44 protein-coding genes and 2 pseudogenes (2 of these 46 only partly in view) are annotated in these 57,671 nt (G+C 67.9%); 27 read left to right on the plus strand and 19 right to left on the minus strand.

Translation table 11 applies throughout. From position 1 onward, the window contains the following. The 11 genes and pseudogenes from sctT to WS70_RS25835 all read left to right on the plus strand — a co-directional run. A protein-coding gene (gene sctT, locus WS70_RS25785) for a type III secretion system export apparatus subunit SctT (RefSeq protein WP_059598392.1) crosses the window boundary here: on the plus strand, positions 1-379 show its final stretch. Its footprint begins 404 nt before the window's first position; the window shows 379 of its 783 coding nt (coding positions 405-783); its start codon lies off the left edge, out of view; the stop codon is at positions 377-379. Further along, the gene (locus WS70_RS25790; protein WP_059472975.1) at positions 376-1,497 is read left to right on the plus strand and encodes an EscU/YscU/HrcU family type III secretion system export apparatus switch protein; all 1,122 of its coding nucleotides are present in this window, start codon (positions 376-378) and stop codon (positions 1,495-1,497) included. The genes sctT and WS70_RS25790 overlap by 4 nt, the downstream gene beginning before the upstream one ends. A 1-nt stretch (position 1,498) precedes the next feature. Continuing rightward, positions 1,499-2,623, plus strand: coding sequence for a lytic transglycosylase domain-containing protein (locus WS70_RS33470; RefSeq protein ID WP_226382973.1), 1,125 nt, complete (start codon positions 1,499-1,501; stop codon positions 2,621-2,623). A 517-nt stretch (positions 2,624-3,140) separates the two neighbouring features. Further along, positions 3,141-4,415 carry an ABC transporter substrate-binding protein gene (locus WS70_RS25800; RefSeq protein WP_082716399.1) on the plus strand — a complete coding sequence of 425 codons (1,275 nt, stop codon included), beginning with the start codon at positions 3,141-3,143 and terminating at the stop codon, positions 4,413-4,415. A 78-nt stretch (positions 4,416-4,493) separates the two neighbouring features. Then, the gene (locus WS70_RS25805) at positions 4,494-5,372 is read left to right on the plus strand and encodes a carbohydrate ABC transporter permease (RefSeq protein ID WP_059472973.1); all 879 of its coding nucleotides are present in this window, start codon (positions 4,494-4,496) and stop codon (positions 5,370-5,372) included. After that, positions 5,360-6,172 (plus strand): carbohydrate ABC transporter permease, encoded by an 813-nt coding sequence (locus WS70_RS25810; RefSeq protein ID WP_059598393.1) that lies wholly within the window; start codon positions 5,360-5,362, stop codon positions 6,170-6,172. The genes WS70_RS25805 and WS70_RS25810 overlap by 13 nt, the downstream gene beginning before the upstream one ends. Positions 6,173-6,182: 10 nt before the next feature. Then, entirely contained in the window at positions 6,183-7,217 is a 1,035-nt protein-coding gene (locus WS70_RS25815; protein WP_059598394.1) for an NAD(P)-dependent alcohol dehydrogenase, read from the plus strand. A gap of 3 nt (positions 7,218-7,220) precedes the next feature. Beyond that, positions 7,221-8,444: an ABC transporter ATP-binding protein gene (locus tag WS70_RS25820; RefSeq protein ID WP_059598395.1), complete on the plus strand. Its 1,224-nt coding sequence runs from the start codon at positions 7,221-7,223 to the stop codon at positions 8,442-8,444. A 36-nt stretch (positions 8,445-8,480) separates the two neighbouring features. Next, positions 8,481-9,425: an AraC family transcriptional regulator gene (locus WS70_RS25825; RefSeq protein ID WP_059598396.1), complete on the plus strand. Its 945-nt coding sequence runs from the start codon at positions 8,481-8,483 to the stop codon at positions 9,423-9,425. Beyond that, a complete protein-coding gene (gene xylB / locus WS70_RS25830; protein ID WP_059598397.1) occupies positions 9,422-10,882 on the plus strand; it encodes a xylulokinase in 1,461 nt (486 codons plus the stop codon). The genes WS70_RS25825 and xylB overlap by 4 nt, the downstream gene beginning before the upstream one ends. Positions 10,883-11,247: 365 nt before the next feature. After that, a pseudogene (locus tag WS70_RS25835) lies at positions 11,248-12,062 on the plus strand (IS5 family transposase). A gap of 82 nt (positions 12,063-12,144) precedes the next feature. Here the strand turns inward: WS70_RS25835 and WS70_RS25840 are convergent. From WS70_RS25840 to WS70_RS25855, 4 genes are read right to left on the minus strand one after another with little or no spacing between them, the layout of a single operon-like run. After that, positions 12,145-13,257: a Rieske 2Fe-2S domain-containing protein gene (locus WS70_RS25840; RefSeq protein WP_059472967.1), complete on the minus strand. Its 1,113-nt coding sequence runs from the start codon at positions 13,255-13,257 to the stop codon at positions 12,145-12,147. Between the two features lie 24 nt (positions 13,258-13,281). Further along, on the minus strand, positions 13,282-14,982 hold the full coding sequence (locus WS70_RS25845) for an NAD(P)/FAD-dependent oxidoreductase (RefSeq protein ID WP_059598398.1): 1,701 nt from the start codon (positions 14,980-14,982) through the stop codon (positions 13,282-13,284). 50 nt (positions 14,983-15,032) lie between these two features. After that, on the minus strand, positions 15,033-16,118 hold the full coding sequence (locus WS70_RS25850) for a monodechloroaminopyrrolnitrin synthase PrnB family protein (RefSeq protein ID WP_059598399.1): 1,086 nt from the start codon (positions 16,116-16,118) through the stop codon (positions 15,033-15,035). Next, entirely contained in the window at positions 16,118-17,734 is a 1,617-nt protein-coding gene (locus tag WS70_RS25855; protein WP_059472964.1) for a tryptophan halogenase family protein, read from the minus strand. The genes WS70_RS25850 and WS70_RS25855 overlap by 1 nt, the downstream gene beginning before the upstream one ends. An 839-nt stretch (positions 17,735-18,573) precedes the next feature. Between WS70_RS25855 and WS70_RS25865 the strand changes: the two genes are divergently transcribed. The 6 genes from WS70_RS25865 (at position 18,574) to WS70_RS25885 (ending at position 23,715) form a co-directional block, all read left to right on the plus strand. Further along, a complete protein-coding gene (locus WS70_RS25865) occupies positions 18,574-18,828 on the plus strand; it encodes a transposase (RefSeq protein WP_059472963.1) in 255 nt (84 codons plus the stop codon). Beyond that, a complete protein-coding gene (locus WS70_RS25870) occupies positions 18,825-19,334 on the plus strand; it encodes an IS3 family transposase (RefSeq protein WP_159082967.1) in 510 nt (169 codons plus the stop codon). The genes WS70_RS25865 and WS70_RS25870 overlap by 4 nt, the downstream gene beginning before the upstream one ends. Before the next feature lie 276 nt (positions 19,335-19,610). After that, positions 19,611-20,051, plus strand: a complete 441-nt coding sequence (locus WS70_RS31890) for a hypothetical protein (RefSeq protein WP_159082968.1) — start codon at positions 19,611-19,613, stop codon at positions 20,049-20,051. 211 nt (positions 20,052-20,262) lie between these two features. After that, positions 20,263-21,249 (plus strand): D-alanyl-D-alanine carboxypeptidase family protein, encoded by a 987-nt coding sequence (locus tag WS70_RS25875; RefSeq protein ID WP_059598400.1) that lies wholly within the window; start codon positions 20,263-20,265, stop codon positions 21,247-21,249. Between the two features lie 336 nt (positions 21,250-21,585). Next, complete coding sequence (locus tag WS70_RS25880; protein ID WP_059472961.1) at positions 21,586-23,283, plus strand: peptidoglycan D,D-transpeptidase FtsI family protein; 1,698 nt, start codon at positions 21,586-21,588, stop codon at positions 23,281-23,283. 93 nt (positions 23,284-23,376) lie between these two features. Continuing rightward, positions 23,377-23,715: a hypothetical protein gene (locus WS70_RS25885; protein ID WP_082722436.1), complete on the plus strand. Its 339-nt coding sequence runs from the start codon at positions 23,377-23,379 to the stop codon at positions 23,713-23,715. Positions 23,716-23,734: 19 nt separating this feature from the next. Here the strand turns inward: WS70_RS25885 and WS70_RS25890 are convergent, their stop codons facing one another. Genes WS70_RS25890 through WS70_RS25905 form a run of 4 tightly spaced genes read right to left on the minus strand, consistent with a single transcriptional unit; the run spans position 23,735 to position 32,301 of the window. After that, positions 23,735-27,961, minus strand: coding sequence for a bifunctional nitrate reductase/sulfite reductase flavoprotein subunit alpha (locus WS70_RS25890; protein ID WP_059598402.1), 4,227 nt, complete (start codon positions 27,959-27,961; stop codon positions 23,735-23,737). A gap of 31 nt (positions 27,962-27,992) precedes the next feature. Continuing rightward, a complete protein-coding gene (gene nirD / locus WS70_RS25895; RefSeq protein ID WP_059472958.1) occupies positions 27,993-28,346 on the minus strand; it encodes a nitrite reductase small subunit NirD in 354 nt (117 codons plus the stop codon). Between the two features lie 37 nt (positions 28,347-28,383). Then, the gene (gene nirB, locus WS70_RS25900) at positions 28,384-30,960 is read right to left on the minus strand and encodes a nitrite reductase large subunit NirB (RefSeq protein ID WP_059472957.1); all 2,577 of its coding nucleotides are present in this window, start codon (positions 30,958-30,960) and stop codon (positions 28,384-28,386) included. 15 nt (positions 30,961-30,975) lie between these two features. Continuing rightward, the gene (locus tag WS70_RS25905; RefSeq protein ID WP_059598403.1) at positions 30,976-32,301 is read right to left on the minus strand and encodes an MFS transporter; all 1,326 of its coding nucleotides are present in this window, start codon (positions 32,299-32,301) and stop codon (positions 30,976-30,978) included. Positions 32,302-33,072: 771 nt separating this feature from the next. Between WS70_RS25905 and cobA the strand changes: the two genes are divergently transcribed. The 6 genes from cobA to WS70_RS25945 all read left to right on the plus strand — a co-directional run bounded on the left by cobA (position 33,073) and on the right by WS70_RS25945 (position 40,405). Further along, positions 33,073-33,897 (plus strand): uroporphyrinogen-III C-methyltransferase, encoded by an 825-nt coding sequence (gene cobA, locus WS70_RS25915; protein WP_059598412.1) that lies wholly within the window; start codon positions 33,073-33,075, stop codon positions 33,895-33,897. A 136-nt stretch (positions 33,898-34,033) separates the two neighbouring features. Continuing rightward, the gene (locus WS70_RS25920; RefSeq protein ID WP_059472955.1) at positions 34,034-34,630 is read left to right on the plus strand and encodes an ANTAR domain-containing response regulator; all 597 of its coding nucleotides are present in this window, start codon (positions 34,034-34,036) and stop codon (positions 34,628-34,630) included. 17 nt (positions 34,631-34,647) lie between these two features. Beyond that, positions 34,648-35,709: a CmpA/NrtA family ABC transporter substrate-binding protein gene (locus WS70_RS25925; RefSeq protein ID WP_059598404.1), complete on the plus strand. Its 1,062-nt coding sequence runs from the start codon at positions 34,648-34,650 to the stop codon at positions 35,707-35,709. A gap of 74 nt (positions 35,710-35,783) precedes the next feature. Then, on the plus strand, positions 35,784-35,927 hold the full coding sequence (locus WS70_RS31895; protein WP_159082969.1) for a hypothetical protein: 144 nt from the start codon (positions 35,784-35,786) through the stop codon (positions 35,925-35,927). Between the two features lie 89 nt (positions 35,928-36,016). Next, positions 36,017-37,405, plus strand: a complete 1,389-nt coding sequence (locus WS70_RS25935) for a nucleobase:cation symporter-2 family protein (RefSeq protein ID WP_059598405.1) — start codon at positions 36,017-36,019, stop codon at positions 37,403-37,405. 810 nt (positions 37,406-38,215) lie between these two features. After that, positions 38,216-40,405 (plus strand): hypothetical protein, encoded by a 2,190-nt coding sequence (locus WS70_RS25945; RefSeq protein ID WP_059472952.1) that lies wholly within the window; start codon positions 38,216-38,218, stop codon positions 40,403-40,405. 477 nt (positions 40,406-40,882) lie between these two features. Here WS70_RS25945 and WS70_RS25955 read toward each other — a convergent pair whose 3' ends face one another. The 3 genes from WS70_RS25955 to WS70_RS25965 are packed head-to-tail and all read right to left on the minus strand — an operon-like array spanning position 40,883 to position 44,604. Next, the gene (locus tag WS70_RS25955) at positions 40,883-41,905 is read right to left on the minus strand and encodes a histone deacetylase family protein (protein ID WP_059472951.1); all 1,023 of its coding nucleotides are present in this window, start codon (positions 41,903-41,905) and stop codon (positions 40,883-40,885) included. Between the two features lie 25 nt (positions 41,906-41,930). Beyond that, positions 41,931-43,262 (minus strand): Zn-dependent hydrolase, encoded by a 1,332-nt coding sequence (locus WS70_RS25960; RefSeq protein ID WP_059472950.1) that lies wholly within the window; start codon positions 43,260-43,262, stop codon positions 41,931-41,933. Between the two features lie 22 nt (positions 43,263-43,284). Further along, entirely contained in the window at positions 43,285-44,604 is a 1,320-nt protein-coding gene (locus WS70_RS25965; protein ID WP_059598406.1) for an MFS transporter, read from the minus strand. Positions 44,605-44,809: 205 nt separating this feature from the next. On the opposite strand from WS70_RS25965, the gene WS70_RS25970 reads away from it, so the two are divergent. After that, positions 44,810-45,745, plus strand: a complete 936-nt coding sequence (locus WS70_RS25970) for a LysR family transcriptional regulator (RefSeq protein WP_059472948.1) — start codon at positions 44,810-44,812, stop codon at positions 45,743-45,745. 915 nt (positions 45,746-46,660) lie between these two features. Here the strand turns inward: WS70_RS25970 and WS70_RS25980 are convergent. Next, complete coding sequence (locus WS70_RS25980) at positions 46,661-48,076, minus strand: CoA transferase (protein ID WP_059598407.1); 1,416 nt, start codon at positions 48,074-48,076, stop codon at positions 46,661-46,663. Here WS70_RS25980 and WS70_RS31900 point away from each other — a divergent pair. Then, positions 48,075-48,389, plus strand: coding sequence for a hypothetical protein (locus WS70_RS31900; RefSeq protein WP_159082970.1), 315 nt, complete (start codon positions 48,075-48,077; stop codon positions 48,387-48,389). The two genes, WS70_RS25980 and WS70_RS31900, sit on opposite strands and share 2 nt — an antisense overlap. Positions 48,390-48,756: 367 nt before the next feature. On the opposite strand, the gene WS70_RS25985 is transcribed toward WS70_RS31900, so the two are convergent. The 7 genes and pseudogenes from WS70_RS25985 to WS70_RS26015 all read right to left on the minus strand — a co-directional run bounded on the left by WS70_RS25985 (position 48,757) and on the right by WS70_RS26015 (position 55,785). Next, a complete protein-coding gene (locus WS70_RS25985; RefSeq protein ID WP_108034061.1) occupies positions 48,757-49,794 on the minus strand; it encodes an XdhC family protein in 1,038 nt (345 codons plus the stop codon). A 2-nt stretch (positions 49,795-49,796) separates the two neighbouring features. Continuing rightward, on the minus strand, positions 49,797-51,044 hold the full coding sequence (locus WS70_RS25990; protein ID WP_226382974.1) for a c-type cytochrome: 1,248 nt from the start codon (positions 51,042-51,044) through the stop codon (positions 49,797-49,799). A gap of 66 nt (positions 51,045-51,110) precedes the next feature. Further along, entirely contained in the window at positions 51,111-53,348 is a 2,238-nt protein-coding gene (locus WS70_RS25995) for a xanthine dehydrogenase family protein molybdopterin-binding subunit (RefSeq protein ID WP_059471705.1), read from the minus strand. 1 nt (position 53,349) lies between these two features. Further along, positions 53,350-53,805, minus strand: coding sequence for a (2Fe-2S)-binding protein (locus WS70_RS26000; protein WP_059471706.1), 456 nt, complete (start codon positions 53,803-53,805; stop codon positions 53,350-53,352). A gap of 238 nt (positions 53,806-54,043) precedes the next feature. Then, a pseudogene (locus WS70_RS26005) lies at positions 54,044-54,409 on the minus strand (NADP-dependent oxidoreductase); the annotation flags it as partial. A gap of 88 nt (positions 54,410-54,497) precedes the next feature. Beyond that, a complete protein-coding gene (locus tag WS70_RS26010) occupies positions 54,498-54,830 on the minus strand; it encodes a DUF2322 family protein (RefSeq protein WP_059471708.1) in 333 nt (110 codons plus the stop codon). A 208-nt stretch (positions 54,831-55,038) separates the two neighbouring features. Further along, positions 55,039-55,785, minus strand: a complete 747-nt coding sequence (locus WS70_RS26015) for a glucose 1-dehydrogenase (RefSeq protein WP_059471709.1) — start codon at positions 55,783-55,785, stop codon at positions 55,039-55,041. A gap of 403 nt (positions 55,786-56,188) precedes the next feature. Between WS70_RS26015 and WS70_RS26020 the strand changes: the two genes are divergently transcribed. After that, the gene (locus tag WS70_RS26020; protein WP_059597515.1) at positions 56,189-56,947 is read left to right on the plus strand and encodes a DUF3348 domain-containing protein; all 759 of its coding nucleotides are present in this window, start codon (positions 56,189-56,191) and stop codon (positions 56,945-56,947) included. Positions 56,948-56,957: 10 nt separating this feature from the next. Then, on the plus strand, positions 56,958-57,671 hold the 5' portion of the coding sequence (locus WS70_RS26025; protein ID WP_059597514.1) for a DUF802 domain-containing protein. The gene runs 1,623 nt beyond the window's last position; the window shows 714 of its 2,337 coding nt (coding positions 1-714); it begins with the start codon at positions 56,958-56,960; the stop codon falls past the right edge of the window.

Genomic DNA, 57,671 nt, shown 5'->3' on the forward strand with positions numbered 1-57,671 from the left:
GCTCTTTCTCGTGTCGGGCGGCTTCAACACGCTGATCGAGACGATCTACGCATCGTACGTGACGCTGCCGCCCGGCGCGCCGCTGCGCTTCGGCCCCGACGCGCTCGCGTTCTTCGCGCAGCAGTGGCAGCTGATGGTCGAACTGTGCCTGCGCTTCGCGATGCCGGCGCTCGCGGCGATCCTGCTCGTCGACATGGCGCTCGGCCTCGTCAACCGCTCCGCGCAGCAACTGAACGTGTTCTTCCTGTCGATGCCGATCAAGAGCGCGTTCGCACTGCTGCTGCTCGTCATGTGCGCGAGCTTCGCGTTCCGGCTGCCGCTTGCCGAAATCTCGCGATTGCCCGAGCGCATCGCTCAGCTCGCCGGCATGCTGAGATGAGCGAGAAGACCGAGAAGCCGACCGCGAAAAAACTCGCGGACGCACGCAAGAAAGGCCAGGTCGCGAAGAGCGTCGAGATCACGAGCGGCGTCCAGCTCGCGGTGCTGCTCGGCTATTTCTTGTTCGAGGGCGCGCATCTGTTGCAGGCGTTCGAAGCGCTCGTCGACGTGTCGATTGCCGTCGTCAACGACGATTTCGCCGCGGCGACCGCGCGCTGGATGCGCGCGCTCGCCGCCGTGCTGATCCGCTTCACGCTCGGCATGGCGGCGCTCGTGATCGCGATGACGGTCGTCGCCGCGATCGCGCAGATCGGCCCGCTGCTTGCCGTCGAAGCGCTCAAGCCGTCGCTCGACAAGATCAATCCGCTCGCGAACCTGAAGCAGATGTTCTCGCTGAAAAGCCTGTTCGAGTTCGCGAAGTCACTGTTCAAGGTCGGCGTGCTGTCCGCGATCTTCTTCTATCTGATCCGCCAGTACGCGCCTTCGCTGCAGTTCCTGCCGCTTTGCAGCGTCGAATGCGGGCTCGCGGTCAGCACGCAATTGCTGTACTGGATGTGGGCCGCGCTCATCGGCTTCTACGTCGTGTTCGGCATCGCCGACTTCGCGTTCCAGCGTTACAACACGACGAAGCAGTTGATGATGTCGCTGGAAGACATCAAGCAGGAGTTCAAGAATTCGGAAGGCAACCCGGAGATCAAGCACAAGCGCCGCGAAATCCATCGCGAAGTGCAAAGCGGCAGCCTTGCCGCGAACGTCGCGAAATCGACGGTCGTCGTGCGCAATCCGACGCACGTCGCGGTGTGCCTTTATTACCAGCGCGACGAGACGCCGTTGCCCGAGGTGCTCGAGATCGGCCGCGGCAGGATGGCGCTGCACATCGTCGCGCTCGCCGAGCGCGAGCGCGTGCCCGTCGTCGAGAACGTGCCGCTCGCGCGTGCGCTCGCGAACCGGCTCGACGTCGGGCAGCGCATCCCGCCCGATCTGTTCGAGCCCGTTGCGCACATCCTGCGCGTCGCGATGCAGTTGCGCTACGACGAAGACGGCGTGCGCGATGAGGACCACGATGAACACGCACAAGATGACGGTGCGCGTCCTCCACGCGATGACGCCGGCCGTTGAGATGCGTTCGCTTCTGCGGGCCGCATCGTGGGCGGCGTGCGCGGCGCGGGCGGCGGCGTTCGCGATCGCCGGCCTGACGGCCGCGCAGGGCGCGAACGCGCAGGAGCCGCCCGCGCCGCTCGTCTGGACGCCTTATGTCGACGAGTCGGCTGCGGCTGGAAGTGATCGAGCGGGTATCGGATCGACGGCGCTCGCGGCATTCGCGCCGTCGTCCGTGACGGCGACGACGCCGTCTGCCGAGCGGGACGATCCGGGTGCGGGCGCACACACGTCCGTGCGCGCGGCTGCGTCCGACGACGAGACGGCGGATACGGAGGCGGCTGCAACGGCGGGGACTTCGACTCCGCGGTCGGCTTCGAATCCGAATCCGCCATCGCCATCGACTTCGACTTCGACTTCGACTTCGACTTCGACTTCGACTTCGACTTCGACTTCGACTTCGACTTCGACTTCGACTTCGGCTTCGGCTCCGATTCCGACTCCGACTCCGGCATCGGCATCGACTTCTTCCAACCCACTGTCGCCCGCGAACGTCGTTCCTGCCGCGACACCCGCCGCCACATCCGCCACACCGCGATCGACGCGCTACGACACGCTCGTCGCCTCGGTCGCCCGCGAATTCGGTCTCGACGCAAAGCTGTTGCACGCGATGATCCGCGTCGAGTCCGGCTACGACGCGAACGCGGTGTCGCCGAAGGGCGCGACCGGCTTGATGCAGGTGATTCCGGCGACCAGCGCGCGCTTCGGCTTTCGCGACCTGCGCGATCCGCACGCGAATCTGCGCGCCGGCGCGACCTATCTGAAATGGCTGCTCGGCGAATTCGACGACGACCTGACGCTCGCGCTCGCCGCGTACAACGCCGGCGAAGGCGCCGTACGCAAGTACCGCGACCGGATTCCGCCCTATCGGGAAACGCAGGCATACGTGCGCCAGGTGCTCGCGTGCTACCGGGGCGCATGCTCGCCGCCGGACGATACGCGATTCGACGGCGAGCCGCGCGCAGCCGCGCAAACGGCGTTTCGCGCGCCGACGGCATCCCGGGCGTCGCCCCGCCTCACCGCAGGCGAGCTGCTCGCGAAACTCGGCGGAATGCTGTTGTCGACGCCCGAGCCTCGCCTCCGGTGACGCGATTCGCGCGCCCCGCCTCCGCATTCACGGCGCGGTTCGCTCGTGCGCCGGCTCGATATGTCATCGAACGGCGCGTCGAATGCACTCGAAGGATGCTGCGCCGTGCTTCGGCCGGCATCGTAGCGACTGCAAGGGAATGCGCCGGCGGCGATCGTCGTATCGCAGCGCGAAGCCGCCGGACATCGCACGAGCGGACAGCGAGCATCGCGGCCGGAACGCGCGTCGATACGACCGCCGAAGGCAGCCCGACAGCCGCTCGACAGCCGCCAATCATGCGATCGGGTTTCCCGAGCGGCGGTGACGCAAGAACAGCGTCTGCCGCCCTTGCTCCGCGCCCTCGGACGCCCGCCGTGCGGACTGACACAAATTGTGCGGCGCAGCGCCCACCGTGAGCAAAAAGTATCGGCAACCGGTTTCTTTTGACGTAGTGAACAGGCGTCGCGAATCACTACAGTTCCTCCTGCCGTCGGCCCTGCCTGCACGACGGACGACAAATACGATCAAGGAGACACGGGTGAACAAGTTGCGATTTCTGGCCGCGGGCGCGCTGATCGCCGCCTGCCTGCCGGCCGCCGCGGCGGCGCAGGTCTGCAAGGCGCCGACGCTCAGGGTGCTCGCGCAGAAGAGCCTCGGTCTGACGGTGATGGAGAAGTCGCTGTCCGATTACGAGAAAAAGAGCGGCACGAAAATCGAGATCAGCTACTTCGGCGAGAACGACCGCCGCGCGAAATCGCGGCTCGACGCGTCGACGGGCGCGGGCTCGTATCAGATCTACTACGTCGACGAGGCGAACGTCGCCGAATTCGCGTCGGCCGGCTGGATCGCCCCGCTCCTCAAGTACTACCCGAAGGAATACGACTACGACGACTTTCTGCCCGGCCGCCGCGCGGTCGCGAGCTACAAGGGCGTCGCGTACTTCGCGCCGCTCATCGGCGGCGGCGATTTCCTGTTCTACCGCCGCGACCTCCTCGACGCCGCGCACATTCCGGTGCCGAAGACGGTCGACGAGCTGGTCGCTGCGATCAGGAAGCTGAACGCGCCGCCGAAGCTGTACGGCTGGGTCGCGCGCGGCCAGCGCGGCTCGGGAATGAACGTGTGGCGCTGGGCGCCGTTCATGCTCGCGCAAGGCGGCGCGTGGACCGACAAGCACGGGCAGCCCGCGTTCAATTCGTCCGCCGCCGTGCAGGCGACGCAGCGCTACCGCGATCTCTTCAAGTACGCGCCGCCCGGCGCCGCGACCTACGACTGGAGCAACGCACTCGAAGCGTTCCGCTCGGGCAAGGTCGCGTTCATGATCGAATCGACGCCGTTCGCCGACTGGATGGAAGATCCGGGCAAGTCGAGCGTCGCCGGCAAGGTCGGCTACGTGAGGCCGCCCGCGCCGCTGCCGTCGGCTGCGTACGGGCACGGGCTCGCGATCTCGTCGGTCGGCGCGAAGGACGACTGCACGCGGCAGGCGGCGGGCCGCTTCATCGCGTGGGCGACGAGCAAGGACCAGGAACAGGCGCGGCTGCGCAACGGCGTGTTCAGCGACTACAACCGCACGAGCACGATCGGCAGCGACTACTTCAGGCAGCACGTGAAGCCGCAGATCCTGTCCGGCCTGAATGACACGAACCCGGTGACGAAGGCGACGATCTGGGCGACGCCGCAATGGCCCGACATCGGCGACAACCTCGGCATCGCGCTCGAGGAAATCTTTACGGGCACGCAGACCGACGTGCAGGGCGCGCTCGACGACGCCGTCCAGTACGCGAAGGACGCGATGGAGCACGGGTCGCGCAAGTGACGGCCGCGCGGCGGCGCTGCAACGCCGCCGCCGCGCCTCGCCGCCCGCCCCGCATCGCCCTCTTCGCCGGAGTCCTTCATGTTCAATCGTGGCAAGACGAGCCTGCCCTGGCTCTTCCTCGGCCCGCCGCTCGCACTGATGGCGGTGCTCGGCCTCGTGCCGACGATCGCGGCCGTCAACCTCGCGCTGAAAAACCGCGTGCTGCGCTACACCGACAGCGATTACGTCGGACTGCGCAACTTCGCGCGGCTCATGTCCGACCGGCGCTTCCTGAACGCGATCGAAGTGTCGGCGCTGTGGGAGGTCGTCACGGTCGCGGGCGCGGTCGCCGTCGGCATCGTGCTCGCGGTCTTTCTGTTCGAGCGCGTGCACGGCCGCGCGCGCAACCTCGCGGTGCTGATCCTGATCATGCCGGTGCTGCTGCCGCGCGTGTCGGCCGCGTTCATCTGGAAGTTCATGTACGCGCCGCTCACGGGCATCTCGAGCTGGCTGCTCGGCGCGCTCGGCGTATCGAGCGCCGCGTTCCTCGCCGATCCGCATCTCGCGCTCTTCGCGGTCGCGCTCGTCGACGTCTGGCAATGGGGCCTCTTCTTCTCCGTCGTGGTCCTGAAGCTCCTGGAGACGCTTCCGCCCGAGCCGCTCGAAGCGGCGCGGCTCGACTACGCGTCGACGTGGCAGGTCTACGCGTACATCGCGCTGCCGATGCTGAAGGCGCCGATCATGAGCCTCGTGTTCATCAAGATGGTCGAATCGCTGCGCTCGTTCGACCTCATCTACGTGATGACGAAAGGCGGCCCCGGCATCGCGACCGAGACGCTCGACATGTACGCGTACGCGCAAGGCATCGGGCTGTCGGGCAAGGTCTCGTACGCATCGAGCATGGCGGTGCTGATGATGGTCGCCACGACGCTCGTGTTCACGTTCATCTGGAAACGGGTCAACAAATGGGACGACTGATTGCGCGCGGCGGCACTGTCGCGATCGGCGGCGCGATCGCGCTCGTCGCCGTGTTTCCGCTGTTCTGGGCGTTTCTCAATTCGCTGAAGCATCTGCTCGACATCGTCACGCCGACGCCGCGCTTTATCTTCACGCCGACGCTCGACAACTACCGGCAGGTGCTGTCGAGCCCCGAAGTGCTGATCGGCCTCGGCAACAGCCTCGCGATCGTCGGCGCGGCCGTCGCGCTCGGCGCGCTCTTCGGCGTGCCGGCCGCGTATGCGATCGCGCGCTATCCGGTGCGCGGCAAGCGCGACATCCAGTTCTTCCTGCTGTCGCTGCGCTTCCTGCCGCCCGTCGCGGTCGCGATCCCGCTGATCGCGATCTGGGTCGACCTCGGGCTCTACGACACGAAGCTGTCGATGATCGTCACGTACCTGCTCGTCACGCTGTCGACGATCACGTGGCTGTCGATCCCGGTGTTCCGCCGGCTGCCGCGCGAGATCGAGGAAGCGGCCGAGCTCGACGGCTACGGGCCGTACGCGGTGTTCTGGCGCGTCGCGCTGCCTGTCTGCGCGAGCACGCTCCTGGGCGGCGTCGTGTTCAGCTTCGTACTCGTCTGGAACGAGCTGATGATCGCGCTCGCGCTCACGTCGTCGAGGAGCGAGACGCTGCCCGTCGTCGCGTCCGCGTTCACGTCGCTCGGCCAGGAAGTGCCGTGGGGCGTGATCAACGCATCCACCGTGCTGCTCGCGCTGCCGCCCCTCGTCTTCGTCGGCATGCTGAGCCGGCTGCTGAACTCGATGCTCAAAGGCAAATAAGGAGAATCCGTTGAAAGCCCTCGTACTCGAACAGGCGCGCGAGCTCGCGCTGCGCGACATCGACCTGCCGCTCGACGTCGGTCCGGCCGACGTCAAGATCCGCGTCCATACCGTCGGCGTCTGCGGCAGCGACGTCCACTACTACACGCACGGCGGCATCGGCCCGTTCAGGGTCGACGCGCCGATGGTGCTCGGCCACGAAGCATCGGGCACGGTCGTCGAGGTCGGGCGCGACGTCACGTACCTGCGCGTCGGCGACCGCGTCTGCATGGAGCCCGGCATTCCGCGCCTCGATTCGAAGGCGACGCTGCGCGGCCTCTACAACCTCGATCCGTCGGTGCGCTTCTGGGCGACGCCGCCCGTGCACGGCTGCCTCACGCCCTACGTCGTGCATCCGGCGTCGTTCACGTACCGGCTGCCGGACAACGTGTCGTTCGCCGAAGGCGCGATCGTCGAGCCGCTGTCGATCGGGCTGCAGGCCGCGAAAAAGGCGGCGATGAAGCCGGGCGACATCGCGGTCGTGATCGGCGCGGGGACGATCGGCGCAATGACGGCGCTCGCCGCGCTCGCGGGCGGCGCCGCGCGCGTGATCCTCGCCGACGTCGTCAAGGAGAAGCTGTCGCTGTTCGCGTCGAACCGCGCGGTGACGACCGTCGACGCGAGCACGCAGTCGCTCGCCGACGCGGTCGTGCACGCGACCGACGGCTGGGGCGCGGACGTCGTGTTCGAAGCGAGCGGCAACGCGAACGCCTATGCGGGCGTCATCGACCTGCTATGCCCGAACGGCTGCCTCGTGCTGATTGGGATGCCGCTCGATCCGGTGCCGCTCGACGTCGTCGCGTTGCAGGCGAAGGAAGCGCGGATCGAGTCGGTGTTCCGCTATGCGAACGTCTTCCCGCGCGCGCTCGCGCTGATCGCGTCCGGCGCGATCGACGTGAAGCCGTTCATCTCGCGCACGTTCCCGTTCTCGGACGGCCTGCGCGCATTCGAGGAAGCGGCGAGCGGGCATCCGCACGACGTGAAGATTCAGATCGAAATGGATTGAGCCATGGCACAGATCGTCTGCAGAAGTTTGACGAAGCGCTACGACGGCGGCCCGCCCGTCCTGCATCCGCTCGATCTCGAGATCGGCGACGGCGAGTTCATCGTGCTGCTCGGCCCGTCGGGCTGCGGCAAATCGACGATGCTGCGGATGATCGCGGGGCTCGAGGCGATCACGGGCGGCGAGCTCGCGATCGGCGAAGCCGTCGTCAACGCGTTGCCGGCGCGCGAGCGCAACGTCGCGATGGTGTTCCAGAACTACGCGCTGTACCCGCACATGACGGTGTACGACAACATCGCGTTCGGGCTGCGCCGCCTGAAGGCGCCGGCGGCCGAGATCGACCGGCGCGTGCGCGACGTCGCGCGGGTGCTGAGCCTCGACGCGCTCCTCGACCGCAAGCCGCGCGCGATGTCGGGCGGCCAGCAGCAGCGCGCGGCGATCGCGCGCGCGATGATCAAGACGCCCGACGTGTTCCTGTTCGACGAGCCGCTGTCGAACCTCGACGCGAAGCTGCGCGCGCAATTGCGCGGCGACATCAAGCGGCTCCATCAGCGCCTCAAGACGACGACGCTGTACGTGACGCACGACCAGCTCGAAGCGATGACGCTCGCGGACCGCGTCGTGCTGATGCGCGGCGGGCGCATCGAGCAGCTCGGCACGCCGGCCGAGCTGTACGGCTGCCCGCACACGGTGTTCGCGGCGGGCTTCGTCGGCACGCCGGCGATGAACTTCGCGGACGGCGCGATCGAGCGCGCCGGCGGCGGCGTCACGCTCGCGACGGGCGGCGTGCGCTGGCCGCTCGCGGAACGCCGCTTCGCCGGCCTTGCCGACGGCCGGCGCGTGAAGCTCGCGATCCGGCCGAACTACCTGCGCATCGCGTCCACGGAGCGCGCGGGCGCGCCGGGCATGTCCGGCCTGCCGGATACGCCGGGCGCGCTCGCGCTCGAAGGCCGCGTCGAACTCGTCGAGCTGCTCGGCGCCGAGGCGCTCGTCACCTTCGACTGGAACGGCGCGCCGTTCGCGGCGCTCGTGCCGGCGTCGGCCGCCCCCAAGCTCGGCGCCGTGGTAACGTTCACGTTCGACGAGCGCGACCTGCATCTGTTCGACGCCTCCACCGAGCGCAACGTGATGCTGCCCGACGCCGGCGCGCCGGCCGACGCCGCGCGGCCCGAGGCCGCGACGCGGCTGCCGCCGGACACGCCGCGCACCCTGTCGATGTCGCGCGCTTGAACGACGGCCGCCGAGCCGCACCCGCAGGAGCGAGACATGAATCCAGACCTGGAAATCGTCCCCACCCGCCGCGACGAGTCGTTCCGCGCGTGGGTGCACGACTATCCGCACACGGTCGCGAAGTGGCATTTCCATCCGGAGTACGAAATCCACCTGATTCAGGCGTCGCACGGCAAGTGCTTCATCGGCGACTACATCGGCGATTTCGCGCCCGGCAATCTCGTCGTCACGGGGCCGAACCTGCCGCACAACTGGATCAGCGAGCTCGGCCCCGGCGAGCGCGTGCCGTCGCGCGACGTCGTGCTGCAGTTCTCGCGCGACGCAGTCGAGAAGATGGTTGCCGCGTTCGCCGAGTTGCAGCCGGTGCTCGATCTGATCGACGACGCGTCACGCGGCGTGCAGTTTCCGGATGACGTCGGCGCGGCGGCCGCGCCGCTGATGCTCGAGCTGGCGAGCGCGCACGGCTGCCGGCGCATCGAGGTGCTGATGTCGCTGTTCGACCGGCTGTCGTCGTGCGCCGAGCGCCGCACACTCGCCGGCCCCGGCTACCGGATCGATGCGCAGCACTATATGTCGTCGACGATCAACCAGGTGCTCGCGTACCTGCGGCAGAACCTGCCCGGCGCGCTGCGCGAGACCGATGTCGCCGAATTCGCCGGCATGAGCATCAGCACGTTCACGCGCTTCTTCCGCCGCCATACCGGCTCGACGTTCGTCCAGTACCTGAACCGGCTGCGGATCAACGAGGCGTGCGAGCTGCTGATGCTCTCCGCATTGAGCGTCACCGACATCTGCTATCGGGTCGGCTTCAACAACCTGTCGAACTTCAACCGGCAGTTCCTCGCGATGAAAGGCATGCCGCCGTCCCGATTCCGCGCGCTGCACCGGCTGAACGAACCGCACGATCCCCCGGCCGCGCCCGCCGCGCCGCTGCCGGACGCGCGCGCTGTCTCCCACTCGCACCGGAGCCTCCACCCGTGACCTTTCTCGGCATCGATCTCGGCACGTCCGAAGTCAAGGCGATCCTCACCGACGCCGATTCCGCGCCGCTCGCCGCCGGCGGCGCGCCGCTCGCCGTCGACCGCCCGCATCCGCACTGGTCCGAACAAAGCCCGCAGGCCTGGTGGCACGCGACGCTCGACGCGATCGCCGCCGTGCGCGCCGCGCATCCGCGCGGCTTCGCCGCGTTGCGCGGGATCGGCCTGTCCGGCCAGATGCACGGCGCGACGCTGCTCGATCGCGCGGGACAGGTGCTGCGCCCCGCGATCCTGTGGAACGACACGCGCGCCGCGGCCGAATGCGTCGAGCTCGAGGCGCTCGTGCCCGAATCGCGCGCGATCACCGGCAACATGGCGATGCCGGGCTTCACCGCGCCGAAGCTGCTGTGGCTCGCGAAATACGAGCCCGCGGTGTTCCGCGCCGCGCACAAGGTGCTGCTGCCGAAGGACTACGTCGCATGGCGGCTGTCCGGCGAATTCGTGTCCGATATGTCGGACGCGTCCGGCACGCTGTGGCTCGACGTCGGCCGGCGCGACTGGTCCGAGCGGATGCTCGCCGCGACCGCGCTGTCGCGCGAACAGATGCCGCGCCTCGTCGAAGGCAGCGCGGCCGCCGGGCAATTGCGCGACGCGCTGCGGCGCGACTGGGGCGTGGCCGGCCCCGTCGCGATCGCGGGCGGCGCGGGCGACAACGCGGCGAGCGCGATCGGCATGGGCGTCGCGAACGCGGGCAGCGGATTCCTGTCGCTCGGCACGTCGGGCGTGCTGTTCGCCGGCAACGACCGCTTCGCGCCGAATCCCGGCGACGGCGTGCACGCGTTCTGCCATTGTCTGCCGGCGCGCTGGCATCAGATGAGCGTGATCCTGTCGGCGGCGGCGAGCCTCGACTGGTTCGCGAAGACCCGCGACGTCGCCATCGACACGCTGCCCGCGCTCGCCGAACGAGCGGATGCGGCGCGCGCGCCGCTCTTCTTGCCGTACCTGAGCGGCGAGCGCACGCCGCACAACGACGCGAACGCGCGCGGCGTGTTCTTCGGACTCGCGAGCGAGCATCGCGCGGGCGATCTCGCGTACGCGGTGATGGAAGGCGTCGCGTTCGCGATGGCGGACGGCTACGCGGCGCTGCGCCACGCCGGCACGACGCTCGACGACGCATCGTTCATCGGCGGCGGGTCGAAGAGCGCGTTCTGGGCGCGGCTGTGCGCGAACGCAACGGGGCTCGCGATGCATCGGCACGCGAGCGGCGCGGTGGGCGCGGCGCTCGGCGCGGCGCGGCTTGCACGGCTCGCGGCGACGCGCGATGCGATCGACGACGTGTGCGTCGCGCCGGCGATCGCGGAGACATATCGGCCCGATCCGGCGTCGGCGGATTGGCTCGGCGCGCGGCTTGCGCGGTATCGGCGGCTGTATCGGGCGTTGAAGGGCGAATTTGTCGCTTAGCGACGCGAAGGCCCCCGATGGTCGGTGTACGGCCGGCCGCCGGGTCAGGTTACGTCGCGTCCGTGCGTGCGTGCGAACGAACGCCTTCGTTCGACTTCGCGCGGCGCATCGTCTGCCGGATGCCTTCGCCACGCGCCTGTCAAGCTGGCGGGGCTCGGTCGGTCTTTCTTTCACGAGCGGCCGAAAAGAACGATGCATCGCTGGCGTGTAGCCTGCGTGGGCGTCGGTGGGCGGGGGCTCATGGGGCGGGCGGAAAGTGACTTTGGCTGCCCGAGTCGACTCGCGGTCGCGATGCCTCGATGCCTCGATGCCTCGATGCCTCGAGGGTGTTATGAACTTTACCGCTGATAAGGCAAGATGTCGGGATGAAAACCCGCAAGCCTTATCCGAGCGATGTAAGCGACGAAGAATGGTCGTTCGTTGTGCCGTATCTGGCGCTGGCTAGTGGGAGAAGACAGCGAACAACGCCGCCACGAGCTTCGCGAGGTCTTCAATGCGCTGCGCTGGCTGATCAGAAGCGGCGCGCCGTGGCGCATGTTGCCTAATGACCTGCCCCCGTGGGAAGCGGTCTATCAACAGACGCAGCGCTGGATGCGCGCGGGCTGTTTCGAGGCGATCATGGATGATCTGCGAGAACTGTTGCGCATGTGCGATGGACGCAAAGCGCAACCCAGTGCCATGATCCTGGACAGCCGCACATTGCAATCGACGCCGGAATCCGGCGCGCGCGCCGGCTACGACGGCGCGAAGCGCCGCAAGGGTTCGAAAGTGCATCTGGCGGTCGATACTCTGGGTCAGTTGCTGGCACTGCATGTGACACCGGCCAATGAGCAGGATCGCGCACAGGTCGAGCAATTGGCCCATGCGGTACAAGAATTGACCGGCCAGAGCGTGGCGCTTGCGTACGTGGATCAGGGCTATACCGGCGAAGCGGCTCGTCAGGCAGCACAAAGCCACGGCATTGAGTTGGAGGTGATCAAGCACACCCGAGGCCAAACGCGGTTTCGTGTTGCTGCCCAGATGCTGGGTGGTCGAACGCAGCTTCGCATGGGCCGCGCGCTTTCGACGCCTCGCGCGCGACTATGAACGCTTGCCTCACACGCTGGCCGGATTCCATTTCCTCGCCTTCGCCTGTCTAAGGCTGCCCAAAATCATCGACTTCATTCATATAGGTTCATAACAGGCTCTAGGTTCGCGAGCGCCCGGCGGAACGGCGCGGCCGAGACCGGCTCGGCCAGGGCCGCCGACTCACGCATCGCCGCTCACTCGTGGCGGCGCGGTCGAGCGGTCGCCTCGGCGACGCGGTCGACCCAGCCCCGGTAGAACGCGCGGTACTTGAGCACGAGCTTGTCGTACTTGCTGTACGCGCCGCCGCCGTCCGGCTTCATCCCGTTCCAGATTTTGACGTCGTACCCCGCGGCCTGTCTGGTCTGCAACCCGAACAGCACGTAGTCGGTCGCGCGGCGCAAGGCGCCGCCCACCTTCTTGATCGAGATGAGCATGTGCATGACGTTTTTGCCGTCGCTCACCGGCGTCACACACTGGAGCAGCTTGTATTTGACGTCTCCGTCCAAGGCGACGGTCATGACGCACCCGCCGGGGTAGCCATCGAAGTGCAGGTTCATCTGCGACATGTGCCCGCCGAGCGCGCGCGACAGCATGCCGAGGGGCCCGAAGTACCGGTCCACGGTGAAGTCGATCCCGGCACCGAACCACGCGCCCGCCCGGGCCAGCGACTCGACCTCCGGCCACCGGCGCCAGTCGTCGAAGAGCTTGAGCTCGAAGGCCGAGATCGGGAGCGCGTGCACGGGGTGAGCGTGCTGCGCGTCGTAGAAGTTCTCGACGATCCGCAAGACCGCCGTCGTCGTCTCGAACGCGAAGTGCAGATGCATGAAGTCGCCGTTGTCGACGTCGGCCGCGGCGATTTCGGGCAGCGGGTGCAGCGGCTGCGGGGAGCCGTACCAGACCCACACGTAGCCGTATCGCTCGGCGGTGACCAACGTCAGCTGGCGCGCGCCGCGCGGGACGGGCTCCAGCCGGCACACCGCCGGGCTGTGGCCGGGGATGTGAACGCACTGGCCCTGCTCGTCGTACCGCCAGTGGTGAAACGGGCACTGGATGCACCCGTCCTTGACCCGCCCGTCGGCCAGGTTCGCGCCGAGGTGCGAGCAGTGGCGGTCCATCACCACGGCCCGCCCCGTCGCGCCGCGCCACGCCACGCACGGACGGCCGAAGAGCGTCAACGCCGTCGGCTTGTCCTTGAGGTCGTCCGAGCGCATCGCGACGTACCAGCTCGCGGCCAGGCGCGTGGTCGCGTCGTACGCCCCCGGGGGATGCTCCTTGGCGACCGCTTGATCCAATTGAACGTCGTTCATCGTTTTCGTGTCGGTGTCGGCCGACTACTTCAGCGCCAGGCCGATGCGGGTCGTGACGTACGCCTTGAGCAGCGCAAACATCGGGTTGTAGTCGAAGTACTTTTTCACCTCTGCCGGCGCGCTGGTTTGCGTCCAGTGCAGCAGCTTCATCGCCGGCAGTAGGCTGTACTTCGAGTTGTTGAGATGCGGCTTGGCCCCGGTGATGCAGTACCCGAAGCCGAACATCGGCCTGGCGAAGTCTCGTTCATCGATGAGGGCGTGAATCCGCGCCGCGGCCTCCTCGGCCGGCTTGCGCCCGGCGCTCACGGCCTCGACCTCGGCCTTGGCGTCGTTGAACAACTGGTAGTACCCCTCCATGTCAGCGCACAGGTACCCGAGGTACGGGGGGTCGTTGTCGAGGTGATCGAGGTCGCCCTCGTCACGCGACGCGCGGAACCTCGCGTGAGCTTGCACGAGCCGGAACTGCCCGAGGATCGTGCCGACCGCCCACAGGCGGTGGAACGCGTCCCACAGGCGGAAGTCCGAGAACGCCGTGTAGCAGCAGCTGACGAAGTCGTCGTTGTGGTCTAAAAGCTTCTGCTGCAGGCGCTCGATGTACTCGAAGCGCTCGGGGGAGAAGTCGTCGTCGCGCAGCGCCTTGATGAGGCGCGCCGCGAGCGCGTGGATGGTCACCGCGGTGTTCTCGAGCCCCCGGGAGAAGAGCGGGTCGATGAACCCGTTCGCGTGCAGCATCAGGCAGTAGCGGTCGCCGACGCAGGCGCTCGACGAGAATTGCAGGCGGTCGGTCTTGACCCAGTCGCGCACCGGCACGGCGTCCCGGAACTGCGCCCCGATGCTCGGGAACCGCGCGAGGAACGCGTCGAATTCCTGCTGCGCGGGGATGTCCGTTTTCGGGTAGATACGCGGGTCGAGCTGCAGGCCGACGCTCACCAGGTTGTTGGTCGACCGCGGGTGGTTGTTGAACGGAATCACCCAGAGCCAGCCACCCGCGAACATGTGGTGCAAGGTCCCCTCGTGCCAGCGCCAGCGCTGCCCCTTGACCTTGAAGATGTCGTCGAACGGCTTGACCCCGAGCATGTGCGTGTAGAGGCTGCGCGAGTGCGTCTTGAAGCGACACGGCTCTTCGCGGAGCTTGAACTTGGTCGCGAGCGGCGCGCGGGGTCCTCCGCAGTCGATCATGTACCGGCCAGTGAACCGTTCGCCCTGGGCGGTGGTCACCGCGACGCCGTCTTTGTCGGCGTGGTATTCGGTCACGTTCGTCTTCTGGCGGACCGTGCAGCCGTATTTAATGGCGGCTTGCAACAGGTAGGCGTCGACGTCTTGCCGGTAATAATGGCTCTCCGGCCCCCACGGCAGCTCGGGAATGACGCACTGCGTGAACTCCTTCGGGTCGTGCTCCTGGCCGGGCTTGTGGAACACGAAGCCGAAGTTGCGCTTGATGCCCGTGCTCGACGCGACGTAACGCTGCGTCGCGTAGAACGACGTGATGCGGTCGAGCTCCGGAATGCCGTAGCGATCGGCGATGATGCGGTTCATAAGAGACGTCTCGGGGATCGACGATTCGCCGATCGTGAACCGCGGGTGCGACGACTCCTCGATGATCAGCACGCGAAACTGTTGGTTGGCCAGGATGGCCCCCATCTGGGTGCCGGACATGCCCGAGCCGAGGATGATCACGTCGAAGTGGTTGCTGTCGCGCCCGTTCGCGGGGCTCTTCTGAGTCATGGGGCACACTCTCCTTGTGAGATGGAACACATGGCCGCGCGCGTCAGGCGTCAGGGCTCGTCGAGCGCCGCGCGGAGGCGGGACCGCGCGGCACGCGTGAGCGCGAGTAGATCGCCGAGCATGCTGGGCGCGTAGCCCCCGCTGCCGATCGTGGGGCCGCTTCGCCCGACTTCGTACGCCCGCTCCGCCAATTTGACGTGAGGCGCGCGAAAACGCAGCAGGATCTCGAAGACCCGGTCGAGGGCCGCCAGCCCGGCCCCGACGGGCTCGCCCCGCGCGCCGGCCGCTTGCGCCTCGTCGAGCACCCGATCGACGAGCGCCGGCTCCCCGGCGAACCGGGCGTAGATCGCCCTGAACGCGGGAAGCACGTAGGGCAGGTACGTCTCTTTGAATTCTCGATACGCGTGGTGGTTCGATTGCGAACCCCACAGTACGTGCTCCAGCACGAAGAGGGGCATTTCCACGGCACCGGGGCCGAGGTAGCTCTGGCCCCCGACCCGAATCGGTTCGTAGTAGGGGCGAAGCTCGTCGTAGAAGACCTGCACCGAGATATAGCGGTAGGCGTAAACGATCGATTCGACCATTTTGTGGAGATGGTCCGCCAGCTCGTCGCACCCTTCGGCGAACGCCGGCGACCGCAGGGGCACGTCGTACAGCTCGACGGTCATCTCGATGGCCGCCTCGAGGGCCGCCATCGAGATGCGCACGCTCTCGAGCAGGTGCGCTTCGTCGCGTAGCCCGGTGTAGCTCCGCTGCGCGTCGGCCGCCGCGGGGTTCCAGACTGTCACATGCAGGAGCGTCTCGCGCGGCGGCAGGTCGGTCGCGCGCGCCAAGTCGAGCAGCACCGGCTCGAGCCCGGGCACCACGTCCGCGGGCTCGTGTCCGTGCCGCTTGAGCGACCCCAGGAAGAACCCGATGTCCCGCATCGCGGCGGCGGCTTCGACGAAGCCCCAGCCGGAGGGCACGCCGCGCGCCGGGAGGAGCTCGCGCAACAGGCCAACGATGCCGGGCACGTCCTTTTTACGATTCAGGCCAGGCAGCTGCAGAACGAGCGCCCGCGCCTGCAGCGGATCGCAGGCCGCCACCGCAGCGTGCGTGGCCGCGAATGCACATACCCGGCCCAGGGCGCGCTCCACTACAGGATCTCCGGCGCCGCGAGCGTCGGCCCGGGCTGGCTGCGAGACAGCCCCGCGTCGCCCTCACGCAGCGACCGCAGGTAGTCGTAGTTCGTCGGCAGGCTCGTCCTCAGACGCTCGGCCTCGCGCCGGATGCGGGCGAACATCGCCTCGGCCTTATCGATCGACTCCGGCCGGTGCCGCAAGAGCGGCAGCGACCGGTCGGGCAGCATGCCCAAGCCGGCAAAGATGCAGTAGTAGTTTCCGTTCAACCAGAAGTTCTTGAATTCGTAGTCGAAGGTCTCGTAGTACGTGGAATCGTCGAACGACGTGGTGGTCAGCGGCAGCCCCGCCTTGTAGCGCTGAACCTTCTCCTTGATGGCGTCCGAGAGCCGCAGGTCGTGCCGGTTCGCGAGCCAGAACGGCGTGTCTTCGCGCGACGTGGCGAAATAGTGCGCCTGGACGAAATCCCGGCAGTCGTCGAACATGTGGACGATCTCGGCGTTGAACGCGTCGGTCAACCGCGGGTCGAACGAGGTATCGGGGAAGTGCTTCACGAGCTGGTAAAGCGCCGCGTAGATGAAGTAGATTCCCGTCGATTCCAGGGGCTCCAAAAAGCACGACGACAGCCCGATAGCGACGCAGTTGTTGACCCACGCCCGCCCGTTGCGCCCGACCCGGAACTTGATCTGATTGAGCGGCTGCTTGTCCGAGAGGCCCCAGAGGTCGAGGAAGTCGGCGGTGGCCTGGTCGCGCGAGGTGAACTTGCTCGAGAAGACGTAGCCGCTGCCGAACCGGCCCAGCATCGGAATCTTCCAGGTCCACCCCGAGTTCATGGCGATCGAGGAGGTGTACGGCTCGATCCCCACGCGCGCGTCGGCGTTGGGCACGGCGCTGGCGACCGCGCTGTCGCACAGCAGATAGTCGGACATGTCAATGAAGGGCTCCTTCAGGGCCTGGTTGATCAAGAGCCCCCGCATGCCGGAGCAGTCGATGAACAGGTCCGCCTCCAGCGTCCGCCCCTCCTTGGTGGACAGGCTGGAGATGTAGCCGCGGTCGTTCAGGTGAACCTCCACGACCTCGTCGACCACGCGGTTCACCCCGCGTTCGATGGCCCAGCGCTTCAAGAAGTCGGCCACCAGGTGCGCGTCGAAGTGCCACGCGTGGGACATCTGGCGGGTGCCGTCGGGCAGGCACGGTGCTAGCTTGCCGTCGAGCGCCTCGGGCTGCGGGTAGCAGGCGTACTCCATCGGCTGCTGGAAGCCCTGTTCGCGTTTGCGCAGCCAGTAATGGGTAAGCGGCACGCCGTCGCAGTTCGGCACGCTGCCGAACAAATGGTAGAAACAATCGTCGCGCGAGCGGCCGGGAGACTTCCTCCAGTTCACGAACTTGATGGCGGCCTTGAACGCGCCGTTCACCTGGGGCATCCACTCCCGCTCCGGTATCCCGAGGAAGTCGAAGAACACCTTCTGCAAACTCGGGATGGTCGCCTCGCCCACGCCGATCCGGGGGATCGCCGCAGACTCGATGAGCGTAATGTTCGCCTGCTGTTGGAGCGCCCGGACGAGGTACGAGGCGGCCATCCAGCCCGCGGTGCCGCCGCCCACGATGACGATATTCTTGATCGGGTTGCTCATGACACTCTTCTCATAGGATTTAAAACCTGAATGGATAGTGCCGCTTTATCGAGCTGAACTCGCAACTCGTCCGGTAACGCGTCATAACGTGTCTGGCTCATCACGACAAATGACACCGGGAAGGCATAGTGAATCGCAGCGAAGTTCGGCAACTCTCCGTGAAAAGACCTTCCAACCGCCCCATCGCCTGACGACAGCACACCGTCCAGCGCACCAGTCCGCAGCAGCGAACGCACTGCCCCCCCTGACAAAGCTGCCTTTCGGGCGCCAGCCACGTCTCCAGGGCAATGGAGAACGTCCTTCCACGCAATATCCGGACATCCTTGCCTGCATCCCCAGAGTTTGATCCGAGGCTGTTCCCCTCTCAATTCAAATAGAGGCACAATCGAACAATACGAGACGCCCATCGCATCGGCGGCACACCGCGCAAGGGATGCCGCGTCAACAGATTGACTTGCCGATATGGCAATCGCCATTAGTGCATCGAGATGCTCAGACAACACCATAGCAGTATTCACAATGGCACACCTCGCAAAATTTCATATCAATCTCAATTGACCCAGAGAAATACTCAATCCCAGCAAATATCGGCTAAATATTTTCCAACAAAAGATTTAATTTTTTAAAACAAAGAAATTCACTTTTTCATTGAGAGCGTGCGCGCCGACGAATTTTTTGTCTAAAAATGCGAAATGAACGACTGAACTCACTGGAAAGGAAATAAATTCATCATCATTTCTGAAACAAAGATGTCAACCTTGGCGCATTTCGGCGGTCTTGACCTGCTCCCCGCATTTAGTACGGTGACGGTGTAGAGTCCATTCCAGAGAGAAACGGCAATGAAAAAGCGATTCACCGAAGAGCAAATCATCGGCATTCTGAAGGAAGCCGAGGCTGGCCTGAAACCGGCGGAGCTGTGCCGCAAGTACGGCATCTCGGAAGCGACCTATTACAACTGGAAAGCGAAGTTCGGCGGGATGACGGTCCCCGAAGCGCAGCGCCTGAAGGAACTGGAGCAGGAAAACAACAAGCTCAATCGCCTGTTGGCCGAATCAATGCTCGACAACGCCGCGCTGAAGGATCTGCTGGCTTGAAAGTAGCAAGCCCGCAGGCCAAGCGCGAAGCGATCCGAATATTGATGACCGAACGCGCCATGGGTGTTACCCGGGCCTGCAGGCTGGTAGGGATTTCGCGCTCGCTGTTCCACTACGAATCACGCCGCCAAGTTGACGAGGAAGCGCTTGCCGGCCGGATGATGGCCATCGCCGCGCAGAAGCGCCGCTACGGCTATCGCCGGATTCACGTGCCGTTGCAGCGGGATGGCTGCTTCGCCAACCATAAGCGCATCTGGCGCCTGTACAGTAAGGCGGGACTGAGCGTGCGCAAGCGGCGACGCAAACGTATTGCGGCTGTCGAACGCACGCCGCTGCCGTTACCAACAGGCCCGAATCAGAGTTGGTCGATGGACTTCGTTTCTGACGGGCTGGCCTACGGTCGGCGGTTTCGATGCCTGAACGTGGTCGACGACTATGCGCGTTCATGCCGGGCCCGCTCCATTTGGGAAAGCAAAAATCAAATGAACGCCACTCATCCGAATTGATGCGGATTGACATCCATGCCGCATCGTCATTCCAGTCGATTGAAAGATATTTGCATTATTAAAATTAATAATGAAAATTATTCGAGTTCCACCTGCATTTAATTTTCAATCGCCATTCAAAAAATCCGCTGCAAGGTCGGCCCGGCCGTCTGAATTTTCCCAATCACGTTACAGGGCTGCGGGGCAAACCTGAATCCGAAAACCCACAGGATGGATGCCAGACGGCAACCGGCAAGTTCGTCATTCAGTCAAGCGCGGCACCGTGTATCCGGGCCGATGAACGAACAGGGAGATCGAGCGCACGCGGCGGCGGCGGCGGCGGCGGCGGCGGCGGCCTTCAAGATAGCCGCAAAATCGAATGGACAAACCGCCGCCGCTAAAACGTCCAACGCCGCCGTCCGGATCGTCAAACTCGCGTCGCCGACGGCATCCGTCGCAGCCGCCTCGGCAATGCGCGGCGCTTCATGCGTCCATGCGCCCCTCTACCCGACCATCGATACGCTTCCGCGAAATGCGCCGACGCGATCGCGGCGGCCGCTTCGGCGATCCATTCAAGCACATCGATTCATCGTCGCGGCCTCACTCGCTTCTCGTCCGCGCACACTTCCACTCACGCGCCGCGCCCGACTGCTTTTCGTTCATTCGACGACCGATATCCAATCTCCATTTACACCGGCATCAATCGAAATTTCTTTCAAATATTACGTCTTTGATTGAAATCAAAATCGCATTTCATTTCACACATTCACTCATATAGCCACAATAAAACACATTTCATTCGACATTCCCAAAGACGATCAAAATATAATTCACCTCGATGCTCAAAGTGCCATCGATATCGATTCGATCACGTCAATTCCACTCCCACCGGCAATCGACACCCCCTATCCGACACCCTCTCCATCATCCTGATCTTCCGATTCACACAATGACGAGCGAGCAACAATCGATAACCATCACGCATCCGCCCAAACAGCGCCTGTCGGCCTTGCCTCGTCGCATCCTGGGCGCAATGCTGGTCGTCGCGACATCCGTCGCGGCGAGCGGCGCGCACGCAAACCCGGCGCCGCAGATTCAAGCGGCTTCGTGGCTCGTCGTCGATGCCGACTCCGGCAAGACGCTCGCCGAGCACAACGTGAATGCGCGCCGCGAGCCGGCGTCGCTGACCAAGCTGATGACCGCGTACCTCGCGCTCGATGCGCTGAAGCAAGGAACGCTGCACTGGGACGAGAAGGTCGAAATCGCCGCCGCCGATATCGCGTCCGTCGGCAACGACGAAGCGCGGATGTATCTCGCGCCGGGCCAGCTCGTCCAGGTGCGCGACCTCGTGCGCGGCCTGATCGTCGCGTCCGCCAACGATGCGGCGCTCGTGCTCGCGAAGCGGATAGGCGGCAGCCCCGCCGGCTTCGCGAAACGGATGAACGACGCGGCGCAGCAGCTCGGCATGCGCGATTCGCACTTCGTGTCGCCGTCCGGGATCACCACGCCCGATCACTATTCGACCGCGCACGACCTGTCGATTCTCGCCCGGCATCTGGACCAGGATTTTCCGGCGTTCTACGCGTTCTCGTCGCAGCCGCATTTCGAATACGGAAAATTCGCGAAGACGAACAAGAATCGCCTGCTCGGCACCGATCCGACCGTCGACGGCATGAAGACGGGCCATACGAATGCAGCCGGCTGGTGCATGGTCGTCACCGCGAAACGCCGCGTCGCCGGCGCGTCCGCGAAGCATCGCGTGATTGCCGTGCTGCTCGGCGAGCCGACGGAAAAGCAGCGGCTCGCCGATGCGAGAAGACTCCTCGACTGGGGCTTCGCGTCGCTCGGCGGCGAGCATCCGGCCGCGAACGGCGCGCGCCGGGCCGGCCCGCAGGCTGGCGAGCGCCGCTCGGCGGAATCGGCGCGCATGCTCTGACATTCGCGTAGCCGAACACCGCGCTTCATGCGTTTGCGCGGCGACGGCGGCGCAAACGCATGAGGCGCACGCCGCCGTCGATAGCACGCCGAAGCGGCGCGCGCCGCCCGGCCGATTCACCTTTCCCTTCATCGCTCGCCCGGCATCGCGCCGCGCGTGACGGCGTGCTTCGTCGCGTCCCGTTTCCGTGCGCGCTCGTCCGACAGCGAAGAACGCGCCGGCCGCCGGCCACGACGGCATTCCGACGTCACCAGCATTCCGGCCGCGCAGGCTTCGCCCCGGATGCCCTCCACCACGCTTCCGTCACCGCGAGGACGACTCGACATCCATCCGATCATGCTGAGATCCACTGCATCGCTTCACCGCGGCCCGCGCGGCCTGCCCCGATGGCGCTCGCGCTGTGTCCTCGGACTCCTCTGCGCCGGCTTCGCCGCACTCGCCGTGCGCGCACTCTGGGTCCAAGTCGTGCATAGCGATTTCTACATCCGGCAAGGCGTCAAACGCTACGAGCACACGTTCGAAGCCTCGCCGGCGCGCGGGCGCATCCTCGATCGCAACGGCGGCGTGCTCGCGATCGACAAGCCCGTTGCCGACGTGTGGATCGAGCCCGAAGCGTTCCGCCGCGCGACGCGCGCGCAAATGCATGCGCTCGCGTCGCTGCTTCGGCTGCCGGGCGACGCGCTTGCCGCCAAGGCGATCAGCAGCCGCCAATTCCTGTACGTGAAACGATGGGTCGAAGCGGACCTGGCCGCGCGCATCGGGCAGCTCGCCGCGCCCGGCGTGCATCTCGGCCGCGCGACGCGGCGCTATTACCCAGGCGGCAGCGATTTCGCGCAACTCGTCGGCTTCGTCGGCGCGGACGGACACGGGCTCGAAGGCGTCGAACTCGCCGACGACGCCGCGCTGTCGGGCATCGGCGCGAAGCGCGACATGATCGTCGACCGGATGGGCCGTCCCGTCGACGTCGGCGATGTCGAGTCGGCGGGCCGGCCCGGCGCGGACATCCGGCTGTCGATCGACCGCCGGCTCCAGCATCTCGCGCGGCTCGCCGTCGAAGAGACCATCGCGCGCACCGCCGCGGCCGCCGGCTGCGCGATCGTCGTCGATGCGAAAACGGGTGAGATCCTCGCACTCGTCAATCTACCGTCCTTCGATCCGAACGGGCAGCCCGCCGCGTATGACGACCGCTTTCGCGATCGCGCGCTGACCGACGTCTTCGAGCCGGCGTCGACGCTCAAGCCGTTGACCGTCGCGCTCGCGCTGAGCGAAGGCGTCGTCACGCCGGACACGCGCTTCGACACGTCGCCCGGCGTGTTGCAAATCGACGGCGCGACGATTCACGATACCGGCGATTTCGGCGAACTCACTGTCACGCAGATCATCGCGAAATCGAGCAATGTCGGCATGGCGAAGATCGCCGAGCGGCTGCGCGCGCAGGACATGTGGCAGACGTTCGCGCGCGCGGGCATCGGCGAGCGCCCGCTCGCCGGGATGCCGGCGATCGCGCGCGGCACGCTGAGGCCGGCGCGCGGCTGGAAGCCGATCGAACGATTGACGATGTCGTACGGCTACGGGCTGTCGATGTCGCTCGCGCAGCTCGCCGACGTCTACACCGCGTTTGCCGGCGACGGCCGCCGGATACCGCTGTCGCTGACGCACGCGAGCGCGCCGCCGGAACGCGTGCCCGTCGTGCCGGCGGCGGTCGCGCGGCAGATCCGCGCGATGCTCGAGACGGACGGCGCCGAAGGCACCGCGCGCGTCGCCCGCCTGCCCGACTACCGGATCGGCGCGAAGACGGGCACCGCCCGCAAGCTGTCGGGCAAGCGCTATGCGCGCGGCAAGTATCGCGCGCTGTTCGTCGGCATGGCGCCGATGAGCGATCCCCGCCTGATCGTCGCCGTGATGATCGACGAGCCGTCGCGCGGCTCGTACTACGGCGGCCCCGCGGCCGGCCCCGCGTGGGCCGGGATCATGGAGAACGCGCTGCATCTGCTCGGCGTGCCGCCCGATCGATCGCCGACGCGGCATGCGTGACGCATGCCCCGGCCGCCTCGTCCATTCTCATCGCGCGCCGGTCGAGTCGCCGCAATCCGGCCCGCGCGCGAGCCATCCGTTCGGAATCTCGACATGTTGAAACTCAAGCATCGCTTCTTCCGCCGCGCATCGCGCGCGGCATCCAACACCCCGAACGAAGCCGGACACGCCGCCCCCAACGGCGATCGCCAACGCGAGCCGAACGCCGCGACGCGCGTGCGCGCCGGCGCGCGATCGAAACATCATGCCGCCCGCGAACGGGCGCTCGACTCAGGACGCGGCGTTGGCCGGCGTCTTGCCCGCGCAAAGGCCCGTTCCGGCCGACGGCCTGCCGCGCGCCGCCCACGAGACGCGCCTGCCGCGCCGGCGCGACTGCATCTGCCGCCACCGCCCGTACATCTGCTTCGGTCCGCGATAAGCGGTGTCCCGTGAGTCGGGCGCCGCCTCCGCTTCAATAAACGTCTCGCGCATAACGCTTGTCCTTTGCGAGCCGTGCGACGTAGTCCGCCGCCTGCTCGTCCGTCATCCCCCCATGCCGCGCGACGATCGTCTTCAACGCCGCGTCGACGTCCTTCGCCATGCGCGCCGCGTCGCCGCACACGTAGAAATGCGCGCCCTCCGCGAGCCACGCCCATAGCGCCGCGCCCTGTTCGAGCATCCGGTCCTGCACGTAGATCTTCTCTTTCTGGTCGCGCGAGAACGCGAGATCGAGCTGCGTCAGGAAACCGTCCGCCTGCATCTGCGTGAGCTCGTCGCGGTAGTAAAAATCGGTGTCCGCATGCTGCTCGCCGAAGAACAGCCAGTTGCGCCCCTTCGCGCCGCGCGCGCGGCGTTCGTGCAGAAAGCCGCGAAACGGCGCGATGCCCGTGCCCGGCCCGACCATCACGATCGGCGCGTCGCCGCTTGCGGGCGGCCGGAAATGCGCGGACTTCTGCACGAACACCGGCACGCCCGCGTCGGCCGCGCGATCCGCGAGGAACGTCGACGCGACGCCCTTGCGCTGTCGCCGCCCGTTGCTGTATCGGACCGCCGACACGGTCAGATGGATCTCGCCGCGGTGCGCGTTCGGGCTCGACGCGATCGAATAGAGGCGCGGCTGCAGGCGCTTCAGCATCCCGGCGAGCTCGGCCGCCGACAGCTCGACAGGAAACTCGTGCAGCACGTCGGCGAGCTGCTGCCCCCACAGCCAGTTTTTCAGGTCCGCCTTGCGGTCGTCGCCGAGCAGGCGCTTCAGCGCGCCGCCCGCGCGGCTGCGCGACGCGATGAACGCGAGCGCGTCCGGATGCGGCCGCGTGATGTCGAGGTGCCTGGCGAGCGCGTCGGCAACGCGCAGCTCGCCGACGCCCGCGACCGTCACCGGCGTGTCCGGCTTCAGATGCGTGAGCGTCAGCAGCTCGTCGACGAGTTCCGGGCAGTTCGTCGGCCACACGCCGAGCGCGTCGCCCGTTTCGTACTCGATCGCCGCGCCGTCCGTCGACAGCGACACGTAGCGCGTATCCTTCGCCGCGCCCGGCTCGTTGAGCCGCAGGTTCGCGACGAGCCGCGACGCGGCCGGGCGCGTCTTCGTCGGAATCGCGCCCGACGGGATCATCCCGTCCGCCGGCACCGCGTGCAGCGCCGCGTCCTCTTCCTTGATTCGCGCGATCACGCGGTCGAGCCACGCGTCGGCGGCCGGCTGGTATTCGGCGTCGCAATCGACGCGCTCGACGAGGCGCGCCGCGCCGCGCTCCGCGAGCCGCGCGTCGAGCCGGCGGCCGTGGCCGCAGAACAGGTCGTAGTTGCGGTCGCCGAACGCGAGCACCGCGTAGCGGACGCCGTCGAGCCGCGCGGCGTCCGCCGCATCGAGCGCCGTCCAGAATTCCTGGCCGTTGTCGGGCGCGTCGCCGTCGCCGAACGTGCTCGTCATCAGCAGCACGTACTGCGCTTTCGCGAGCGCGGCGGCCGGATAGTCGGCCATGCACGCGACGCGGATCTCGAAGCCCGAATCCATCAATTGCGTCGCGTAACGCTCGGTCAGCGATTCGACGTTGCCCGTCTGCGACGCCCACAGCAGCACGACCTTCGGCCGCGTGCGCACGATCCGCACGCCGCTCGGCGCGGGCGACGCATCGGCCGACGCGGGCGACGCGGACACCGTCGAGGCGGCGCGTGCGCAAGCCGCTGCCGAAGCCTCGCCGGACACGCGGCTGAACAGCCCGGCGAGCAGCCCGTCGACCCACAGACGCGTGTCGCCCGCAAGCGGCGCGCTCGCCGGCAGCACCGGCACGCCGCCCGGCCGCCCGCCTTCGGCGGCGCGCAGGCCGCTGACGAAGCCTGCGACGTAGACGCGCTCCGCGTCGGTGAGCCGCGGCGCGCTCGCCGCAGCCGGAACGCCCAGCAGCGCGGCGAAGGTGTCGATATCGGACATGTCCAGTTCCTTGGGCGCGGCGTCGGCGGCTTCGAACGACGCCCCGGACACCGCGCCGGCCCGCGCATTGCGCGATTCGGCGAGCGACGCGCGGCCGTCATCGCCCGCATCGTCGACCGCGTCGACGCGCGCGAGCGCGACCGCGCAGAATTTGAGTCCGGGTTGCAGCGACACCGGATCGACCGCGTCGTTCGTGACCGCGTTCACGCACAGGTCGTCGCCGTACACGTCGTTCCAGTGCATCGGCGCGAAGCACGCGCCCGGCCGCACGCGATCGGTGACGACGGCGGGCAGCACCGCGCGGCCGCGCGCCGAGCGGATCTCGACCGCGTCCTTCGCCGCGATCGACAGCGCGGCCGCGTCGTCCGGATGGATCTCGACGAACGGACGCGGATTCAGCTTGTTCAGCATCGCGACCTTGCCCGTCTTCGTCATCGTATGCCATTGATGCTGCAGGCGGCCCGTATTCAGCACGATCGGGAATTCGGGCGTCGGCGTCTCGGCCGCCGCGGCGTGCGGACGCGCGAAGAAGCGCGCCTTGCCGGTCGGCGTCGGGAACGCGAGCGCCGGCGCCGCGCCGTCGGGCAGCGTCGCGCGCGGCCGGCTCGCGCCGTCGTTCAGATAGCGGATCGGATGGCGGTCCTGCCCGTCGTCCGGCGGGCAAGGCCATTGCAGCGGCGTGTCACGCAGCGCCGCGTGGCTCGCGCCGCGCAGGTCGTAGCCCGTCTTCGGATTCGCGAAGCGCTTGATCTCGTCGAACACATCGGAGGCCGAACGATAGTCGAACGCGTCGCCGTAGCCCATCTCGCGCGCGACCGCCGCGACGATCCGCCAGTCCGGCCACGCGCCGCCGGGCGGCTCGACCGCCTGCCGCATCAGCGTCAGGTTGCGCTCCGAGTTGATCATCACGCCTTCCGCTTCCGCCCACAGCGCGCCCGGCAGCAGGATGTCCGCGTAGCGGTTGGTTTCGGTGTCGAGGAACGCGTCCTGCACGATCACGACGTCCGCCGCCTGCAACCCCGCGATCACGTTCTTGCGGTTCGCGACGGTCGCCGCCGGATTCGTGCAGATGATCCAGCACGCCTTGACGTCGCCCGCGGCCATCTTCGCGAACAGGTCGACGGTGCCGCCGCCCGCATCCTTTCTGAGCGTGCCGGCCGGCAGGCTCCACACGTCCTCGACGAAGCGGCGGTCTTCGTCGTCGAGCGCCGACCGCTGGCCGGGCAGCCCCGGCCCCATGTAGCCCATCTCGCGGCCACCCATCGCGTTCGGCTGGCCGGTCAGCGAGAACGGGCCGCTGCCCGGCCGGCAGATCCTGCCCGTCGCGAGATGCAGGTTGCAGATCGCGTTCGTGTTCCAGGTGCCGTGCGTGCTCTGGTTGAGCCCCATCGTCCAGCAGCTCGTCCACTCGCGCGCGTCGCCGATCCATTGCGCGGCGAGCCGGATGTCGGCTTCGGCGATGCCGGTGATCCCGGCGGCCTTGTCCGGCGCGTATGCGTCGAGAAAGCCGGGCATCGCGTCCCAGCCTTCGGTGTGCGCGGCGATGAAGTCCGCGTCGGTCTTGCCGTTCGCGTGCAGCAGATAGAGCAGGCCGTTCATCAGCGCGAGGTCGGCGCCCGGCTTGATCTGCAGGAAGAGATCCGCCTTGTCCGCGGTCGCGGTGCGGCGCGGATCGACGACGATCAGCTTCGCGCCCGCCTTCACGCGGTCCATCATCCGCAGGAACAGGATCGGATGGCAGTCCGCCATGTTCGAGCCGATCACGAAGAACAGGTCCGCGCGATCGAAGTCCTGATACGAGCCGGGCGGGCCGTCCGCGCCGAGCGACAGCTTGTAGCCGCTCCCCGCGCTCGCCATGCAAAGCCGCGAGTTCGATTCGATGTGCGGCGTGCGCACGTAGCCTTTCGCGAGCTTGTTGACGAGATACTGCGCTTCGAGCGACATCTGGCCCGACACGTAGAACGCGAGCGCGTCGGGGCCGTGCGCGTCGAGCGCCGCGCGCAGCCGGCGCGCGGTCTCGGCGATCGCGTCGGCGATCGGCACGGGCGCCGGATCGCGGTCGCGCGCGTCGCGCACGAACGCGCGCTCCAGGCGGCCCGCGTTGCGCAGCGCGACGTGCGCCGACGAGCCCTTCGTGCACAGCCGGCCGAAGTTGGCCGGATGCTCGGTGTCGCCGGACACCTTGACCACCTCGCCGTCCTCGACGTGCAGCACCATCCCGCAGCCGACGCCGCAGTACGGGCACACCGTCTTCACGCTCGCGCTCGCCATGTTCGCTCGCCTCGCGATCAGTTCGCGCGCGTCACGCGGCGATCCACACGTAGCCGTCCTCGATGCGCGACGGATACGCGTTCACCGACTTGTCCGGCGCTTCGAGGCACTCGCCCGTGCGCAGGTCGAAGTGATGCTTGTAGAGCGGCGACGCGACGACGACCCGCTCGCCGAGGCTGCCGATCAGCCCGCGCGACAGCACGGCGGCCTGCGAATGCGGATCGACGTTGCCGATCGCGAACGCGCGGCCGCACCCGCCGCCGTCGTCGACGTGGAATACGGCGACCTGCTCGCCATTGACGAGCGCGCACACGCCCGTGTTCGGCACGATGTCGTCGAGCGCGCAGACGGGCGTCCACGCGGATGCGTCTCGATGGCTGCTCATGGTGTCCTCCTTGCTGTAACTGACGATGACGGGACGTTCAAGCCGTTTCGGTCGTGATTTCCGCCTCGGCCTCGCGCAGGCGGCTCGCGTCGGCCGCGTGCGCGTCGCGTTCGTCCAACGTCGCCGGGCGGATCTGGCCGCGCGCCTCGACGAACGCGATCGTCGAATCGGACGCGTCGCTGTTGACGAAATGGCGGAAGCGGCGGCGCGTCGCCGGATCGGTGACGGCTTTCTTCCATTCGCATTCGTACGTGTCGACGACGTGCTGCATCTCGGCCTCGAGCTCCGCCGCGAGCCCGAGCTTGTCGTGGACGACGACGTCGATCAGGTAGTCGAGCCCGCCTTCGAGGTTGTCGCGCCACACGCTCGTGCGCTGCAGCCGGTCGGCGGTGCGGACGTAGAACATCAGGAAGCGGTCGATGTAGCGAACGAGCGTGTCGCGGTCGAGGTCGGCGGCGAGCAGTTCCGCGTGGCGCGGCTTCATCCCGCCGTTGCCGCACACGTACAGGTTCCAGCCCTTCTCGGTCGCGATCACGCCGATGTCCTTGCCCTGCGCCTCCGCGCATTCGCGCGTGCAGCCGGATACGCCGAATTTCAGCTTGTGCGGCGCGCGCAGCCCCTTGTAGCGGTTCTCGAGCGCGATCGCGAGGCCGACCGAATCGCCGACGCCGTAGCGGCACCACGTCGAGCCGACGCACGATTTCACCGTGCGCACCGACTTGCCATATGCGTGGCCCGATTCGAAGCCGGCCGCGATCAACGCTTCCCAGATGAGCGGCAACTGCTCGACGCGCGCGCCGAACAGATCGACGCGCTGACCGCCCGTGATCTTCGTGTAGAGGCCGTATTTCTTCGCGACCTGGCCGACCGCGATCAGCCCTTCGGGCGTGACCTCGCCGCCCGGCATCCGCGGCACGACCGAATACGTGCCGTCGCGCTGGATGTTCGCGAGGAAGTAGTCGTTCGAATCCTGCAGGCCCGCGTGCTCCTTCTTCAGCACGAATTCGTTCCAGCACGATGCGAGGATGCCCGCGACGGCCGGCTTGCAGACGTCGCAGCCGAGGCCGCGGCCATGCTTCTTCAACAGCGCGCCGAACGTCTTGATCCGCTCGACGCGCACCAGGTGATAGAGCGCCTGCCGCGAATGCGGGAAGTGCTCGCACAGGTGGTTGTCGACGTCGAGGCCCTGCTTCTTCATCTCGGCCTTCATCACCTGCGTGACGAGCGGCACGCAGCCGCCGCACGACGTGCCCGCGCCGGTGCAGCGCTTCAGCGCGCCGATGCTCGCCGCGCCGCCCGCGACCGCTTCGCAGAGTTGCGCCTTCGTCACGTTGTTGCACGAGCAGATCTGCGCGGCGTCCGGCAGCGCGTCGACGCCGAGCGCCGGCTTCGCGCCGCCGGACGCCTGCGGCAGGATCAGGAATTCCGGCGCGTCCGGCAGCTCGATCCGGTTCAGCATCATCTGCAGCAGCGTGCCGTACTCGGCCGCGTCGCCGACCATCACCGCGCCGAGCAGTTCCTTGCCGCATTCGGACACGACGAGCTTCTTGTAGACTGCTTTGCGCTCGTCGGCGAACTGGTACGTGCGGCAGCCGGGCGTCTTGCCGTGCGCATCGCCGATGCTCGCGACGTCGACGCCCATCAGCTTGAGCTTCGTGCTCATGTCCGCGCCGGTGAACGCGCCGTCGCCGCCCGCGAACTGCTGCGCTACGACGCGCGCCATGTCGTAGCCGGGCGCGACGAGACCGAAGGTCTGGCCGTTCCACGCCGCGCATTCGCCGATCGCGTAGATGTCCGCATCGCTCGTCCGGCAGTTGCTGTCGATCGCCACGCCGCCGCGCGTGCCGATCTCGAGCCCGCACTGCCGCGCGATCTCGTCGCGCGGCCGGATGCCCGCGGAGAACACGATCATGTCGGCGTCGAGATGCGTGCCGTCGGCGAATTCCATCCGGTGCGCGCCCGTCTCGCCGTCGACGATCGCGAGCGTGTTCTTGCCCACGTGCACCCTCACGCCGAGCGCCTCGATCTTGCCGCGCAGCATCCGGCCGCCGCCTTCGTCGACCTGCACCGCCATCAGGCGCGGCGCGAACTCGACGACGTGCGTCGCGAGCCCCATGTCGCGCAGCGCCTTCGCGCATTCGAGACCGAGAAGGCCCCCGCCGACGACGACACCCGACTTCGCGCGCACGCCGCACGCCTGCATCGCTTCGAGATCCTCGATCGTTCGGTACACGAAGCAATCGGCGCGCTCGCGGCCTGGCACGGGCGGCACGAACGGCGTCGAGCCGGTCGCGAGCACGAGCTTGTCGTATGCGAGCGTCTCGCCCGTCGACAGCGTGACCGTGTGCGCGTCGCGATCGATCGCGACCGCCTTCGTGTCGAGCAGCAGACGGAAGTTCGGATGACGCTCGAAGAAGCCCGGCTCGACGAGCGACAGATCGTCGGCCGACTTGCCCGCGAAGAATTCGGACAGATGGACGCGGTCGTACGCGGGACGCGGCTCCTCGCAGATCACCGCGACCTGCGGCGCGGCCGACGCGTCCCGCGCGCCGGCCGCGATGCATTCGAGCAGCTTGTGACCGACCATCCCGTGACCGATGACGACGATTTTCATGATGGATGCCCTCTGTTAATTCGTGAAGCCGTTCGCGGCGAGCGCGCGGTCGCGCAGCGCCGCCTCGCGAGCCTTGTGCTCGGCGCTGAACCGTACCGCGAGCGCGCAGAACGCGGAAACGGTGACGAATAGGCCTAGCAGCGTGAGCGTTTGTTGGATATCGCCGACGCCCTTCATCAGGAAGCCGGCCGCGACCGCGCCGACATTGCCGCCCGCGCCGACGATCCCCGCGACGCCGCCGAGCGCGCGGCGGTCGATGAACGGCACGAGCGCGTACGTCGCGCCGCACGCCATGTGCGTGAAGAGACCGAACGCGACCATCGCGGCGACGGCGATCGCGACGCTGCCCGCATGCGCGAACCCCAGGAGCCCGAGCCCCTCGCCGACGATCAGCATGAACAGCAGCGTCGCGCGCACGTCGAGCCCCCGGCGCGCGGCGACGCGATCGGACAGCCAGCCGCCCAGCGCGCGCGCGAACAGCGCGAGAAGGCCGAAGATGCCGGCGGCGAGGCCCGCGTCCTTCAGCGACAGCTGGAAGTGATTGACGTAATAGAGCGCGGCGATGTTGTGCATGAACACCTCGACGCCGAAGCACGCGCCATAGGTGACGAACAGCATCCACACGCGGTAGTTCGCGCACGCGGCGGAAAAGCTCGCGAAGCCGCCCTTCTTGCCGCTGTCGATCGTCACGCCGCGCGCGCGCAGCGCGACGAAATCGCCCTGCGGGCAATCCTGCGTGCAGCGCCAGTAGACGACCGCCATCACGAGCATCGCGACGCCCGGCGCTGCGAGCGCGGCGCGCCAAGCAGACGCGTCGCCGAACCCGAGCATCAGCGCGGCGGCGATCAGGAGCGGCATCGCGGCCTGCGCGGCGCCCGCGCCCGCGTTGCCCCAGCCGGCGGCCGTCGCGTTCGCGGTGCCGACGACGTTCGGCGCGAACATCACCGACGTGTGGTACTGCGTGATCACGAAGCTCGCGCCGATCGCGCCGATGCCGAGGCGGCACAGCAGGAACGTCAGGTAGTCATGCGAGAACGACACCGCGAACACCGGAATCGCGCCGAGCGCGAGCAGCCCCGCATAAACGCGGCGCGGGCCGAAGCGGTCGCACAGCGGACCGACGACGAGCCGCACGGCGATCGTCGCCGCGACGGCCGCGATGTTGACGTTCGCGACCTGATCGGCGCTCAGCCCGAATTCGCGTGCGATGAGCGGCATCAGCGGCGCGCACGCGAACCACGCGAAGAAACACACGAAGAACGCCATCCACGTCAGATGAAAGGCGCGCATCGGCGCGGTGCGCCAGTCGAGAAGGTCGATGCGGGTGGCTTTGTCGGACATCTTGTCTCACCAAACGAAAACGGCGTCCTGCGAACCCGGTCGAGTGACCGGATGCGTAGGACGCCGTTGCCCAGGAAGCCCGTTGCCGGGCGGATCGATATTCGGTGCTGCGAAGCGAATCGTCATTGACTCGCCCGAAGATCGCTAGGCAAGCGGCGTGCCAGCAAGCCGAAAACGAGATGCGGCGCGGCATTGCGCCGACGTGCACGGTTTTCGCGCCGCGCGCCGACGATGCGCGGTGAGGCAGTGAAGCACAGATCTGGTGCGATGCAGCACTGTCCGCGTGCGACATGTCGGCGCGGGGGCGGGTGCGGCGGCGGGTTTTGGGCCGCGCGCCGCGCGTCGGCGGCGAGGCCGCGCGATCGATGGCGCGCGCGTCGTGCGGCGCGTGTGCCGACGCTTGCGCCACGGCTTCGCCCGCGCCGGCGAGGCGGCACCCGCGCGCCGACGCCGGTCTGAGCGCTCGCGCATCGCGCGCGACGCCTGCTCGCCCGCGACGCGCGCGAGCACGATCGCGCCATCTCCGCGCCGCTTCGGCGCGTGCGCGCCCGCCGCTGGCCCGGATATTGCTGGATGTGAAGCGTCATCGGCAACGACGCCGGTGCAGGATCGCGCAGCATCTCCGGATCGTCCGCCGACGGACGGTCCACTTGGACAACGGTGTCCTACGCATCCGGCCGCTTCGCCGACCGCGTGCGCAGGACGCCGTTCTTTTTTTGGCGAAGCGCATTCGCCGCAGACGCGCCGCCCGGGCGGCATGGGGAGACGAAGATGAACACGATGGGCAAAGTCACGCTGCTCGGCGCCGGCCCCGGCGATCTGGACCTTCTGACGCTCAAGGCCGCGAAGGCGCTCGCGGCCGCCGACGTGCTGCTGCTCGACGATCTCGTCAATCCGGACATCGCCGCGCTCGCGCCGCGCGCGCGCGTGATCCGCGTCGGCAAGCGCGGCGGCTGCCGGTCGACGCCGCAGGCGTTCATCGAGCGGCTGATGTGCCGCCACGCGCTGCGCGGCGCGCACGTCGTGCGCGCCAAGGGCGGCGACGTGCTGCTGTTCGGCCGCGCCGGCGAAGAGATCGCTGCGTTGCGCGCGGCGGGCGTGCAGTATGAGATCGTCAACGGGATCTCGTCGGGCTTCGCGGCCGCGGCGAGCCTCGGCGTGTCGCTCACGCATCGCGATCACTGCCAGGGCGTGACGTTCGTCACCGCGCACCTGCAGGATCACGGCGAGCCCGACTGGGCGAGCCTCGCCGCGGCCGGCACGACGCTCGCGATCTACATGGGAATGAGCCGCATCGACCGGATCGCCGCGGGGCTGCGCTCGGCGCTCGACGCCGCGACGCCCGCCGCCGTCGTCCAGTGGGCGGGCACGCCGGCCGAGCGGCGCTGGACCGGCACGCTCGGGCATCTCGCGTCCGGCGCAGCCGAAGCGGGGCTCGGCAGCCCGGCCGTGATCTTCGTCGGCCGCGCGATCGGCGAAGCGCTCGCGATCGACGGCGCGCACGCGACGCTGAATGCGAATGCGCGCGCGCTTTCGGGCGATGCGCACGCCGCGTTGCACGCGGCCGATCGCCGCCGAATCCCGCACGCGGCCTGAGCGGCCTGAGCGGCGCGAGCGGCGCGAGCGGCGCGAGCGGCGCATGCCGGCGCTTGCCCGCCGCGTCCGCGCGCATATGGTAAAAAAACGCATGGGCGAGCGCCGCCGCGACGCGCCCGCCTCTTCCGCCTGACACATGGGATCGACCGACCAATCCTCCAAGCTGCGCGTGCTGCTCGTCACCGACACCGACAAGCCGATCGGCGAGCTGCGCGACACGCTCGCGCGCCTCGGCTACGAGATGCTCGACGAGGTCGCGACGCCCGCGCGGCTGCCCGCGGCCGTCGAGGAGCAGCGGCCGGACGTCGTGATCATCGACACCGAATCGCCGTCGCGCGACACGCTCGAGCAGCTCGCGGTGATGAACGCGACCGCGCCGCGCCCCGTGCTGATGTTCAGCCACGACGCCGACCAGCAGCTGATCCGCGCGGCGGTCGGCGCGGGCGTGAGCGCGTATCTGATCGAGGGTCTGTCCGCCGGGCGGCTCGCGCCGATCCTCGAAGTCGCGCTCGCGCGCTTCTCGCACGACGAGCAGTTGCGCCAGCGGCTCGCCGAAGTCGAGAGCGAGCTCGCCGACCGCAAGCTGATCGACCGCGCGAAGCGCATGCTGATGGACCGCCGCAAGCTGTCCGAACAGGACGCGTACGCGACGCTGCGCCGCAGCGCGATGGATCAGGGCATCCGGATCGTCGAGGCCGCCCGCCGGCTGCTCGCGGCGCACACGCAATCTTGATCGAAGGTGCAATACGCATGAACACAGCGCGCATCAACACAGCGACTCTCGACGCACCGGAACGCCGCCGTCTGCGCATCGGCTTCGTCGCGCTGAGCGACGCCGCGCCGCTCGTCGCCGCGCAGCGGCTCGGGCTCGGCGAACGCCATGGCCTCACGCTCGAGCTGTGCCGGCAGCCGTCGTGGGCGAGCATCCGCGACAAGCTGCTGTCGGGCGAGCTCGACGCCGCGCACGCGCTGCATGGGCTCGTCTACGGCGTGCAGCTCGGCATCGGCGGGCCGCGCGCCGACATGGCGGTGCTGATGGTGCTGAACCGCAACGGCCAGGCGATCACGTTCTCGAGCCGGCTCGCCGACGCCTACCGCGCGTCGGGCGACCTGAAGGCCGCGCTCGCGACGCTCGGCCGGCGCCCCGTGTTCGCGCAGACGTTCCCGACCGGCACGCACGCGATGTGGCTGTATCACTGGCTCGCAGCGCGCGGCGTCGATCCGCTGCGCGACATCCGCAGCGTCGTGATTCCGCCGCCGGAGATGGTCGGCGCGCTCGCGGCAGGCGAGCTCGACGGGCTATGCGTCGGCGAGCCGTGGAACGCGGTCGCCGAGGCGCGCGGCGCGGGCAGGACGGTCGCGGCGACGAGCGAAGTCTGGCCCGATCATCCGGAAAAGGCGCTCGCGTGCCGGCGCGAGTTCGTCGCGCTGTATCCGAACACAGCGCGCCTGCTGGTGCGCACGTTGCTCGATGCGTGCGAATGGCTCGACGACTCGAACCACCGGGTGACGGCGGCCGCATGGCTGGCCGAGCCGGACGCGATCGGCGTGCCGGTCGGGCAGATTGCGCCGCGGCTGCTCGGCGACTACGGCGCGGGGCCGTTTGCGCAGCCGCCTGCGCCGATCAAGTTCCACGAGCACGGAACGGTGAATCGGCCGGCCGCGAGCGATGGGATGTGGTTCCTGTCGCAGTACCGGCGCTGGGGGATGATGAGCGGGGACGTCGACGATGCGGCGGTGGCGGGCGGCATCGCGCAGACGGCGATCTATGACGAGGCGGCGGCGCTGGCGGGGGCGAAGCGCGTCGATTGACGCGCGGCTGTCGTCACGCGACCGATCGCACGATCACGCGACGGTTGCCCGGCGGCGCGCGCGAACCGATCGCCATGTCGACGATTCGCGCGCGCATCGAGGCGCGTCGCGAAGGGCCCGCGGCCCCTCGCGACGGCTCGGCCGTTCAGCCGTCCTCGCTCGTGCCGCAAGCGACCTTCGACGCGCTGATGCGCGGACTCCACGCCCAGGTGGCGTAAGCGCGGACAGCCAACCGGCGGCTTGGCGGGTGCAGGCGGGGCCTTCCCGTTAAAATCCCGCACTTTCCACCTGAACCGGCCCTTCCGCCATGCAACCCGCCCCCTTCGCCCAACCCGCTTCCCGCAGCGCCGACGACGCCGAATCCGCCCACGATCTCGTCTACGGCCCCGACGACCGGCCTGCCCCGATGGTCGCCATCGTCGCCGCCCTGCAACACTTGCTGGCGATCCTGGTGCCGATCGTCACGCCGGGCCTGCTGATCTGCCAGGCCTTGGGCGTGCCCAGTCGCGATACGACGCTGATCGTGTCGATGTCGCTGGTGATCTCAGGCATCGCGACGTTCGTCCAGTGCAGGCGCTTCGGCCCGCTGGGCGCCGGCCTGCTCATCGTCCAGGGCACCAGCTTCAACTTCGTCGGCCCGCTCATCGCCGGTGGCAGCCTGATGGTCAAGCAGGGCACGCCGGTCGAAACCGTGATGGCCGCGATCTTCGGCGTCGTCATCGCCGGCTCCTTCGTCGAGATGGGCGTTTCCCGCATCCTGCCCTTCGTCAAACGCCTCATCACCCCGCTCGTCACCGGCATCGTGGTCCTGCTGATCGGCCTCACCCTCATCAAGGTCGGCCTCATCAGCATGGGCGGCGGCTACAGCGCCATGTCCAAGGGCAGCTTCGCCAGCGCAGAAAACCTGACCCTCTCCGGCCTCGTCTTGGGCACCATCATCCTGCTCAACCGGGTGCCCGTCGTCTGGGTGCGCAGCACCGCGCTCGTCATCGCGCTCGCGATCGGCTATCTCGCGGCCGCCGCCATGGGCCGCCTCGACTTCACCGGCGCGCGCGAAGCCGCGCTGTTCCAGATCCCCACGCCGCTGCACTTCGGCCTGGGCTTCTCATGGCCGCTGTTCGTGCCGATGCTGATCATCTACCTGGTTACTTCGCTCGAAGCCATCGGCGACGTCACCGCCACCAGCAAGATCTCCAGGCAGCCTGTCGAAGGCCCGCTGTGGATGCGGCGCATCAAGGGCGGCGTGCTGGTCAACGGAGCCAACTCGCTGCTGGCCGGCGTCTTCAACACCCTCCCCAGTTCCGTCTTCGCCCAGAACAACGGCGTGATCCAGCTCACCGGCATCGCCAGCCGCCATGTGGGCATCTGGATCGCGGGCATGCTCGTCCTGCTGGGCCTGTTTCCCTCCGTCGCAGGCGTCCTGCAAGCGGTGCCCGAGCCCGTGCTGGGCGGCGCCGCGATGGTGATGTTCGGCGCGGTGGCCGCTTCCGGCATCAACATCCTCGCCGGCATCCGGCTCGACCGCCGCGCACTGCTGATCATCGCCGTCTCCCTGGCGCTCGGCCTCGGCGTGTCCCAAGTGCCGGAGATCCTGACCAGCCTGCCGCACGCGCTCAAGAGCGTGCTGGAATCGGGCGTCGCCACGGGCGGCATCTGCGCGCTCGTGATGAACTGGTTCCTGCCGGAGAAGCAATGAAGCGCCGACGGGGCCGCCCGGCCAAAAATGCCTGGCCGCGCTGTCGCATCGAACGGCCCGGATAAGCGAACGCCGCCGGTCCGTCTCGCTTGTCACGACGAGCGCCCGACACCTGGACGCGACGGACAGCCGGACAGGTGGCCAGATTGCAAATTGCATCGCAAGAATGTAGCCGGCCATTGAAATATCGATACGCGTTAAAAACAATCAGAGCAGTACGACATCCTCACTAAAACACGGAAGCATCTTTTCGCGAATCGAGCGCGGACGACACGATCGATTATTGAATCAGGATTATCAATTCAATTCTTCTTCGAGCCATTAACAAGAATTCGTATCGGCAACGCTCATGGCGATCTGCATTCCCGCCCCAATCGTGTGACGATTGATTTAGCATGCGATGGTGCTGACGTCCCACGCCTACGTGTGGAAGCGAGCGCGCAGCACGCGACGTAGCCGAAGTCCGAACGTTTCCGCCGAGGCGCGATAGGCTCGCGTCGCCCTCGGCCGGCTCGATGCGCATCCATGCGCCGAGCTCCATCCGCATCCCGCCCGGCTCGCGATCGGCGGCCGCAGATCGGCTCCGCCGGCCCGAGCGGCTCCGGCTACGCGCGCCATGCGCGCACGGCAACCGCACGTTGCAGCGTCCGCACGCATTCCGCAGCCGGCACGACAGCGCGAGCATCCGGCCGTCTCGCACAAGGCATCCCGATTGAAGCGTCATTCAGCAGTGCTTTCGCGTGTCCGGCGACGCCCGGTCATCGGACATATCGACACAATTTCACTTGCCCACGAGCAAATGGAGGGGATATGCAGGCGCGTCTCGATACGAGGAAGGTCTTCACCTGTTTGTTTGTATTTTTCATTGCTTTTCTGGCGAGCTGCTCCGATCACGACGACATTTCGGGCGGCGGCGGCGATCCGCCAGCGTCCGCGCTCGCGTTCAGGCTCGACCGCGGCGGGCAGATCAATGCGTTCTACCGGCAGGACAAGATCGCCGCACATCTGCTGATGCGCTCGTCGACGAAACCGCGCCTCCTCGTCGTCTTTCCGGCGGGCAACAGCGGCACGGGCCTCTGGTTCGGCGACACGTCGCAGCCCGTCAACTGGAGCCAGGACACGCCGATCGCGCCCGTCATGACGCAGGACGCGGCGGGCCGGCCGCTGTACGGGATCGGCGTCGACGTGTCGGCCGACGTGAACAGCCTGTCGATCAAGCAGGCACTGCTGAGCTCCGTGCGCTTCCTGCGCGACTACAACGGCGGCGCGACCGTGCCGTCCGACATCGTCGTGCAGCCGTCCGTGTCGGACAACGTCGCGACGTGGCAGCGCAATCGCGTCGACGGCGCGCCGGGCTACGCGTTGCGCGTCACGGTGATCGGCGGCGGCACGGTGGCCGCCGACGGCACCGGCAAGCTCGTGCTGCAATCGCCGTCCGGCGCGCCGACGCTGCGCCTGCGCATCGAGGCGTTTAGCGGCGAGACGCCGCTGCAGCCGATCACGCACACGAATCTGTTCACGTCGGCGGTGAACCCCGATCCGCTGAGCCAGGATGTATTCGAATTCCTGAGCTTCCACGACAAGCTGCTCGCCGGCTCCTGGCAGTACGACACCTACTTCGGCCGCGACACGCTGATCTCGGTGCGGATGCTGATGCCCGTGCTGCAGCCGGACGTGATCGAAGCCGGCCTCGGCTCGGTGCTGAGCCGCCTGTCGCCGGACGGCAAGGTCGCGCACGAGGAAGGCATCGGCGAATTCGCGCTGATCGACAACCTCAAGCACGGCCGCCCGAACGATCCGACGCCGACCTACGACTACAAGATGATCGATGGCGACTACATGCTCGCGCCGATCATGGAAGACTGGCTGATCGAAGATCCGCGCGGCCAGGCGCGCGCCGCCGCGTACCTCGCGCAGGCCGGCAGCGACGGCGTCGCGAACGGCAGCCGCTTCGTCAGCAATCTGGTGCGCGTCGTCCAGACCGCGCAGCCGTTCACGCAGCAGGCGCTCGCGGCGAACCTGATCCGGCTGCGTCCCGGCGAGATCGTCGGCAACTGGCGCGACAGCACCGACGGCATCGGCGGCGGCGTCTATCCGTACGACGTCAACGTCGCGCTCGTGCCGGCCGCGTTGCGCGCGACGAGCAACTTTCTCGCGCGCGGTCTGCTCGATCCGTACCTGAGCGCCGATCAGCGCGCCGTCCTCGCGAACGCGGGCGCCGCGGCAGCCGTTTGGGAGCGCGCCGCCCCGCCGTACTTCCAGGTCGCCGTCACGCCGAACGACGCGCGCGCGAAGCTCGCCGCCTACGCGCCGCAGGCGGGCGTGCCGGCCGGCACGGCGCCGAACGCCGCGCTGCAGTTCGACGCAATCGCGCTCGACGCGCGCGGCTACCCGATCCCGATCATGCACTCGGACGGCGGCTTCGTCTTGCTGTTCGGCAATCCGCCGCCGGACCTGCTCGCCCGCATCGTCACCGACGTGATGCGGCCGTTCCCGGTCGGGCTCGTGACCGACGCCGGCATGCTGATCGCGAATCCGGCCTACGCGGACCCGACGCTGTGGCCGCGCTTCACGAACTCCGCGTATCACGGCACGGTAATCTGGTCGTGGCAGCAGGCAATGTGGGTCGCGGGCCTCGACCGGCAGCTCGCGCGCACCGATTTGCCGGGCGACGTGCGCACGCTGCTCACGCAGGCGCGGCAGCAGATCTGGCAGGTGATCGCGAACGCGAAGGACATGCGCCTGACCGAGATGTGGTCGTGGTCCTACGCGAACGGGCAATACCAGACCGAAGCGTTCGGCACGCGCAGCACCGACGTGACCGAGGCGAACGCCGCGCAATTGTGGAGTACGACGTATCTGGCGATCCGGGATCCGAAGCTGCGGGCGGGCAAGTACTGGTGGGAAGCCCGCGCGGCCGACGGCGTGACGCCGCGGAACGGCTCGACGGAAGCGGCGGCTTCTCGCGGAACGGGCGGCGCGCGCGGCGCGGCTTCGTGATCGGTCGACGCCCTGAAAATCGGATAGTTGGAAGGCGAGTCGAGCGCAGCGACGCATGATGCGAGATCGACTCGCCGCGCCGGTTCGATCGGATCGGCGCGGCGTCGATCCCGACGTCGGCCGGTTCGGCATTCACCGTGGTGCGCGCCGGCGCGCCCGCACGGCCATCGCGCGCCGCGCGCCGCACACCCATCGCCAATCGCTGATCGCCGCCGCCCGGCGCGCTCGCGCTATCGCGACGCGCCGCGCCGGGCCCTCATCGACGAAGCGTCGACCTCGTGCCGACGCTTCCACACGAAAGCGCGGCGTAAAAAGAGAAAAGCCGCGCGAGCGATCGCGCGGCAAAATCCGCCTGCATCCAAGGGCCACCACCAGATGGCGGGCGGCGCACTAGCATCAGCCACTAGTGCCGAACCAACGAAATCGAACCAACGTCAGGGCGACGGCTGCGCCGCCCGGCCGTCCCGGCGGACGCGCTCAGCGCGCCGCCTGATAACGCCGAAAAAACGCCGCTGCGTTCTGTGCGAGCGCATCGAGGTGATAGCCGCCCTCCTGCACGATCAGCGTCGGCAAACGCAACGCGCCGACGATCGCGCCGAGCCGGCCGAAGCCTTCCGTCGTCACCGCGACCTTCGACTGCGGATCGTCCTGGTACACGTCGAAGCCGAGCGCGAACACCAGCACGTCGGGCGCGAAACGCTCGACGATCGCCTTCGCGCGCTCGAGCTGCGCGAAGAACACCGATTCGTCCGAGCCGTGCGGCATCGGCAGATTCACGTTGCAGCCCTCGCCCCGCCCCGTGCCGCGCTCCTCCTCGTAGCCGGCGACGGCCGGATAGAAGTTCGTCGGATCGCCGTGAATCGACACGTACAGTATGTCGTCGCGGTCGTAGAACAGCTCCTGGATGCCCTGACCGTGATGCATGTCGGTATCGAGGATCGCGACGCGCGCGTAGCGGGCGCGCAGCGCCTGCGCGGCGATCGCCGCATTGTTCAGATAGCAGAAGCCGCCTGCGGCCTCGCGGCGCGCATGATGGCCGGGCGGGCGGCAGAGCGCGTATACGTCGCGCACGCCGTCGGCGAGCGCGGCCGCGCCGGCCAGCGCGTCCTGCGCGGACCAGTACGCGGCCCGATACGTGTGCTCGCCGATCGGGCAGCTGCCGTCCGCGAGATAGCGCGCCGCCTGCGCGAGCACGCCGCGCAGCGGATTCGGCTCGCGCACGTAGACGTTCGACATCACCTCGGGCCCCCAGTCCTCCGGGATGCGCAGCCACTCACGGTGCGCGTCGGCGAGAAAGCGCAGATACCGCTCGCCGTGCACCGCCGCAAGCGGCGCCGTGCCGAAGTCCGCGGGTGGGCGCACGTCGAAGCCGAGCGACTTCGCCGCGTCGACGAGCCGCGCGGCCCGTTCGGGCACTTCGTGCGGCGCGCGCATCTTGCCCCGCGACAGATAGGTGAGCGGACTGTGCTTCAACTGGTCCGGATGAAAATAAGTCAGCATGCGGGCTCAGCTCTCCGATCGATCGTCAATGCGGTTGCGACGCGATTTCGGCGGCGTGAGCGTGCGCCGGTTGCTCGTGCACGCCGGCGCGCGCGAGCACCGCGCCGAGCAGCACGTTCGCGCCCGCCGCGACATGCTCGGGCAGCGCGCGCTCGGCCGCGTTGTGCGACAGCCCGTCGACGCACGGGATGAACACCATCGCGGTCGGCACGCAGCGGGCGAGGTGGATCGCGTCGTGCCCCGCGCCGCTCACGATCCGCGCGTGCGTGTAGCCGCAGCGCTGCGCGGCCGTCTCGACGAGCGCGATGCATGCGGGGTCGAACGGCGTCGCGGGACTCGACCAATGCGTGCCGACGTCGACCGTCACGCCGCGGCGTGCGGCGATTTGCGCGCACGCGTCGCGCAGTTCGCGCTCGATCGCGTCGAGCCGCGCATCGTCCGGATGACGAAGATCGACGCTGAACACGACACGCTCCGCGATCGTGTTGCGCGACGCGTTCTCGACCGTGCTCTGCCCGATCGTCGCGAGCGCATCCGGCGCGTGGCGCGCGACGAGCGCTTCGAGCGCGAGCGCGATCTCGGCGCTCGCGAACAGCGCGTCCTTCCGATACGGCATCGGCGTCGTGCCCGCGTGCGCGGCGACGCCCGTCACGGTCGCGTCGAGCCAGCGGATCGCCTGCCCGCCCGTCACGACGCCGATCGTCTTGCCGCGCCGCTCGAGCACCGGGCCCTGCTCGATGTGCGCTTCGAAGTATGCGTCGACGCGCTCGCGCAGCATCGCGCGCACCTGCTCCGGATCGCACGACGCATGCTGGCCGCGCGCCCAGGCCGCGCGCAGCGGATCGCGATATCCGCACGCATCGAGCGCGTCGGCCAGCGCGACGCCGTCGGCATCGCGCGCCGCGAGCGCCGCATCCAGCGACATCGCGCCCGAAAACACCGCCGAGCCGAGCATCGCCGGCGTGAAGCGCGCCCCCTCCTCGTTGGTCCACGACACGAGCTCGAGCGGCTTGTCGGTGACGATCCCGCGGTCGTTCAGCGTGCGCACGAGCTCGAGCCCGGCGAGCACGCCGTACGCGCCGTCGAAGCGCCCGCCTTCGGGCTGCGTGTCGAGATGGCTGCCGATCAGCACGGCCGGATGCGCGTCATCCGCACCGGCGCGCCGCGCGAAAAGATTGCCGATCGCATCGACGCGCACCGTCATCCCGGCGTCGCCGCACCATTGCGCGAAGCGCTCGCGGCCGCGCCGATCGGCATCGGTCAGCGCGAGCCGACGCACGCCGCCCCGCGCGGTGCCGCCGATTTGCGCGAGCGCCATCAAACTGTCCCAGAGTCGCATACCGTCGATTTGCCACATCGAAGCCTTCCTCCTTCGCGAATCAGCGCGTGAGCACGGCGTCGGCGACGTCGGCCCGCTGATGCCTGCGCGCGTCGAGCGCGATCACACCGAGCAGCGACAACGCCGCAAGGCACGTATAGAACACCGCGAGCGGCCACCATTGCCCGACGAACCGATGCGCGAGCCACGTGCCGGCGAGGGGCGTCAGGCCGCCCGCGATCGCGCCGCACATCTGGTACGAGATCGAGATCGCCGAATAGCGGACGCGCGTCGGAAACGCGCCGCTCACGAAACCCGCGATCACCGAATAGAAGCCGGCGAGGAACACGGTCGCGAGCGCGATGCCGATCACCATCGGCACGAGGCGTCCCGTCTGCACGAGCATGAACATCGGATACGGCGACGCCATCGCGAAAAGCGCGGCGAGCTTGAGAAACCGCGCGTCGCCGAGCTTGCCGCCGAGCCACGCGGCGATCGGCTGCGACACGAACTGGATGATCGCGACGATGAACAGGCAATCGAGGATCAGCGATTTCGTCACGCCGACGTGCTGCGTCGTGAACGCGATCATGAACGTGTTCGTGAAATACAGCCCGGCGATGCCGATCGTGTTCGCGCAGATGCAGAACAGCACCATCGCGCGCGACGAGCGCAACACCTCGGCGATCGGCCGCGCGACGGTGCGCGCCATCGCCTTCTCGTGAATGAACTCGGGCGACTCGTCGACCTTCAGCCGAACGAACACGCCGACCGCGAGCAGCACGATGCTGGCGAGAAACGGCAGACGCCAGCCCCACGACATGAACGCATCGTGCTCCATCAAGGTGACCGCGCGAAACGCGACGAGCGACAGGATGAGCCCCGCCGGACTGCCGAGCTGCGCGAACGACGCGAAGAACGTGCGCCGCCCGTGCGGCGCGTGCTCGCCCGCCATCAGCACCGCGCCGCCCCACTCGCCGCCGACCGCGACGCCCTGCACGATCCGCAGCAGCACGAGCAGCACGGGCGCGAGCATGCCGACGCGCTCGTAGCTCGGCAAGAGGCCGACGCAGACGGTCGCGACGCCCATCATCACGAGCGTCGTCATCAGCGCCTTCTTGCGCCCGATCCGATCGCCGAGATGGCCGAAGAACAGTCCGCCGACCGGCCGCGCGAAAAAGCCGACCGCGAACGTCGCGAACGACGCCATCGTGCTCGTGAACGGATCGCGCGACGGGAAATACAGCTCGCCGAATACGAGCGCGGCCGCGTTCGCGTAAATGTAGAAGTCGTACCACTCGATCATCGTGCCGACGAATGCGGCGCCGGCCGCGCGGCGCGGCTGGCGCGCCGGCAGGTTCGATGGGATGCCCCGGTCCAATGCGATCTCCTCGCTGAAATGTCCGCCTCGGCCGAACGAATCGGGTTCGGCAAATGGGCGATTTATCGCGCACCGGGATTAATCGGTCAAATTCTAAGTTATTATCTTAAGAATAAATCCCGCTAATCTAGTTTTACGATGCAAAATCGTTTCCCGGGAGTAAAAATAAGTGTCGAATATTCGAACCCATGTCGCACGCGTGCTGATGGACCGCCTCGATTGGAATCTATTGCGAACGTATCTGGCGATCATGCAGGAGCGCAGCATCAGCCGCGCGGCCGCGCGGCTGCACCTGACGCAGCCGGCCGTGAGCCAGGCGCTCAAGCGGCTCGAGGATTCGCTCGGCCGCACGCTGATCCAGCGGCGCGGCGCGCAGTTCCTGCCGACGCGCGCGGGCGAAGAGGTCTACCGGATCGCAGCCGACATCTACGGCCACATGTCGCGGCTCGACAACGAGCTCGACGACCGCGGCGGCGAACTGACCGGATCGGTGCGCCTGCTGTGCGTGAGCCGCGTCGAATCGCCCGTCTACGACGAGTTTCTCGCCGAATTTCGCCGCACCTATCCGCGCGTCGATCTGCATATCGAAGTCATGCGTTCGGCGGATATTCTTTCTTCTTTATTGCAAAAAACAGCGACTTGCGGGCTCGCATTATGTCGAACGCCGGTCGATAAAATCGAATTACGCAGTTTTTTGCGACAACGCTATGCAATGTTTTGCGGACGTCACCACCGCTTATTCGGTCGGCAGGCGTTGAAAATCGAAGATCTGCTCGCCGAGAATTTCGTTTCGTTCACCAGCGACCAGATCGGCGACGCGCTCGCGCCGCTCACCGTGTTTCGCGATCAGCGCGGCTTCACTGGGCGAATCGTCGCGACGTCGGCGAGTCTCGACGAAATCCGCCGCCTCGTGTTCGCGGGCTATGGAATCGGCTGCCTGCCCGAGCACATCGTGCGCGACGACCTCGCGCGGCAGCGGCTCTGGCGGCTGCCGCCGGAGGAAGGCCTGCTCGATGTCGAGATCTTTCTGATGTGGAACCGCGAGCGCCGGATGAACGCGGCCGAGAACGTGTTCATCGAGGCGTTTCAGTGCTACGTGCAGCGGCATCCGATGGCGGAGCGGCTGGGAATGCTGCATTGAGCGGCTCGTCGCCGGCCGATCGAAGCGGCACATCCGGCTCGCACCGGCCCGCGGCCCACGCGCCACCGGGATGTTCAACACCGCATTGAAACTGAAATCGCGCCCGCCGGCTGTGACGCTCACGCCGGGCGCCGCATCGTCGCCACCGGCGCCGGCCAAGCGCATCCGGAAGGACTGCCGGTGATCACCGACGATCGCCGACGATGACCGCGAATGCCTCGCGCCGCTGACCGGCACAGTGCACCGCGGCGCGCGCACCCGTTTCGCCCCCGTTTCGCCCCCGTTTCGCCCCCGTTTCGCCCCCGTTTCGCATCCGTTTCGCATCCGTTTCGCGCGACGGCCCGCGCGCCTCTATTCCATGTTGTGGATTCGAACCGACATGAAAGCCATCGCCTTCTGCCAGAATCTCCCGATCGACGCCGACGATTCCCAGTTCAACCCGCCGATCAATCCAATCGCTTTCATCGAGTGTCTCGCGGTGGTGGCGATATGAGCGATGAATCTGGCGAGGCCGCGGCCGACGCGACAGAGACCGTTCCGCCGCCTTGGACTGAGCCGTCGACGGCCGGGGCGCGGCGGGATCTGCTGGGCAGTCCGCGCAGTCGATGGATGGGCGGCGGCGGCAGGCTTGCGGCGCACGGACTGGCCGGCGACTCGTGCAAACCGGCCGCGGACGCGGCGCTCAGGCGTTCAGGCGTTCAGGCGTTCAGGCGCTCAGGCGTTCAGGCGCTCAGGCGCTCAGGCGCTCAGGCGTTCACGTTCGCACGACGCTCGACGATCACCACTTGCGCGCACTGCCGCGCGAAATGACGCGCGGCCGCCAAACCGATTCCCGTGCCGCCGCCGCTGACTACGACTATCCGGCTCATATGTGCGCTCCCGTGTGAACGTGATGAATGCGCCGGCGCGCGCCCGCTACCACCCGGCGGGTGACGAACCGAGCGCGCTCGCCGGATGTGGCCAGCGCACCGGGGCGCCGTCGACCGCCACGGGCGCGCGCACGCGCCGCGCCGGCCCCCAGCTCGTCTCCTCGACCCACTCGGCCAGATCGTCGGGCGTTTCGGGCGCGATCGGCCGCCGGCCCTTCTCCTGCAGTCCATCCGACGCGAGCAGCACCGCCGTTCTCGCGAGCGACGCGCGCGTTCTCGTCCCGACGCCCGTCGCGAGCCGGCGCGCGAGGCCGCGAATCGCGGCGGTCGCGAGGAAATAGCCGACGCCGTGATCGAGCGCCTGGACGGGCAGCGGCACGGGACGCTCGCCGCGTGTTTCGCGCATGCCCGTCTCGACGATGCCGGCGCTCGTCTGCACGAGGCTGTCGAAACCCCTGCGTCCGCGCCACGGCCCGCTCCAGCCATAGGCGTCGAGCGACACGTCGACGAGGCCCGGATTGATCCGGCGCCGCTCGTCGGCGTCGAAGCCGAGCCGCTCAAGCGCGTCGGGCCGGTAGCCGTGGACCATCACGTCGGCCTCGCCGATCAGGCGCCGCAGCAGTGCACACCCCTCTCCGGACTTCAGGTCGACGCGCGCGCAGCGCTTGCCGAGCACGACTTCCGGCACCGTGTTCGGCTCGTCCCAGCCGATCGGATCAATGCGCAGCACCTGCGCGCCGAAGCCCGCAAGAAAGCGCGTGGCGACGGGGCCCGCGAGGATGCGCGTCAGGTCGAGCACGCGCACGCCGTGCAGCGGACGTTCGGCGGGCGCCGACCATGCCGGGCGCTTGCCCTCGACCGCCACGTCGTCGTGAATCAGCAGCGGCTCCGCGCGCACCGCGCGCCCTTGCGGATGACGCGCCCACTCGTCCTGCGTGTGCATCGCGGCCGCGCAACCGCCCTGCGCGATGACGGCGGACTCGAGCGCGTCGCCACGCCACTGCTCGGCCGCGCGCGCGACGGCTGCCTTGTCGAGCGGCGCGCCGAGCACCGCGAGCGCGGCGTCGCGATGATGCGGCGCGTTCGTGTGCAGCCTGATCCAACCGTCGGCGGTACGATAGTCGCCCGCGATCACGTCCCACGGCGGCGGCACTTGCCAGCCGCGCGGACGCAGCGACGTGCCGAACCACAGCGACGCGCGGCGGCGATCCACGTGAACGCCGGGCAGCTTGCCGGTCGCGCGATGCACGAGCTCGGCGACCGCGGCGCTCGCCGCGCCGATCGCGGCCGACGCGAAATCGGTGACTGGAAAGACCGACGGCAGGACGCCCACGCCGCTGAAGCGCAACGTGCGCAGATAGTCGGGATCGCCGTTCGCGGCCCGCCAGATTTCGTGCAGATACGCGGCGGTGCGAGCGCGGCCGGATTGTTCGGATTGCGATAAAGAAGCGAGATCGGACATGGATATTCTCGATTTGTCGATATCGCAGCAAGATTATTGTCGGCAAACTTCGGCTGTCAACGTTGATTCCGACAATCAAGTTATTTTTATTTTATCCGGCTGTATGCTTTTGCATGCTGATTCGAATGAACGCTGTCCGACGGATCGGACCGCGCGCGTCACATGCAAGTGGCTTTCGATTTCCGGCGCGGCACCCGGGTTCCTGTTGCAACGGAGCGCGGTTGGTCGCTTGCCGAGACGAAGCCCGCTCTGCAACGCGGATGATTCGACGCATCGCGTATTTTCAGCCGCGCGATATCGAAACACGTCCTGAACTCCGATTCGCGCCATTAGCCGGTATTTTCTAAATAACGAGAAATTCGACGTTGATTTCAAGAATCAAGATTTGAATGCCAATCAGGCGGTTTTATTATTGCCGCTGGACCCGCGGACATCTCGTCGCCATTTCGGCGCACCCACGGCAGAGAAACCGGAAACGTGCGAGCAGGCGTCTTCTGCCCGCACTTCCTGCCATCCGCCACGAAACGGCGTCACGGAGCCTGCCGTCCGCCGAGATGCCCGGATAGATGCCGAGATACGTCCGCGCCCTACCGCCATTCCGCCGGCGGCGCGACTTCCGCTTGCCATGTCGAACGACGCCGGATCGCCGCGCTCGGCCGCCTTGCGCGAACCGGCGCGCGCTACGCTTCGAACGAAATCCCGCAGACCGCGCCGCCGCCCGCCGCGACCTCCCGCGCCGCTTTCGCCCCTTCGACCTGCAGGATCGTCGGCAGCGACACGCCGTTCTTCGCCGCCGTCACCTCGGCGAGGATCGACACCGCGATCTCCGGCGGCGTGCGGCTGCCGATGTAGATGCCCGCCGGGCCATGCAGCCGCGCAAGCGCCGCCGCGCCCAGATCGAACTCGCGCAGCCGCTCGCGCCGCGCCTGGCTGTTGCGCCGCGAGCCGAGCGCGCCGACGTAGAACGCCGGCGTCTTCAGCGCTTCCATCAGCGCGAGATCGTCGAGCTTCGGATCATGCGTCAACGCGATCACCGCCGAGCGGCGATCGAGCTGCATGTCGAGCACGGTATCGTCGGGCATCGTCCGCACGAGCCGCGTGCCCGGCACGTCCCACGCGTCCGTGTACGCTTCGCGCGGATCGCAGACCGTCACCTGATAGTCGAGCCCGACCGCGATCTGGCACAGATAGCGCGACAACTGCCCTGCGCCGATCACGAGCATCCGGTAGCGCGGCCCGTGAATCGTCACGAGGCGCGCGCCGTCGAAGGACAGCCCGTCGGTCGCGATCGCGGGCGCGAGCGCCGCTTCGCCCGTCGCGAGATCGAGCGTGCGCGTGACGAGCCGGCCGCGTTCGAGCGCGTCGCACAGCGCCGCGATGCCGCTTTTCGGCGCGAGCGGTTCGAGCACGAGCTCGATCGTGCCGCCGCACGGCAGGCCGAAGCGATGCGCTTCTTCGGCCGTCACGCCGTACTTGACCGCTTCGGGCCGCGCCCAGCTCGCGACGCCCGACGCCTGCACGCGCGCGATCAGATCGTCCTCGATGCAGCCGCCCGACACCGAGCCGACGACGAGCCCGTCGTCGCGCACCGCGAGCATCGCGCCCTCCGGCCGCGGCGACGAACCCCAGGTCCGCACGACCGTCACGAGCAGCGCGCGGCGGCCGTCGCCGAGCCAGCGCGCGCCCGTCCTCAGCACTTCGAGATCCGTGTTTTCCATCTTCAGCGCGCCGCCTGCGTGGCTTTCCTGAGCTTCGCGACATCGGCCGGCCGCACGGCGGGCGCGCCGTTGTTCCAGCCCGCGCGCATGAACGTCAGCACGTCGGCGATCTGGCTATCGGTCAGCACGTTCGCGAACTTCGGCATCGGATACGCGGCCGGCAACCCGTCGATCACGAGATCCTCAGTGCCGTTCAGCGTGACGTTGATCAGCGACGACGCATTCGATTCGAGCACATTCGGATTGCCCGCGAGCGGCGAAAGCAGCGGCGCGAACGCGTTGCCGTCGACGCCGTGGCAATGCATGCAGTACGCGGCATACACCTTCGCGCCCGCATCGTGCGCGGGCCGCGCGAGCAGCGCCTGCGTCGCGGCCGCGTCATAGCGATAAGGCGGCGCGCCCGTGCCGCCCGACGCCGGCAGCGACTTCAGATAGCGCGCGATCGCCGTCAGGTCCGCATCCGTCAGCGCATGCGTGCTGTGATTGATCACGCTCGTCATCGAGCCGAATGCGCTCGCGTGCCTGTTCGCCCCCGTCTTCATGAACTGCGCGACATCGGCTTCGTTCCATCGTCCGAGGCCGACGTTGTGCTCGCCCGTCAGATTCGCGGCGAACCAGTTGTCGATCGGCGCGCCGGACAGGTACGCCGGGCCGCTTTCGTCGAGCGCTTTCTCCTGGAAGCCGACGCCGCGCGGCGTGTGGCACGAACCGCAGTGACCGAGCCCCTGCACGAGGTACGCGCCGCGATTCCACGTCGCATCCTTGCCCGGCTTGTCGCGATACACGGTCGTGTCGAGAAACACCGCGTTCCAGATCTTCAGCGGCCATCTCATGCCGAGCGGCCACGGAATGTCCGACGCGCGGTTCGCCTGCTTCACCGGCTCGACGCCGTGCATGAAGTACGTGTAGAGCGCCTTCACGTCGTCATCGGCGAGCTTCGCGTACGACGGATACGGCATCGCCGGATACAGGTTGTGGCCGTCCTTCGCGACGCCTGCGCGCAGCGCGCGCGCGAACTCGGCCTCGCTGTAGCCGCCGATCCCCGTCTCCCGATCCGGCGTGATGTTGGTCGCATAGATCGCGCCCAGCGGCGTCTCCATCGGCAGGCCGCCTGCGAACGGCTTGCCGCGCGCGGTCGTGTGGCACGCGATGCAATCGCCCGCCTTCGCGAGGTATGCGCCGCGCGCGACGAGCGCGTCGTCGGGCGTCGCGGCGCGCGCGCCCGCGCTCAGCGCGAGCGCGGCGAGCATTGCGCCGAGCGCCTTCGCGACGTGCTTCGGTTTGTTTCCTGTACGAATCATCGGAGTCCTCGACATTCAGGCGGTTTTCAGCTGGCTGCCGACCGGCAGCTTGCGCAGGCGCTTGCCGGTCGCCGCGTAGATCGCGTTCGCGAGCGCGGCGGCGAGCGCCGCCGTGCCCGGCTCGCCGATCCCGCCCGGCGCTTCGGCGCTCTTCACGATCAGCACGTCGATCTGCGGCGTCTGATCGATCCGCAGCATCCGGTAGTCGGTGAAGTTGCTCTGCTCGACACGGCCGTCCTTGATCGTGATCTCGCCGTACAGCGCGCCCGTGATCCCGAAGATGATGCCGCCCTGCATCTGCGCCTCGATCGTGTCCGGGTTCACGACCATCCCGCAGTCGACCGCGCAGACGACGCGCTTCACGCTCACCTCGCCGCCGTCGATGGCCACATCCGCGACCATCGAGACGAAGCTGCCGAACGCATGCATCACCGACACGCCGCGCCCCTGCCCCTTCGGCAGCGCCGCGCCCCAACCCGCCGCCTTCGCCGCGACGTCGAGCACGTTGCGCGCGCGCGGCGACTGGCCGAGCAGCGCGCGCCGGTATTGCACCGGATCGGTCTTCGCCTGCGCGGCGAGCTCGTCGATGAAACTCTCGACGACGAACGTGCCGCGCGTCGGCCCGACGCCGCGCCAGAACGCGGTCGGCACGTGGCGCGGCTCCTGTCGAACGTAGTCGACGAGCTGGTTCGGCAGCTCGTACGGCAGCTCGGCGGACACGTCGACCGCGTCCGGATCGACGCCGTTCTTCATCGCGGGCGGCGCGAAGCGCGCGATGATCGACGAGCCGACGATCCGGTGCCGCCACGCGATCGGCTTGCCGTTCGCGTCGAGCCCCGCCGAAATCCGGTCGTAATAGTACGGCCGGTACATGTCGTGGCGGATATCTTCTTCGCGGGTCCAGACGACCTTCACCGGCGCGCTCACTTGCTTCGCGATCTTGACCGCCTGCCGCACCATGTCGGTCTCGAGCCGCCGGCCGAAGCCGCCGCCCAACAGATGGTTGTGCAGAACGATCTTGCCGGCCGGCAGGCCCGTCACGCGCGCCGCCGCATCGACCGCCCGCGTCGGCACCTGTGTGCCCGTCCAGATCTCGCAGCCGTCCGGCCGCACGTGCACCGTGCAATTCACGGGCTCCATCGTCGCGTGCGCGAGCAACGGCTGCTCGTAGACCGCGTCGACGCGCGTCTTCGCGTCCGCGAACGCGCGCTCGACATCGCCGTCCTTGCGCGCGACCGCGCCTTGGCCGTCGGCCGCACGCGCGAGATCGGCGACGATGTCCTTCGTCGACACGCGCGCGCCCGCGCCCTCGTTCCACTGGATTTGCAACGCCGCCGCGCCGCGTTTGGCGGCCCACGTGTGAGCGCCGACGACCGCGACCGCGTCGTCGGCGATGACGACCTGCCGTACGCCCGGCACCTGCCTTGCCGCGCGATCGTCGACGTGCGCGACCGTGCCGCCGAACACCGGACTGTTGACGATCGCCGCATACAGCATGCCCGGCACGCGCACGTCGAGCCCGAACTGCGCGGTGCCGTCGACTTTCTCCGGCGAATCGAGCCGCTTGACCGGCTTGCCGATCAGCTTGAAGTTCTCGGGCTTCTTCAGCGCGACGTCCTTCGGCGCCGGCAGCTTCGCCGCCGAATCCACGAGCTGCCCATACGACGCGCGCCGCCCGCTCGGCGGGTGCCGCACCTCGCCGCCTTCCGCGACGCACGACGCCGGATCGACCTTCCATTGCTGCGCGGCCGCGGTGACGAGCAGCACGCGCGCGATCGCGCCCACGCGGCGCATCGGCTCCCACGCGAAACGGATCGACGTCGAACCGCCCGTCAGCTGACCGCCCACCAGCGGATCGAAGAACAGCTTCCCGTCCGGCGGCGCGTGCTCGAGCGTCACGCTCGACAGCGGCACTTCCAGTTCCTCGGCGATCAGCATCGGAATCGACGTGTAGACGCCCTGCCCCATCTCGACCTTCGGCATCACGAGCGTGACCTTGCCCGCGCGGTCGATCTGCACGAACGCGTTCGGCGCGAACACGCCGCTCTGCGGCGTCTCGACCGCGTCGCCGCCGATCACCGTGCGGCGCGCGTCGCCGCCCGCGGCGGGCACGCTGAAGCCCAGCAGCAGGCCGCCGCCCGCCGCCGCGCCGAGCGTCACCCCGAATTTCAGGAAAGTACGGCGCGACACGCCCGCACCGCCCGCCGCTTCGGCGGCGAGCGCGTTGCCCGCTTCGATCAGTCCGCGCGACATGTCAGGCCTCCTTGGCGGCGTGCTTGATCGCCGCGCGAATCCGGTTGTAGGTGCCGCAGCGACAGACGTTGCCCGTCATCGCCGCATCGATGTCCGCGTCATCGGGATCGGGATTCGACGCGAGCAGCGCCGCCGCGGCCATCACCTGGCCCGACTGGCAATAGCCGCACTGCACGACGTCGAGTTCGCGCCACGCCTGCTGGACCTTACGGCCGGCGGGCGTCGCGCCGACCGCCTCGATCGTCGTGATCTTCTTGCCGCCGATCGCGGCGACGGGCAGCACGCACGAGCGCACCGCGACGCCGTCGAGATGCACCGTGCACGCGCCGCATTGCGCGATGCCGCAGCCGAACTTCGTGCCGGTGAGGCCGACCAGGTCGCGCAGCACCCAGAGGAGCGGCATGTCGGCGGGCGCGTCGACCGTATGGGTTGCGCCGTTGATGTTGAGCGTGATCATGTGGGGGCCTAATGTGAGTAATGGCGATCGGCGCCCCGTGCGGAAGCGCCGCTTCAACCTTCCGTCGATGCCGACATGCGTCGACGCGCGCGATCGGCCTGGCGCGTGCCGGAGGGGACGCCGACAAGTTTAGGACGCGCGGTTGCGCTTCGGATACCCCAATTCCGTTGATACATTGTCAAGTTTTGCTAATGACGACGCGCGGCAACGATGCGCGGCCGTGCCGCGCGCCGCACCGTCACGGCGCGTCGGGCCCGACGAGCTTGCCGAGGCTCTTCCCGTCGAGCCGTCCGATGAGCGCCTGCGGCGCCGCTTCGAGCCCTTCGGCGACGTCCTCGCGCAGCGTCACCTTGCCCTGCGCGACCCACTCGCGCATTTCCTTCAGGAATGCCGGATAAACGTCCGCATAGTGATCGAGAATGATGAAGCCCTGCATCTTGACCCGCTTGCGCAGCAGGATGGACGTCAATTGCGGCAGCCGGTTCGGCCCCGGCGGCAACGCGCTGTCGTTGTAATGCGCGATCAGTCCGCAAACGGGCGCCCGCGCGCCGACGTTCAGCAGCGGCGGCACCGCGTCGAACACCGCGCCGTCGTCGTCAGGAAACGAAAGGCAGTCATCCAAAACGATCCGGCACGGCGCAGACCGGCTTCAGGCGATCCGCGCCGCACCGTATGCGTATGAAAAGAGCGCGTCAGGCTCGCGCGACGACGTCGACGCGCAACGCTTCGCCGCCGGCCGCGATCGCGAGCAGGCGGTCGACGTTCGGATGCGCGCCCGGACGGTTGCGCGCATCGGCGGTATGCTCGGCGAACACCGCGAGACCGTGCTCGGCGGCCTTCGCGTCGAGCGTGCCGAACGCCTGACGAAGATAGTGATACACCGCCAACGAGCCCTGCTTGCCCGGCATGTTCTCGATGCTCGCCACCACGGCGTCGTTGCCGTCGACCAGATCGATGCGCTCGACGCCGTCGATGGCGGGCAATTGGGCGAGGTTGTCCTTGAATACGTTGGTCGGCTGAATCACTGATGACGCTCCGTCTGGTCGGGGATGAGTTTGGCGGGGCATATCTTAGCCGATCGATGACCAGGCATCGCTTCGAGAGGCGTGGCACCCGGCCGCCTTTGCGCGAAGCCGGCGCCCGGGACCGCCTCCCGGGCGGGCATTCATCGTTGCAACCGCCGATTCGCGGGATGAACAGCGGATGCGAAACGGGCAAAGCCCGTCCCCCGGATCACCGCAAGCCGCCGCTCGCAATCAGGTGCTCGCCCGTCAGCCATCGAGCATCGTCCGATGCAAGAAACACTGCGATCGACGCGATGTCGTCCGGTTGGCCCAAGCGGCCGAGCGGCGTCTGGCCGATTGCGGATGCTTCGAGGTCCGACCCGATGATGCCCGCGCTGTGCGTGCCTTCGGTGACCACCATGCCCGGATTGATGGCGTTCACGCGGATCTTCCTCGGACCCAGTTCGCGCGCGAGCACGCCGGTGATCGCGTCCACGGCGCCTTTCGTCCCGCTATATACCGCACTTGCCGGCGGCGTGATGCGGGTCACGACCGAGCTGACGTTGATGATGCTCGCGCCCTCGCCGAGGTGCTTCACGGCCGCCTGCGTGGTGAGCAGCAGGCCGAACACGTTCGTGTCGAACTGTCTGCGGAAATGCGCTTCGGTGATCTCTTCGATCGGCGCGAACGCGTAGACGCCGGAATTGTTGACGAGAATGTCGAGGCGGCCATACGTTTCGATGGCGGCGTCGACGATGCGTTGCGCGTCGGCGGCTTTCGACACGTCGCCCGCGACCGCAACCGCCTTGCCGTTCGCCGCGGCGATCTCGGCCACGACGGCATCGGCGCCCGCCTTGCTGCTCGCGTAGTTGACGACGACGGACGCCCCCTCCGCCGCGAGCGCTTTGGCGATCGCGGCTCCGATACCCTTGGATCCGCCCGTGACGACAGCCACCTTACCTGCAAGCTTGCTCATGATCTTTCCCTTGGCAAAAGTTCGTACATTTCGGAGAACCGGCGATTTTCCCGACGCCATCGACCGGCGATAAAAGGAATGTAGACGCCCCGCGCGTGCCGATAAAGCGGCACGACGCGAATTGAGTTGCGTGATGAGCCGAACAATCGACAATGCAAGTCGAATCACGAAATGATCGGCGGTGCCGTGCGCATCGACGATCGGCGTCGCACAGAACGGCGGCGCCTTCCGACAAGCCGGAAAACGAACGGCGACATGACGCTGCCTCGACGGAGGCGATGGCCGCTTCAGCCGATTTCCGCCCCCATCCGGCCGGCATCTGCCCTTGCTCGTTCGAGAACTGCCGGCCCTCCCCCCGCCAACGTGTAAACTGCTGCCTTTTTTTGACACGGACACTCGTGGCATGGTGCAAGTCCCGCAACGTAGAGCGCTCGGCGGCCCGACGCTGATCCGCTTGCTTGCCCGCCTGGCGGACGCCGACGTTCCGGAATCCAGGCAATCGCTGTCGGACCGGCTGAGCCAATGGCTCGCCTGGACCGACGCGATCGCGCTGTCCTCGGCGCTGAGCATGAGTCCGCCCGTCGGCGGCGGCGCGCGCGCCGGCGGCGGCGCCGACGCGGACAGCGTCGGCGTGCGCGTGCGCGCGTCGCTCGCCAAGGCGATCGCCCGCACCGGCGCGTTCGCCGCCGGACGCGACAGCGCCGCGCCGGCCGCCGCCCGGGATGCGTCCGCGGACGCGCCGATCGATTTCACGCTCTTTCGTCACGACTATCTGTCGATGCAGCAGGCGATGGAGATGGAAATCGGCGACTTGCGCGGCCGTCTGCGGCAGATGATGGCCGCCCGAACGCCCGCGCTCGCCCGGCTCGCGGTGCTCGACGCGACGATGGAGCGCGCGCTGGCCGCGCGCGAGCGAAATCTGCTGGCGTCCGTGCCCAAGCTGCTCGGCACGTACTTCGAGCGCTTGCGCCAGGCCGGGCAGCAGGGGCTGGCCGACGTCGAAGCAAAAGCGGAAGCCAAGGAAGCCGCCGCAGCAGTCGCAGTCGCATCGAGCGCGTGGCTCGAAGCGTTCCGCAAGGATATGCAGAGCGTGCTGCTCGCCGAGCTAGAAGTTCGTTTTCAACCGGTCGAAGGGCTGCTCGCCGCCCTTCGCGCTCGCTAACCGGGACCCCATGTCCAGATATCACGTCAATCTCGCTGTCTTTTTCGCCGGTCTCGCGGCCGTCTGCTGGATCGGCGCCGGCTATGCCGTGTCGAATCCGCTGGCGCTCGCCGTCACGATGGCGATCGCCGCCTGCTATCTCGCCGGCGCATTCGAGCTGCGTCGCTATCAGCAGGCCACCGCCACGCTCGTGCGCGCGGTCGCGAACCTGTCCGAACCGCCGTCCGGATTGGGCGTCTGGCTCGATCGACTGGACCCGAGCCTGCGCAACGCCGTGCGCTTGCGCATCGAGGGCGAGCGCGTCGCGCTGCCGGGGCCCGCGCTGACGCCGTATCTGGTCGGCCTGCTCGTGCTGCTCGGCATGCTGGGCACCCTCCTCGGCATGGTCATGACGCTCAGGGGCACCGGCGCGGCGCTGGAGAGCGCGACGGACTTGCAGGCGATCCGCGCATCGCTGGCGGCGCCGGTCAAGGGGCTCGGATTCGCGTTCGGCACGTCGATCGCGGGCGTGTCCACGTCCGCGATGCTGGGCCTCCTCTCCGCGCTCGGCAGACGCGAGCGGCTCCACGCGGCGCAGGCGCTCGACGCGAAGATCGCGACGACGCTGCGCATCCACTCGCACGCCCATCAGCGCGAAGAAACCTTCAAGCTCCTGCAGCGGCAGGCCGAAGCGATGCCCACGCTGGTCGATCGGCTGCAGACGATGATGACGACGCTCGAGCGG

Origin of the sequence: Burkholderia mayonis, assembly GCF_001523745.2 — a bacterium.
GTDB classification, from domain to species: Bacteria; Pseudomonadota; Gammaproteobacteria; order Burkholderiales; family Burkholderiaceae; genus Burkholderia; species Burkholderia mayonis.

Bases quoted from the DNA above. Each gene is read 5' to 3' on its own strand.
- WS70_RS33470 (WP_226382973.1), top strand. From the start codon at position 1,499: ATGCGTTCGCTTCTGCGGGCCGCATCGTGGGCGGCGTGCGCGGCGCGG.
- WS70_RS25920 (WP_059472955.1), top strand. From the start codon at position 34,034: ATGGGATCGACCGACCAATCCTCCAAGCTGCGCGTGCTGCTCGTCACC.
- WS70_RS25990 (WP_226382974.1), bottom strand. From the start codon at position 51,044: ATGCTCGCCGCGCTCGCGCTGAGCGCGGGCGCGCGCGCCGCGACGCCC.
- WS70_RS25885 (WP_082722436.1), top strand. From the start codon at position 23,377: ATGTTGAAACTCAAGCATCGCTTCTTCCGCCGCGCATCGCGCGCGGCA.
- WS70_RS25980 (WP_059598407.1), bottom strand. From the start codon at position 48,076: ATGTCCGATCTCGCTTCTTTATCGCAATCCGAACAATCCGGCCGCGCT.
- WS70_RS25890 (WP_059598402.1), bottom strand. From the start codon at position 27,961: ATGGCGAGCGCGAGCGTGAAGACGGTGTGCCCGTACTGCGGCGTCGGC.
- WS70_RS25945 (WP_059472952.1), top strand. From the start codon at position 38,216: ATGCAGGCGCGTCTCGATACGAGGAAGGTCTTCACCTGTTTGTTTGTA.
- WS70_RS25805 (WP_059472973.1), top strand. From the start codon at position 4,494: ATGTTCAATCGTGGCAAGACGAGCCTGCCCTGGCTCTTCCTCGGCCCG.
- WS70_RS26015 (WP_059471709.1), bottom strand. From the start codon at position 55,785: ATGAGCAAGCTTGCAGGTAAGGTGGCTGTCGTCACGGGCGGATCCAAG.
- cobA (WP_059598412.1), top strand. From the start codon at position 33,073: ATGAACACGATGGGCAAAGTCACGCTGCTCGGCGCCGGCCCCGGCGAT.
- nirD (WP_059472958.1), bottom strand. From the start codon at position 28,346: ATGAGCAGCCATCGAGACGCATCCGCGTGGACGCCCGTCTGCGCGCTC.
- WS70_RS31900 (WP_159082970.1), top strand. From the start codon at position 48,075: ATGGATATTCTCGATTTGTCGATATCGCAGCAAGATTATTGTCGGCAA.
- WS70_RS25820 (WP_059598395.1), top strand. From the start codon at position 7,221: ATGGCACAGATCGTCTGCAGAAGTTTGACGAAGCGCTACGACGGCGGC.
- WS70_RS25855 (WP_059472964.1), bottom strand. From the start codon at position 17,734: ATGAGCAACCCGATCAAGAATATCGTCATCGTGGGCGGCGGCACCGCG.
- WS70_RS25970 (WP_059472948.1), top strand. From the start codon at position 44,810: ATGGACCGCCTCGATTGGAATCTATTGCGAACGTATCTGGCGATCATG.
- WS70_RS25985 (WP_108034061.1), bottom strand. From the start codon at position 49,794: ATGGAAAACACGGATCTCGAAGTGCTGAGGACGGGCGCGCGCTGGCTC.
- WS70_RS25810 (WP_059598393.1), top strand. From the start codon at position 5,360: ATGGGACGACTGATTGCGCGCGGCGGCACTGTCGCGATCGGCGGCGCG.
- WS70_RS25790 (WP_059472975.1), top strand. From the start codon at position 376: ATGAGCGAGAAGACCGAGAAGCCGACCGCGAAAAAACTCGCGGACGCA.
- WS70_RS25845 (WP_059598398.1), bottom strand. From the start codon at position 14,982: ATGACTCAGAAGAGCCCCGCGAACGGGCGCGACAGCAACCACTTCGAC.
- WS70_RS25935 (WP_059598405.1), top strand. From the start codon at position 36,017: ATGCAACCCGCCCCCTTCGCCCAACCCGCTTCCCGCAGCGCCGACGAC.
- WS70_RS31890 (WP_159082968.1), top strand. From the start codon at position 19,611: ATGAACGAACAGGGAGATCGAGCGCACGCGGCGGCGGCGGCGGCGGCG.
- WS70_RS25825 (WP_059598396.1), top strand. From the start codon at position 8,481: ATGAATCCAGACCTGGAAATCGTCCCCACCCGCCGCGACGAGTCGTTC.
- WS70_RS25875 (WP_059598400.1), top strand. From the start codon at position 20,263: ATGACGAGCGAGCAACAATCGATAACCATCACGCATCCGCCCAAACAG.
- WS70_RS25905 (WP_059598403.1), bottom strand. From the start codon at position 32,301: ATGTCCGACAAAGCCACCCGCATCGACCTTCTCGACTGGCGCACCGCG.
- WS70_RS25955 (WP_059472951.1), bottom strand. From the start codon at position 41,905: ATGCTGACTTATTTTCATCCGGACCAGTTGAAGCACAGTCCGCTCACC.
- nirB (WP_059472957.1), bottom strand. From the start codon at position 30,960: ATGAAAATCGTCGTCATCGGTCACGGGATGGTCGGTCACAAGCTGCTC.
- WS70_RS25995 (WP_059471705.1), bottom strand. From the start codon at position 53,348: ATGTCGCGCGGACTGATCGAAGCGGGCAACGCGCTCGCCGCCGAAGCG.
- WS70_RS25925 (WP_059598404.1), top strand. From the start codon at position 34,648: ATGAACACAGCGCGCATCAACACAGCGACTCTCGACGCACCGGAACGC.
- WS70_RS25880 (WP_059472961.1), top strand. From the start codon at position 21,586: ATGCTGAGATCCACTGCATCGCTTCACCGCGGCCCGCGCGGCCTGCCC.
- WS70_RS25960 (WP_059472950.1), bottom strand. From the start codon at position 43,262: ATGTGGCAAATCGACGGTATGCGACTCTGGGACAGTTTGATGGCGCTC.
- WS70_RS26020 (WP_059597515.1), top strand. From the start codon at position 56,189: ATGGTGCAAGTCCCGCAACGTAGAGCGCTCGGCGGCCCGACGCTGATC.
- WS70_RS25840 (WP_059472967.1), bottom strand. From the start codon at position 13,257: ATGAACGACGTTCAATTGGATCAAGCGGTCGCCAAGGAGCATCCCCCG.
- WS70_RS25865 (WP_059472963.1), top strand. From the start codon at position 18,574: ATGAAAAAGCGATTCACCGAAGAGCAAATCATCGGCATTCTGAAGGAA.
- WS70_RS26000 (WP_059471706.1), bottom strand. From the start codon at position 53,805: ATGATCACGCTCAACATCAACGGCGCAACCCATACGGTCGACGCGCCC.
- WS70_RS31895 (WP_159082969.1), top strand. From the start codon at position 35,784: ATGTCGACGATTCGCGCGCGCATCGAGGCGCGTCGCGAAGGGCCCGCG.